Genomic DNA, 56,069 nt, shown 5'->3' with positions numbered 1-56,069 from the left:
GTTGACCTCATGCCCACGTGTTTTGGCAATCCTATCTAACCCAAGCTTGACATCGATATCAAAATAAAGGGTGAGATCAGGAACCAAGCCATCTGTCGCAAACTGGTTTAGCCAATCCACATCTGAAGGATTCAGGCCACGACCAAAGCCTTGATAGGCTACAGAGGAGTCAATAAAGCGATCCACAAGCACGATTTGACCAGACGAAAGAGCTGGCAAGACTCGCTCTTTGAGGTGTTGACGACGCGCAGCGATGTATAAGAGCAGTTCTGTCTTGTCGTCCATGTTGGTGTGTTCGGTATCTAAGATGACCTCTCGAATTTTTTCAGCAATGGGGACACCGCCTGGTTCGCGAGTCATAGTAACATCACCATAAGCACGTAGTTTGGGGAGAAGCTCCGCTACGACACTCGTTTTTCCTGCCCCTTCTGGGCCTTCTACTGAGATTAATAATCCTCTAGTCATCATATTTCCTCTTGATAATCGTCTTTTTAGTGTTAGGCTCTGTGAAAACTAAGCAGTTCCTTATCGATTTTTGATGGACTTGCTTATTCTGATCCTGATGAATCTCGGCAAGTCATTCTGGTACTTCCTCACCGCAAGTCAAGACAGGCTTTAACACACTCTTCCTTTTATTGTACCATTTCACAGGCCGTTTGACCCTAAAAAGCTGTTCTCCTATCAGGAATTAAAAACTTCGTTTGACCAGAGAAGCCCTAAGCAACATACCGCCGGTATAGAGGGCAATAAAGACAACCAATAGTTTTAAATGGTTGACATCTAACTGCGTCAAGAACATAGCGGCCGTTAGCACACCTAAAATCCCTCCGACAATAATGCCTAAAACCCCAGGCCAGTGGACCCGGTCTGATTGAATAAAGGATTTGGCCCCTGCCACCATGATCAGCGCAGCGTTTAACATCATGACGGGTAAGGCGACAGCAGGATTAATCCCCATCAATGAAAAGAAAATCAGCTCTGGCGCATAATTGCCTAACCCCATGGTCATTAAGAGTCCGACACAAAAATCAAACACCATCCCGATGATCAGCCTGATTCCTGTTAAGCCTTGGACTGATTCAGACAACCCTTCTCCAGGATTGGTGGCCATGCGGTAAATCATGATGAGGGCCGCAATAATGAGCAAGGTCCCCAAGATTTTTTGGACCCGACGGGTATCCCAAGTTCTGGTCATCCTCGCCCCGACCAAAGCACCTGAAAAGGCAGACAGGGACATGCAAATGAGGGTCGTCATGTCAACCTTCACGATGGTAATAAAGCACAGCGCCTCTACGATAACTGGGATAACATGGGCTGTGGTCAAGGTCGCTGGAATTTTACGATCATCCTCAACCAGACGAGTCGCCTTAAAGAGGGCTGTGGTGGTCGCAAAGGTACCAATTCCTAGAGTATCCAGCAAATCAGTGACATAACCGATGAAAAATCCCGTCAAAAACCGTTCCTTTAGGTTAATCTTATGGGCTACCACATGGTTTCTAATGAGTACAACTACCCATACAATCAAGCCAATCAACAGCAATTGTATACTTCTTAATATCAGATCATTTGTCATTTTATCATTGTATGTCAAATCTCTTATTTTGTAAAGGTAAAATTGAGCAGTGACAGGTCTAAAAAAGAGGATTATTCCCCTATTTTTCACCGTTAAAAAGGATAGTATTCTTTCTCTTTTCAAGCATCAAGATGTGTTATAATAACAGCAAGGAGAACTACCATGATTATTAAACCCTTTAATTTTAAGGATGAAAGTAAACCTGTCAAGGACCTCTATAGAGCTGTTGGATGGTCCACTTATTTGCAAGACCCCAGCCTCTTAGCACCAGCATTTGACCAGTCGTTACTCGTCCTAGGGGCTTTTGTTGAAGATCAGCTGGTGGGCTTTATTCGTTGTGTCGGAGACGGCCAACATATCGTTTTGATCCAAGATTTACTGGTTGACCCTGACTATCAAAAACAGGGCATTGGTCGCCAGTTGTTGCAAACCGTTTGGGAGACGTATGCCCATGTTCGCATGCTCCAGCTCAACACGGATCTCTATGATACCACGGCGAATGCTTTCTACCAATCCATCGGTATGGTTCCCATCTCAGAAGGGCAAATGATTTCCTACTATAGGAAACCAACTCCCTAACTCAATGATTACAAAGGAGTTTTTATGTCTTCATATAGCGGCTTTCATAAAAAAACACGCCAAGAACGGATCGACTTGCTGAAAGAGGGGCTTTCAGAAGAATCCTACCGTACTCTAAACCAGGACGATAATCTTCCTGAGAGCACTGCAGGTCAAATGGCTGAAAACCATGTCGGTACCTTTGCTTTACCCATGAGTGTCGTTCCCGAATTTTTTGTTAATGGGCATTACTACCATATTCCCTTGGTCACAGAGGAGCCTTCTGTCGTTGCTGCCCTCAATTACGCCAATAAACTCATTGGAAAATCAGGCGGTTTTAAGACAGAAGTGCACGAACGCCTCATGATTGGTCAAGTGGCTCTCTATGAGCTGACGGATTTAGCTGAAGCCCTCTTTCAACTCCAGCAGCACCAAAATGATATCTTGACCATTGCCAATGAAGCTCACCCCTCTATCGTTGCACGAGGCGGTGGTGCTAGGTATCTCACAACCGAAGTTAAGGGTGAATTTCTCATCGTCTATCTGCATGCAGATGTCCAAGAAGCCATGGGGGCTAATATTCTCAATACCATGCTCGAGGCCATCAAAGGTTACCTCACCGAATTAACTGGCGGACAAGCCCTCATGGCCATCCTGTCAAACTACGCAACAGATGCCCTCGTTACGGCCAGTTGCCAAGTCAATCCTGCAACTCTACCCGGTGGCATCGAGACGGCTAATCGAATCGCTCTGGCGAGCCGCCTAGCACAGATTGACCCCTATCGAGCAGCTACACACAATAAGGGTATTTTCAATGGTATTGACGCTATTGTTCTAGCGACAGGAAATGATTGGCGAGCCATTGAAGCCGGTAGTCATGCCTATGCGTGTCAAGACGGCCAATACCGAGGGCTTGCCAAGTGGGAAATGACCGACGGTTACCTGATCGGTCAACTGACGCTTCCTATGCCGATTGCCACTGTTGGTGGCTCCATAGGCCTTAATCCAAAGGTTAAGGCAGCCTTTGACCTCCTCAATCATCCAGATGCTAAAACCTTAGCTGGTCTTGTCGTTGCAACGGGCCTTTGCCAAAACTTTGCGGCTCTCAGGGCTCTTGTAACAACAGGAATCCAAGCTGGTCACATGAAACTCCAGGCCAAGTCCTTAGCCATGCTTGCTGGAGCTGAAGGAGACGAAATTGAACAGGTTGCCCAACAACTGCGTCAAAGCCAGCATACCAACCTAGCCCAAGCTAAAACCATTCTAGAAAGCCTGCGACAAGGTTAACTGAAATTATGAAAGTGTGACAGAAGTCATGATTTTGAAGAAATTGACTTCCCTTCGCTTTTTTAGTTTTTAAGTTCAGGCTGAGAACAGTTGATTAGGATGACCTCTAACGATTGCATAGCAAGGGTTTAAGGCTTCTAATCAGCAGTGACTCATTGGTGATAATGCACCTAATGACCTGTGCAGGGGTAACACTAAATCTGGCATAGCCAGTGAGTGTTACTCTCAACCACTGAGTCTTGTTTAACGGATGATAAATTATAAGAAGGCTAGGACTTCTTATACGAAAACTCCTAAAAAAGTGCAAAAAATCCTCCCTTATGATATTCTAAGAGTGAATTTTTTGATTAAGGACTGTTAGCTCGCCTCTAACAATCCTTTTTTGTTGTCTCGAGCCTGCTCATAAGTTTGATGGGTGCTTAATAAATAGTAAGTTAATTTCAGTAAATAATGGGCTATGGCAATGGTGGCCTTTTGTGGTCCTCGTCATGATTTTAACTGATTAAAACGATGTGCAATAGGAGAATCTTTCTGTCGCCTTGCCGCATAGACAGACTGGCATAAAGAGCGTTTTAAGTAAGCATTCCCGTGCCTAATGTGTGTACTGCGTTTCTTTCCTGCGCTTTCATGATTTCCAGGAAAAAGTCCAGCCCAGGATGCTAAATGTCAAGCTTTTTTTTGTTGAACATTGATTTTATACCACATTATATAGTGTAATTATTGTGTTTTTACCGAGACACATCCTATATATTGTGATATAGTATATTTAAGATAAAATATATTAAATCCAACTTTATTTACCAAATTAAGTGATTTTCTGTTTTGTTAAAATTATTAGAAAGGAGATAAAATATGAGTTTCAAAATCAAAGGCTTAGTTGACTTTCAAAAAAATCTCGATAAGTTATCCAAAAATGCCCAAGCTCTGTCTGGAGAACACGACTACAGTTTCGATGAAATCTTTTCTGATAGATTCATGTCTGAAAATACGAACTTTAAAACTATCCAAGAGTTTCTATTGTCAAGTCCTGAAAACATTTCAAACCCAGAAGACTTCAAAAATGCCGATGAAGCAATTATAGACACATTTGTTTCTCAACAAACAAAGTTCAGTACTTGGAGAGAAATGATGACCGAAGCTAGTAAAACTTTACTGACCAATCGTCTTGGTTTTTAATCCCAATTCAACTTCGTTCAGCCGTTGAACTGCCTGTTCCAGTTCCTCGGCTTTTTGTAAAACATCATTAGCTAAATCCTTGAGTTTATCTAAATTGGATAACTCGACGTTTAAGGTGAATTTGCTGTTCATAATTGCCCCTTTCTATGTGGTATAATTAAAATAAAATGATGATATTGTTGAGTTGATTGCTGAGCATTTTATACTGATGGAGACTTAACATGAGGTTAACAAATAATCCAAGATTAATTTAAGAATATAGTGAGGACGTGAAATGAAGGATAAAAATACTGCAATTGGTTGTTTCTTCGTTATAGGGGTGATATTACTATTTGTTAACCCTTTAATTGGTGGGGTTATAATAGCCATTAGCTTTATAATAGCTATGCTTTCAAATAAAGATCAAAACATCAGCTCAACGGGTGATAGCTTAGATCAACTCGATGTTGAAGTTTCCACAGAAATTAAAAGTTCTGGCGGACTGGTTTGGGACGATTATCCAGATGTTAGCAAATATCGTGTGAATCCTTCAGGCCTAAGATATGACGATACATATTTTACAGGTACTGGTTATAAACTTAGAGAACTACTGCTTTTGATATGGTGGGGAAGAACTAAAAAACCACGACAGCCTTCAAGTCAACCGCCGAGATATTTCTACTATGACTACCATCTAAATACGGAAGAAACCACTGGAAGATTTATTCGAGAGGGTTATCTAACTAGAGATGACAAAAATAGAGTGGTTTTAACTGAGCAAGGCAAGGAATTGTATTCAGAATTTGAAATACTTTGGGAACTGCACTCTTACAAAGGCTTCTTGGGGGAATTACCTAACCTAGACCAATCATTTGAAGATTGGGATTATAAAACATACAAAGCTAATAACAATTTGCTTGAAATAAGACATTTGCAGGAAATTATAAAATTTAACACAAACATGCAGAAACAATATCCTAGGGGAAGTAATGAATATAATGCTTTCCAACAGGACATTGAGAGAGACAAACGACAGATTGAGTTTTTGCTCTCAGAACATGAACAATTAATAGATAATTAAAAAGTTGCACGATTTACTTTGCTCAGTGCGAGTGTAGAGCGACTTGTAGAAAACACTGCCAAGCTGGTAAGTGTTTTTTGTACCCACTTTAACAGAGAAATGAGGTAAAATCAATTTGAATTGAAGAAACGTTTGTATCAATTTATTGTCGGAAATTTTTTCAAAACTCCTAAATAGATTTCTTAATTTATCCAATTAGGTTGCTTGTCGCTCCGTTTAGTGGGATAGTAGCTCTTAGGCTCACATGCTGGTCGTGCTACCTTCCTGCAGGAATTTTCGCATACTGCTCTTTATCTCTGGACTTAGGGTTTTAGATAGTGAGTTTTCAACCAAATACCGCTTCAATCCTGGAAAACGACTAAAGTTTTGCCCCAAAAATGCCCCAAAACACAAAAAAAGCCCATTGCACAGGCTAGAAAGCTTGATGCAATAGGCTTTTTTATGTTGAACTATTTAACTGCGTCTTTAAGAGCTTTACCAGCTTTGAATGCTGGAACTTTTGAAGCAGCGATAGTGATTTCTTTACCAGTTTGTGGGTTGCGACCTTTACGGGCAGCGCGCTCACGTACTTCAAAGTTACCAAAGCCGATCAATTGAACTTTTTCACCAGCTGCAAGGTAGTCTGATACTGAAGCAAATACTGCATCTACTGCTGCAGATGAATCTTTCTTAGTCAAACCTGTAGCTTCTGCTACTTTTGCGATCAAATCTTGTTTATTAGCCATTGTGCTAAATCCTCCAAAAATTATTGATGAGCTATCGCTCTAACAAGTACTATCATATCCTAAAATACCTATTGGGTCAAGCATTAAAAGTCTTTTCTGGCTTTTTTTGAGCTTTTTTCCGTATTTTCTTAAAAATTCTGAAAATAAGTGGATAAGGGCGATAAAAAGCCTGATCTCATTTCATTTAATCTCTCAAAAAGCTTTATTTATGAAAGATTTCAAAAATCAAATGATCATTGTACAGGTCGATGCTGCGGGCTTTAACGGCCATGTCAAAATTATTTTCCAGATTAGGGAGATCCACGGTTATCTTTCCAGTATCAGGATCAATTAAAATGGCTTTAGGTAGCTTGTAGTTCTTGCTGATGTATTTTAAAATCTCCGATTTTGGTAGAGATAAGGTGCCTGCCGAAACCTCATTTACCTCTAAAATAATCGCTCCAGAGTCGTCACGATAGGGTGAAAAATAGACGTAGAGTGGGATGCGAGCACCGAGGATTTCATAAGCCCCTTCAAAGACAACCCGCTTTTCGGTGACGTAAACATCATAGGTAAAGGTCTGCGACTGGAAGTCTTCTAAATAGGCATCTATGGCTGCATTAAGCTGGTCCCTCGTTGTTGAAAATGTCCCTACTTGAAAGTTAGTTGGAACCTCTTGTGGTGTGCGGACTGCTTCTCTAGGTGTCAGCGCTCTTAGAAAAAACACTGTCACTAAAGCCAACTGCACACCGACTAAGCCAATAAAGAGCCACTTCCAAATATTAATCCTCTTGCCAATTGTGATGCGTCTCATCTATTTTCTCCATAATTGCTGCTTGCATGATTTGATACCCTATATTATTAGGGTGAAAATGATCCCCTTCAAAAAGAGCATCGTTCACGACAACAGTTTGTCCTTGTTGATTCTCGGTGATTCCTTCTTGCCCATCGATTCCCCGATAGAAGCGATCGTTGATTGGCACGAAATAAACCCCATCAAACGTGGACAACGTCTCTTCTGTCGTTGTATTCCAATTGTCTATGACCAGCTGCATTTCCGTCACTTCCGGAAAATTGAGATAAAAAGGATTATAAATGCCTAGGACATAGATAGGTAGTGACGGATTTTCAGAGCGGGCTTGAGTGATAATCTGACTCAGGCGCTTGCTATAGGCTTGAGCGGGTTCTTCGAATGTTTCTACCGTCAGGCTATCGAGATTGTCTCGAATCACCCGCATGACATCATTTCCTCCAACTGATAGGGTCATTAAATCAGCCTTAGAAAGACTCTCTTGAAGAGCTGTGTCCTCAGCCATTCGTTTCAAAATTTGTTTGCTGGTATTGCCAGCAACACCATAATTTTCTGCCTCAACCTCACAGCCATATTGGAGGGATAAGTTACTGCTGACGAGAGGGACAAACCCACCTTGACCCGTAGAATCCCCAACCCCTTGTGTTAGAGAGTCCCCTAAGGCTACATAATAAAAGGGCTCCGTTCTTTCTTCAACTGGAGTTGATCGCAATAATAAGGGCTGGGCTTCTGGGATAACCTGTTGAAAAAAGAAGTAGGCTAGTCCAAAACTCAGCACTAGCCCAAGAAGAGCAGTCAGTACCCCTCGCTTATTCATAACGCACCAGAACTGCCCAAGCATCTTCTCCCGTATGGGTTTGGATGATAGACCCTGTCTCAAGAACTGAAATCTCCTCAGCCACTAAATGGGAGAGTTTTTCCTTCATCTCCATGGCATAATCCTTGACACCTGCATAAGAAATGCCAATTTCAGCCACTTTACGGCCACCTTTTTCAGCCTGTGCAATAAATGAGTCTAGCCATTTTGCAAACGTTTTTGTGCCTCGACCTTTTAAGATTGGCTGTAATTGGTGGTCAACCATTTCCATGACAACCTTAATGTTCAAGAGGGAGCTCATCATCCCTGAAACACGGCTAATGCGCCCACCTTTAACAAGGTTTTCCAAGGTTGAAATGCCGATAAAGAGTTGTGACTTGCTGCGCACTTCTTCAATTTTAGCCAAAATAGCATCCTTACTCGCTCCAGCCTTAGCCAGTTTAGCAGCTTCAACCACCTGGAATTTTAGGCTTTGATCGGTAAAGGTTGAGTCAACAACAGTCACCTCACGACTGGCTAACAAGCCTGCTTGACGTGCCGCTTCAACCGTACCAGACAAGGCATGAGAGGTATGAATGGAAATGATCTGATCTTCCGGATTACTGATGGTTTCATAGGTCTCCGCAAAAAGGCCAACAGGAGGCTGGCTCGTTTTAGGAAGAGCCTTGGCATTCTTCATTAACTGCAAGAATTCCCCTTCCTTTAGGGTATCGTCTGAGTAGAGCACCCCATCGACCATCACAGAGAGTGGCACAATGGTGATGCCAAGATCTGCGACTACCTCAGGTTCAATACTAATACAAGAATCTGTAACAATTTTAATCTTCGACATGTCAGCTTCTCTCCTTCTAAATAACTATTATTAGTATATCAGATTTTAGCCAAAAAGGCTGTTCTAGACAGCCGTTTTTTCGTTATGGGAAAGCTATTAGCGAAACATTCTCTTCTTTGTCTATTTCTCTGGAACCCTGCTGACAGGTACTAGCCTGAAAGGGCTTAAAACAGGACTATGACTAGGATTTAATCTTTAACAGAACAGCTAGCTTCTTGAACAAATTGTTTGACGTCATCATGCTTTCCTTCATAGAGGTCTTTGACAATTTTAGAGCCAACGATAACCCCAGAAGATACTTTGTTAAAGCGATTGACATCTGCCTGAGTTGATACGCCAAAACCGGTCAATACTGGAATGGGAGACAGTTCAGTTAAAGTTGCTAAGTGTTTGTCTAAATCTTCCCGATACTGATCTGTTTTTCCAGTCACCCCATTGATGGCAACAGCGTAGACAAATCCTTCTGCCGATGCGACTAAAGTCTTTTGACGCTCAAGCCCTGTTGTCAAACTGACCAGTGGGATTACAGCAAGGTCTGTCCCCTCTAAAAGTGGTTTTAGCAAATCTGTATGTTCATGCGGTAAATCTGGGATAATCAGACCTTTAACAGATGTTTCTTTCAAATCTGTCACAACCCTTTCTAAACCATACTGATAGAGCGGGTTCAAATAGGTCATCATCACAAGAGGTACTGGGCTGTCTATCGTTTTCAAGGTCTTGATAATGTCAGCTAAGGTAACCCCCTTAGCCAAACTTCTTAAACCTGCCGCCTCAATCACAGGACCGTCAGCAACAGGATCCGAAAAAGGAATACCAATCTCAATTGCTGCTGCACCAGCCTCACTTAAAAGGGTGATCGTGTCTAGCAGACCGTCTAGCCCATTCTCATGATCCCCAGCCATAATATAGGGCACAATGATGCGATGGCCATTTGCTAGGCGGTTTTCTAAGATTGTTGTTAAACTTTTGCTCATGCCTCATTCTCCTTTTGCTGATCTAGTATCGCTTTGACTTGAACGACATCCTTGTCTCCCCGCCCTGATAGGCAGATCAACAGGCTTTTCTCTTTACCTAACTCTGGTGCTACTTTAAGGGCATGGGCAATAGCGTGACTAGACTCAAGGGCAGGGATAATACCCTCTAGTCTGGACAAGGTTTGGAAACCTTCAAGGGCTTCTTGGTCTGTGACACTGACATAGCTGGCTCTTTCAATCTCGTTAAAATAGCAATGTTCAGGCCCAATTCCTGGATAATCAAGGCCTGCTGAGATCGAGAAAGCCTCCATAATCTGTCCAGCTTCATCCTGTAAGACCGTCATCAATGCCCCATGGAGAACACCTGGTCGTCCCTTGGCAAACGTCGCAGCATGCTCTTCTGTATCAAGCCCTTTACCAGCTGCTTCAACACCAATCATCTGGACACTTTCGTCTTCTACAAAGGGATGGAAAAGTCCGATGGCATTTGAACCACCCCCAACACAAGCCATGATAACATCTGGCAGGTCTTGACCAGTCTGTTGGGCAAACTGAGCTTTGGCTTCTCGCCCAATCACACTTTGGAAATCTCTAACAATTTCAGGGAAGGGAGCTGGTCCAAGGGCTGACCCCATCACATAATGGGTGTCCTCGATTTGCGCGACCCAGGCTCTGAGTGCTGCATTGACCGCATCTTTCAAGACGCGCGAACCATCTGTAACCGCCTCAACTTTTGCGCCCAACAATTCCATCCGAAAGACGTTAAGTGCTTGACGCTTGATGTCTTCTTCTCCCATGTAGATGATGCAGTCCATGTTAAAGAGTGCGGCTGCAGTTGCTGTTGCCACACCGTGCTGACCGGCACCAGTTTCGGCAATGATTCTTTTTTTGCCCATCCGCTTAGCCAAGAGTACTTGTCCTAGCGCATTGTTAATTTTGTGGGCACCAGTGTGATTGAGATCCTCCCGCTTAAGGTATATTTTAGCGCCACCGAGATGGTCTGTTAAATTCTTAGCAAAATAAAGTGGCGTTGCACGCCCTACATAATGGTTGAGCAATTGGTCTAACTCATTTTGAAAGCTTGGGTCTGCTTTAGCTTCTTCATAAGCAGTCTCTAACTCCAAGACGGCTGTCATGAGTGTTTCTGGGACAAAACGCCCACCATATTGGCCAAAGAAACCTTTCTGATCTGGTTGATTATAAGTCATATTTCACCTTTTCTGTAAATTGTTTGATTTTTTGAATATCCTTAACCCCATTAGTCTCAACGCCACTAGAGACGTCTACGGCAAAGGGCTTAAAACGCTGGATCGCTTCCTTGACATTATCAATGGTCAGCCCACCTGCCATAAAGAAAGGACTTTCTAAGTTAACGTTGTCAAGCTTACTCCAGTCAAACGTTTGCCCTGATCCGGCTACCGGAGCATCCAAAAGGACATACTCTAAGCCAGTCTCTATCTCACAGGTATCCTCCGTCATCTGCACCGCTCTTATAACAGGGACAGGAAGCTCTGTTCCTAAATGGTTGTCAAAATCCCCATGAATCTGGACCATATCTAAGGGTACTGTCTTAATCGCCTCTTGTAACTCCTCTAAACTAGGTGAAACGAAGACACCGACCTTGCGGACATAAGCAGGAACCCAGTGGGCTAGTCGATGGGCTTCCATTAAAGATATTTGGCGCTTCCTTTTAGCAAATACAAACCCAACAAAATCAGCTCCGGATTGTACCGCTGCTTTGACAGCTTCCGGGGTTTTAACCCCGCATATTTTAACCTTTGTCAATGCGCAACTCCTTTAATCGTTGAGCCGGAGAATCTGCCTGCATCAGTGCTGTCCCCACTAAAATACCATTGAAATCAGGAGCAACTTGACGCGCCTCTTTCTCAGATAAGATGGCTGATTCTGAAATATAGACAGGACCCTCAATAAAGTAGTCTGCTAAAGCTAGACTTGTATTTATATCTGTCTCAAATGTGGTTAAATTCCGGTTATTGATTCCGATAATTTGAGCACCAATACGATGAGCAATTTGAAGCTCTTCCAAATCATGAGTTTCAACCAGCACTTCCAATCCTAACTCAGTAGCATACTGGTATAGATGGCGCAGCCGTTCCTCAGGAAGGGCCGCCACAATGAGCAGAATAACGGTTGCTCCTGCATTAAGACTACGAATGATTTGTTTTTCATCGATGATAAAGTCTTTGGCTAAGGTCGGAATGCTAACCTGTTCTGAAACAGCTCTTAAATCAGCTATATCTCCTTTAAAGAAGACTCTATCTGTCAAAACGGATATCATGGCAGCACCAGCTGATTCGTAAGCGCGTGCCTGAGCCAAAATATCAACCCCCAAATGAATGTCTCCCAGACTAGGGCTAGCTTTTTTGATTTCAGCAATGACCTGTAAGGTATCAGGATGAGTTTTAAGATAATCATAAAACCGATAGGTTTCTCGAAGTTTGACAATCTGCTCCTCAGGTAATTGGGCAACCTCCTCAGTTTTTGCTGCAAGGATATTTGGAAGAAATTGTTTACTCATCGTTGCACCTCCTGTAGCTCCTGAAGTTTTTGGTAAGCAGACCTATCAGCCAATAGAGTTCTAGCAAGGGCAATACCAGCTTGAATACTGTCTACACGGCCATTCGCATAGAAACCTAGACCGGCATTTAAAACAGTGGTTTCAAGATAGGGGCTGGCTTCATTTTTCAAAACACTGACTAATATCTCAGCGTTCTCCTTAGCATCACCACCTTTAATGTCAGACAAGGTGACTTTTTCCATCCCAAGCTCCGCATAGCTAAAGCTATCTTGACTAATTTGCCCATCGGCCAAAAGGGTATAAGTGTTGGTCCCGTATAAGGCTGCTTCATCCATATGATCTGGTCCAGTGATGATCAGGGCCCGTTTTCGACCTAAATCCTGCATGACTTTAGCAACCGCCAAATGGAGGTCTTCCCGATAAATCCCCATCAGTTGGCTTTCCAAGTTTAAGGGATTAGCAAGAGGGCCAACCAGATTCATGATAGTAGGAAGGCCTAAAGCCTTACGTGCTGGGCCGATAAAACGCATGGCTGGGTGCATGGACTGGGCAAAGATAAAGGCCATTCCAACCTCATTAAGAGCTTTAGCGAGGACTTCAGGTTCTGCCGCAACGTTTACCCCAAGGGCCTCTAGGACGTCTGCTGAGCCTGATCTCGAGGAAATCGAGCGATTACCAGCCTTAGCGACACGGATACCCCCTGCAGCAAGAATAAAGGAAGCTGTCGTTGAAATGTTAAAACTGTAAGACTGATCGCCACCTGTGCCACAATTACACATGGCATCAGAGAAGGTCTCAGGGAGTTGTACAGCATGACTTTTAAGCGCCTTGACAACACCGGTTATTTCTTCTGGTGTTTCTCCTTTTGCTTTTAAGCCAAAAAGTAGGGCTGCAATCTGGCTTTCCGACACCTGACCATCTAAAATATCCCTAAAAATCCCTTCGACTTCACTTGTCTTCAAATCCGTTCCAGACGCTAATTTTTCAAAGATTTCTTTCATAGTCCTTAACCACCTTTACAAAATTGTGAATCATTGTTAAGCCATTGTCTGTACCAATACTTTCCGGATGGTACTGCAGGCCATATATCGGCAACCTGTGATGCTGAATGGCCATAATTTCCTGGTCATCACTAGTTTTTGCGACCACGTCAAAGCTCTCAGGCAATGTTTCGATGACGATGGAATGGTAGCGCATGATAGCACTTTTTCGAGGTAAACCATCAAATAATGGGGAGTCTATCAATTGTTCCATCTGACTTTGCTTGCCATGCATGGTTTGCTTGGCAAGACCTAGACGACCCCCAAACACTTCTGCGATGGCTTGATGGCCAAGGCAAATCCCTAAGATTGGCTTTTTCCCAGCAAAATCCTTGATCATCTGCTCCATCAAACCAGCGTCAGCTGGCCAGCCTGGTCCAGGTGAAAAGACCAATCCATTTGCCTCTTCTGCTAAGCTGTAGAGGTCTTTGTCATCGTTACGACGCACCGTGACCTGTTCGTATTCGCCTAGGTATTGCACCAAATTGTAGGTAAAGGAATCATAATTATCAATAACTAATATCATGGCTGTCTCCAATCTTCATCATGCTCTTGGCCTTGTTTAAGGTCTCGTGGTACTCATTGGTTGGTACGCTATCGTTCACGATGCCAGCACCAGCCTGAACATAGGCTTTGCCATTTTTCAAAACCATGGTCCGGATGGCAATGGCAAAATCCATCTCACCATCTGCTGAAAGGTAGCCAATTGCACCTGCATAGACGCCACGCTTTTCCTTTTCCAGCTCATAAATCCGTTGCATGGCCCTGATCTTTGGAGCTCCAGAGACGGTTCCAGCTGGCAAGGTTGATTTGAGGGCGTCAAGAGCCGTTAAGTCGGGACGTAACTCTCCCTTGACAAGGCTGGTCAAGTGCATCACATAGCGGAAGTATTCAACCTCCATGTATTTGCTGACCTCAACCGTTCCAATTTTAGCGATTTTTCCAATGTCGTTGCGCCCTAGATCAACCAGCATACGGTGTTCTGCTATTTCCTTTTCATCAGCTAAAAGGTCCGCTGCCAAACGACGATCTTCGTCTTCATCAATCCCTCTTGGTCTAGTGCCAGCGATGGGATTGGTCACCACGACACCTTTTTTAACCGAAACCAGGCTCTCTGGGCTGGCCCCAATCACTTGGTAATCCCCGAAATCATAGAAATAAAGATAGGGTGACGGGTTTGACACACGCAGATTGCGATAGTAGGCAAAGGGTTCTCCTGCTATATCTGCCGAGAAACGTTGGCTCAAGACACATTGGAACATGTCGCCTTGTCTGATCAAATCCTTGGCTTTAATAACCATGTTTTCAAATTCATCTTGGTCGATATGGTTTGTAAAGGCCAGCTTGTCCATCACCTTAGGGGCAAATTCCTTTGGACTCGCTTGCTTTAATTGGTTGATAATAGCCTCTAGAGCCTCTGCCAAGTCTTCCTGACTACGCTCGGTGTAGAGAGCATCTTCAACAAGGTGAATCACTTCCTTTTTATGGTCAAATATCATATAAGACTCATAGAGAAAGAAATGCATGTCCGGTGTCCCAATAGTATCCTCAGGAATAGTGCCAATCGCTTCATAAAAACCAATCATGTCGTAACCGACAAATCCAAGGGCCCCACCATTGAAAGGCAGGTCTGTCTTTTCAGGTTTAGCCAAGGTTAGTTGATTCAGCACGACCAAGGGATCCCCGTCAACAGCCTCACCATTGACCGTCAACACCCCGTCCTGAAAGCGAACGTCATAGACAGGATTATAGGCCAAGATAGAGTAGCGAGCTGTTTCCTTCTCACGAGGAATACTTTCAAGGATGACCTTATGCTCTCCTTTAATCCGCATATAGGCTAAAATCGGACTCAAAACATCTGCTGGTAATGTGCGCTTCATACTTTTCTCCTTGTTTCATTGGGTAATAGAGTTAATATTTATCAGACTCTTCGAGTCAGTGTAAACCTCTCTAAATGTTGCTTCGCAAGCGTTAAGAGGGAGTAAACATAGGCTTTCTTGCGGAAAGCTATATCCGTTGCTCTAAGCACTTGTCTTTTTTTAAAAGCCCAGTTGCTAAGTCATATCGGTTTACAGTTCTCGCAGGCTTCGAAGGCATTCACACCATTGACGAACGTCACGCAAGCCCTTATATAGGCTTGCTAATGGGCTGACTAGCTCCTTTTCCAAGGCATTATCGGCCTTGGAAATCGCGTCTCCTATTCTCTAAACTCTGCTTCGCAAGCGTTAAGAGGGAGTAAACATAGGCTTTCTTGCGGAAAGCTATATCCATTGCTCTAAGCACTTGTCTTTTTTTAAAAGCCCAGTTGCTAAGAGCAACAGAAAACCCTCGCATACTTAGTGTATGCGAGGGCGTTATGGCTAGATAACACGGTACCACCTCGGTTGATGGGCTCAATTGGATAGTCCTATCCCATCATCTCAATCTCCTCCAACAAGGAGCTGCACGGTAAGGGGTGCCCACCGGATTCACATGTGTTAGAACCCATAATTGACAATCAGCCCAATTTCACCACGACCTGCTACTTGTTCACAATACCCACAAGCTCCCTGAAAACAAATCCTTGATTACTTTTCTGATTTGAATTTAATTATACACGTTTTTAAATAGCTGTCAATAGCTTTTTTCAAAAAATGTAAGCGTTTCTCAAAAAACCGAACGTTCTTGAGTCACAAAAATACCCTTTTCCCTCCACACTCTCTCCTCCCATGTTATAATAAAGGTATGACTTTAACCATTAAACAAAACATTCCTCTTAAAATCAAGCGTCTCGGCATTAATGGCGAGGGCATTGGTTTTTATAAGAAAACTCTAGTCTTTGTCGATGGAGCTCTCAAAGGTGAGGAGGTGTTCTGCCAAATCACTGAGGTCAAGCGTAATTATGCGCAGGCCAGATTGCTTAAAATTAACAAGCCGTCTAAATTCCGAGTGGAGCCAGCTTGTCCGGTCTATCAGGCTTGTGGGGGCTGTCAAATTATGCACCTGCGTTACGATAAGCAACTGGATTTCAAAACGGACTTGCTCAGTCAAGCTCTAAAAAAATTCCAACCCCAAGGCTATGAAGACTTTGAAATCCGTCCCACAATTGGAATGGCTGATCCGACCCATTACCGGGCAAAACTCCAATTCCAAGTCAGAAAGTTCAAAGGCAAGGTCGTCGCTGGCCTCTACCAGCAAAACTCTCACCGCCTGATCGAACTGAGAGACTGCTTGGTGCAGGACGAGACAACCCAAGCTATCATCAACCAGATTAGCCTCCTGTTGACCCGCTACGATGTACCAATTTACGATGAGCGTAAGATTGCCGGAGTCCGCACAGTCATGATCCGAAAGGCTGATGCGACTGACCAAGTTCAGATTATCTTCATCGCTTCAAAACCGGTCAACCTTGACTTTGTTATCCGTGACCTGACCACGGCTTTTCCTCAGATAGAGACCATTGCCTTTAACCTGAACAAATCCAAAACCAGCGAGATCTACGGGGACTATACCAAGATTCTCTGGGGTAAGGATAGCATCGAAGAAGGGGTTTTGGATTACCGCTTCTCCCTGTCCCCACGCGCTTTTTACCAACTGAATCCCAAGCAAACCCAAATCCTTTACGGCGAAGCCGTCAAGGCCTTAGACGTAAACCCTGACGATCACCTCATTGACGCCTACTGCGGGGTTGGGACCATCGGCCTCGCCTTTGCTGGCAAAGTGGCCTCGATCAGAGGGATGGATATTATTCCTGAAGCGATTGAGGATGCGAAGGCAAATGCTGCGCGCTTAGGTGTTACGGACAGTCATTACGAAGCTGGTCTTGCGGAAGTCATCATTCCGAAGTGGTACCAGGAAGGCTATCGCGCCACTTCTCTTATCGTGGACCCACCACGAACAGGAATCGATGACAAGTTGCTGGAGACCCTTCTGACGTTTAAACCGGAGAAGATGGTCTACGTCTCTTGTAACGTCTCGACCCTTGCTAGGGACCTCGCCCAGTTGGTCAAGGCCTATGAGGTCAAGTATATCCAATCGGTTGACATGTTCCCACACACCGCAAGGACTGAGGCGGTTGTTAAGTTGGTGCGGCGATAGTAGCCAATCAATTAGTTTAATCACAAAAAAAACAGACACTCTTTCTCCATCAATAGAGCAGGTGTCTGTTTTTTTACCTTAAATGATTGATAAAGTTTACTAGCAAAAGAATATTTATGTCTCCATACTTCATATTCTCCGTAACTAACTAAATCGTTTCCCTGCAACTCTACCCTTTCTCCTTCAAAAGCGCGATATACTTGTCTCCCCAGACCTCAATTTGCTCTAAAACCGTGTGAAATTCCTGGCCGATCTCTGTCAGACTGTATTCCACACGAGGAGGGACTTCTGGATAGACTTTACGAATCACCAGGCCCTCTTCTTCTAAATAGCGTAATTGCTTGGTCAAGGTTGCTTGCGTGATGTCTCCAAGATCTCTCTGAAGCTGGCCAAATCGCTTGGTTTGACCATCCAATTGGTGCAAAATCAAAATCGCCCATTTGCCACTGATTAATTTTTGTGTCGTCACAAAGGGACACTGTCCAAATAATTCCATCTTTTTTACACCGTCCTTATCCATTTCTATCTTAAAAGATACTATATATCCCAAAAATACCTACTTGTTTTTTTATCGTAAGCTGTTAAACTAAGTGTATAAATGATTATAACACATTTCTATCGAAAAGGAAGGTAATAATATGAAAATTGCTATTATTGGTGCCAATGGCCAATCTGGAAAACTCATTCTTGCAGAAGCCCTCAAGCGTGGTCACGAGGTCACGGCTATTGTTCGTAGGGCGGATAGTACTAGCCACACTCCTGTACTTGTCAAGGATGTCTTTGAACTCACTGCAGAGGACCTTTCTGCTTTTGATGTTGTCGTCTCGGCAATTGGGTTTTGGACAGAGGAGACATTTCCACTCTTTGATAAGGTTTTTCGTCATGTCTCCCAGCTTCTAGCTGGAACAGAAACGCGCTTTATCGTCGTCGGTGGCGCTGGTAGCCTCTTTGTTGACCCGGCTCACACTACTCAGCTCTTAGAGACGCCTGACTTCCCAGCAGCCTTTTATCCTCTTGCTAAAGCGATGACTGACGCTTTGGTGACCTTGCGAACCTTCTCAGCGACAGCTTGGACCTTCTTCAGCCCAGCAGCAGACTTTGATGCAGAAGGCAAGGCCAGTGGCAACTACCAATTAGGTGGTGAAGAACTAATCCTTAATGCAGCTGGCGAAAGCTATATCAGCTACGCTGACTACGCACTTGCTCTTGTCGATGAGATCGAAAACGGCAACTTTATCCGTCAACGCTTCACTGCAGTAGCAGAAAAATAATCCTCTAAACCTAGTCCATCTCTATTGGGCTAGGTTTTTCTACCTTTAACTGCTGAAGAACTGAGTTGATTCTTGGGTCCCCTAGTTCAGTTTTAGCTAGAATTTCCATATATGTTTATGTTATAATAGGACCTATATTTTAGACACGGAGGACGATTATGGCCACGATACTCATAGCAGAAGATGATCAAAGCATCCAACTCTTGCTCAAAGATAGTCTGGAAGAATCGTACAGCATATTAACCGCTGATGACGGACTCACAGCCCTTACTATCATTGAAAACGGTCAGGCAGACCTCCTCATTACGGATATCATGATGCCCAAGATGGATGGTCAAGAACTAGTAAAAGAAATCCGTGCTCAGGGAAATACCATTCCCATCCTAATGCTGACAGCCAAGCAAGCCTTGACCGACAAGAAAGAAGGCTTCTTAAACGGGGCAGACGACTACCTGACCAAGCCGGTTAACATCGAGGAGCTATCCTTACGCTTAGTGGCACTTTTACGGCGAGCCAATATTTCTGCTAAGCATCAGATCAAGGTAGGTGAAACGGTTTTAGATGAAACCACCTATACCATTACCAGTCCCAATCAAACCCTGGAACTGCCTAAAAAAGAATTCCAACTTCTCTTTAAACTCCTGTCTTACCCAAATCACATTTTCACGCAAACGCAACTCCTCGATGACATTTGGGGCCTAGATTCATACAGTAGTGAAGATACCGTAAAAACACATGTCAGTCGTATCCGTAAATCCTGTCAAGAGTTTTCAGACTTTAGTATCAAAACAGTCCGAGGTTTAGGTTACAAAGGAGAGCTCCATGAAAAGATTTCTAAATGATCATCCTTTCTTGGTCTGGCAAGTTAAGCGGTACTTTGCAATTGTTGCCATAACGCAACTCACTATTGGGTTAATATTTTGGGGGTTCAGTCAAATTGGTTACCTCGGGTGGAATGTCTTTCTTAATATTATTGGTGTCAGCACACCTTTTTTGGCTATTATTTTTATCGTCATCACCTACTCAACCTATAAGACTGAAAGACATATCAAATCTCTGACAGATGCTATATCTGAGGTTGCTAATGGTGACTTTTCCCAAAAAATTCCGCTTGAAAAAAAGAGCCCCTTTAATAAGGTTTATTTGGACTTTAATAAAATGACCCAGGATTTATCGCACGTACAGAGTCTTCGAGATGATTTTATCAATGAATTTTCCCATGAATTTAAGACACCAATCACTTCTATCCAAGGATTTGCTAAACTCCTTAAAAAAGAAGATATTAGCCCTGAGAAAAAAGACCAATACCTCTCAGTCATTGAAAAAGAAGCTAGTCGCTTAGCCACCCTGTCAACGAATATCATGATTCTCACTGCTTTAGAGGGCCAAGAAATCCTCACCAATAAGCTTGTCTTTGATCTCAGCGAATCGATTCGTCAGGCCGCTATTTTAGCCCTCCCCGCAATTGAAGAAAAAGGAATCACCCTTGACATCGATTTGCCAGAATTGGTTTATAAAGGGGATGCGACCCTCCTATCTCATGTCTGGAACAACCTTTTGTCAAACGCCATTAAATTTGTCGAGCCTGGTGGGCATATTTGGATAGATGGCTACCAAGATGGGCAAGAAATCATTGTTTCATTCACCAATGATGGTCCTTTCATTCCAAAGGAAAAACAAGCCTATCTCTATGATAAGTTTTACCAAGAAGAAACTCCTCAAAAACAAGACGGTCTCGGTTTAGGCCTTGCCATTACCAAAAAAGTCTTATCCTTGACCAATGGTTCCATCAGTCTTGTCAGCGACCCAGAACACCTGACGCGCTTTACGGTGACCTTGTAAGGTTTCCCTTGACAACAGGGATAGGACAGCATCTCTCAAAAGCCACGCAATACTCAAAAACAGGGATTTCCCCAGATTTTCTACAAAATAGCAAAAAAGAAGCTGGGCAATGCTCAGCTTCTTTTAGGTTAACGTTTTTTCTGATTAGGCTTGGTAACGAAATTGACGTAGCCAGTCATTGAGTAGTAACAAGGCAATACATCCTATTAGTACGCCGATAAGGTTAAAGACTAACATCTGACCCATAACACCTAGTAACTCTAAGAATATAGTACCACACAAGAGAATCCAGTAAAACAAGACAGTCGTTTCATTCTTAGTTTCTCGATAAGACTGGGCATAGGCATCTAATAATTTCAACAAGCAGATATTAGCCAGAACAATGATAACTCCCTTACTTGGGTTAGCGTGTAATGCAATCGACGTCACGCTATAACCAAACCCAAGAATAGAAATGGCTACTGTCCCAAAACCAACCAATCGGTCCATGACTCTTGGAGAGCGTCGCTTAGACAGAAATTCCTTAACGCCATATAAAGCACTCATTGAAGCTGAAATCAGTGATACAAAAGAAAGGCTCCATTCTGGATAGGTAAAATAGTAATAAGCTAAAACTCCTAGAATAAGGCCTGAAATTAGTTGGATGTTTCGTTTCATAATAACCACCTTTATTTTTTCTTTTTTATACTATACCTCCCAAAAGTAAACTTTCGGTAAAGTTTTTCTCTAACTCGTCAAAATGGAACACACCCCTTCGGATAAAACCTCTTTTTTCGGTTGAAATAATTTTTAAAAAATAGTCAAAAGTTTACTTTGATGTTACTTTTATGAGCTATACTAAACCCATCAAAACGAAAAGAGGTCCTAGATATGACAAGAAAAACATTTTCTAAAATCACTTTATTGCTGATCATCCTTACCGGAGGCGTCTACTTATTTAAGCAAAGGAGAGAATGACAATGCGAGTTAAACATTTGTTGATTAGTTTAGCACTACTGATTTCTGGTATTATGTTCTTTATTTACCCCATTGCCAATATTAACATTTTATCCTTAATTTGTTTGGTTGTAGCAGTGGGCAATACCATACGAAATGGCTATCTCTGGTATCAAAAGAAAGAAAGCTTTAAGACAATCAGTTTAAGCTTAGGAATGAGTTTGATTTTCAGCGTTTGGCTTCTCCTCAATTGGATTTCCAATACAGATTATGCCTCCTTATTACCAGGCATGATTGGTATCTGGTTAATTGTTCAGAGTTTCAGACGTTTCCAAAAAGCAAAAGAAAATAATCTTCGTCAAATCGATATATTAGAATGTTTGACAGGTATTTTCTTTGCTAGCTTTTTCCTTCTCTTTCCTTCCATTGCAGCTTTAAACCTTGCTGTTATGGTTGGCATCGTGCTAATAGCTGCTGGGGCCATTAGCTTTTCAAGAGCCCTACATTCCTAATACAAGATGAAAGGAGTATCCCATGTCACATTTTGATTTAGTTGCTATTCATAAGTTCAATGAAGAATTGCACAAGACCGAGTATCTATTAGCTAGTTATCAGATGGCAAAATCTTTTCCTGCGCTATTAAAAAATAAACATCATACTCTCTTGTCTCTCGTACTGGAGCAGCTTCAAAAACTGCGCACTATGTCTACCTATTTAAGGAACTATCAACAGTTTTTCACTTCGATTCCTACTGAAAACTTCTTCTATCGCTATTTCGATCGCATGATTGATCTTCTAAAACAACAGGAACTGAAAGTGGTTGAATACCAACTCAGAGATTTTGACGATCAATTATCTCACCTCTTACCGATAATCGAAACCGAAGCGATTGCTTAATGGAAAGCTTGATGAATTTTGGAAAACAATTTAGCTCTCCTCAACTGTTTTACTCAAAACATCAAGCCTTCCCTTATCATTCCTACCGGCTAACACCTCAAAAGCCTCCCTCTGCTACCTTAACGGTGCGAGAAGGAGGCTTTTTCTGATGCCTTTCGTTAACGTCTCTATTTTAATTTGTCTTTATCATAGGTGTGTACCAATTCTAGACCAGCAAAATTCTGCTGACGGAGGGCTTCGTAAACAATCATACAGACCGTATTGGACACATTGAGGCTACGAACATGTTCATCATTCATGGGAATCCGAAGGGTCTCCTCAGGATGAGCTCTCATAAACTCTTCTGGTAAGCCAGTATCCTCGCGACCAAAGATAAAGTAATGGTCCTGATTATCCGCATAGGACTCTTCAGAATAAATCTTAGTCGCAAACTTAGAAATCAAGTGCAACTGTCCTTGGCACTGTTCCAAAAAGTCTTCTAGTGAATCGTAGTAAGAGACCTCTAACTTATCCCAATAATCAAGGCCGGCCCTCTTCATCTTACGATCATCAATGGGAAATCCCATAGGATGAATAATATGGAGGGGACTATTGGTCGCTGCACACGTGCGAGCAATATTGCCTGTATTCTGAGGGATTTGAGGCTGAAAAAGTACGATATGGTTCCGTGTCATAAGAAATGTTCCTTCTTGGGTGATAGGCAGAAGAAAGAGATGACATTAAAAGTTCTCTCCAGCAATAATCGCCTAAAAATAAACGACGCCAGTCGGAGTCATGCTCAGCAACTGGCGTAGTCAGCTATTGGTTAACTTAAATCACAACAGGTTTGATGTAAGCCAATCAATTTCACTTTTTAGTATATCACTCTGAACGCTGGTGTCAAGCGATTTGTTCCTATTTTTAGAAAAATTTCTGAAAATCTTGGGTTTTTGTGACCATAGTTACAATTAGAACAAGTCAACTCATAGTTCTGTCCATATTTAAATAAAGGAATCCGCAAAGAGAGGAAATCGTCTCACGATTTTCATGAACGACATGTACCCCTTTGATACAATGAGAATAAATTGTTCCCACCCGTGTTGGTCGATTTTTCTGATAGCCTTTACTATTCAAAGAATGAGCCCCAGAGCTTACTTTCTAGACGCTACATTTCGTCTCAAGCTGAAATAATCCGGTACCGGATCGTCTCCGACAGAACTTAGAGGATGGCATCTAAAAATACGGGCAATCCCCATTAATACCCCTTTTAGACCATGCTTTTCAATGGCTTCTATCATGTAATTTGAACAGGTCGGCTGAAAGCGACAAGATGGTGGGCTAAGAGGTGAAATGCGTTTTTGGTACCAACGGACCAAAGAGATGAGTGCTTTTTTCATGATTATTTTTGACGAACAGCTAATTCGTGAAGTTTGGAAATGTCTTTCTTATTGAGACGTCGTGCTTCTCCTGGACGAAGACCTGTCAAGTCAAGATTGCCAAAACGTGTCCGTGACAATTTATCCACTGGGAGTCCAACAGCTTCAAACATCTTCTTCACCTGATGGTTACGGCCCTCATGGATGGTCAATTGAACCACTGAACGACCTTTCACTGGATCCACTTTCAAAATTTCATAAACTGCAGGTTTGGTTTTTTTACCATCCACCACAACCCCACGGGTCAATGGGCGAAGGTTTTCCTTATTAGCCACCCCCTTAACACGCGCTACATAGACCTTATCAATCTCATTACGCGGATGAATCATTTCATCCGTAAAGTCTCCGTCATTGGTCAGGATTAAAACCCCCGACGTATCCCAGTCAAGACGACCGACAGGATAGATGCGTTCTTTTACCTGCGGTAATAGGTCAATAACAGTCTGACGGCCCTTCTCATCTGACACCGACGAAATCACCCCACGTGGTTTATTGAGCAAATAGTAAACCTTCTCTTCATTGTAAATTGGTGTGCCTTCAACTTCGACACGATCTCCAGACTTAATGGTTGTAGCTAAATCAGTGATGACCTGACCATTAACCGTTACAAGTCCCTGTTTAATCAGCTCTTCTGCCTTTCGACGACTCGCTACACCCGCATGGGCAATAAATTTATTGATACGCATTTATCTTTCTCTTTTTCTTTTTGGCAATAGCAGAGCTAGGTCATGACCTACTCTTGCTCAGCAATAAAATCAGCTGACTCTGTTTCTCTAAGCCCTTCTGCCTCTGGCAGATCCTTTTCCGACAAGGTAGACTCGCTCAGTTCTGGGCTATCTTCTAACTCATCCAAATCCTCGTCAGGAAGATCAGCTCGTTCCTCGAAAAGCTGGCTCTCTTCTGCTTCAAGGTCTAGCTCGCTCACCTCTGGTAACTCTTCCAAGCTATTAATGCCTAAAAAATCTAGAAAATGTTCCGTCGTTGCATAAAGTCTTGGACGTCCAATAACGTCTTTAGTGCCGATTGACGCAATCAGTTCAAAAGTGACCAATTTTGACAGAGCTGCACTTGAGTTAACGCCCCGTATATCATCAATTTCAACCCGCGTAATCGGTTGCTTATAGGCAACTATTGATAAGGTCTCAAGCAAGGCCCTAGACATAGATTGGTTAATTGGAGTTCTCGAAAAACGTCGCAAAAGATCCGCATGTTCTTCCTTAGTGACTAAACGGTATTTGCCAGATGATTGAATAAGGGCTAGGCAAGACTCTTCATCGTCTTGATATTTTTGAGACAGTTTCTCTAAGGATTGGCTGAGCCCCGTTGGGGGTATTTCTAAGACTTCTGCCATCTGGCGTAAACTCAATCCCTCTTCCCCTGCAATAAACAGCAAGGCTTCAATTTCAGCTAGTCGGCTCATGGGTTACCTTTCTCAAATACACTGGCCCAAAAGGTTCTTCTTGGGTTGCTGTAATCATTTGGGTCTTCATTAATTCCAAGGTTGCTAAAAACATGGTAATCAACTCACTCATGGATTGGCTAGCTCGGAAAACGTCTTCCAAACGCAGTTCTCGTTGCTCTTCAAATCGAGACTCGATATAGGCCATCATGTCCTCAATTTTGAAGTCATCAGCTGCAATCGTCGTGTGACTCCGTTTAAACTCAGCCTGTTTTGCAGTCATAACCTGAGAAAAGGCCAAAAAGATATCAACACTCGTCTTATCACGCTTGAGGGTGACATCTTCATAGACTAAATCCTGTTTTGGTTTAGAGAAATATTGGGCTCGCCAATCATGCTGGTTGGACAACTTCTGACTCAGCACCTTAAACTTCCGATACTCCTCGATTTGATTGATCAAATCGAGTTCAGGATCTTCTTCCTCAGGTGTTTCAGCGACAACCTTGGGTAACAGTTTTCGGCTTTTAATCAACATGAGCTGACTTGCCATCAGCATATAATCACCAGCCACCTCTAACCGCATCGCTTGAAGAGTTGCAATATAGGCTAAATACTGCTCTATAACTTCAGTGATTGGCACATCGTAAATGTCCATCTGATATTTAGAGACCAAGTGAAGCAAGAGGTCCAGTGGTCCCTCAAAATCTTTTAATTTTATATCCATTCTTATTACCAAACGTCACCGCTTTGTTGCACCTTTTACTGTAGTTATCGTCTAAAGTCTAAAACCGATTAATATACCTTTAACAACTATGAGGACAAGAGTGTTTCCTCAGCTGGCTTATGGATTACTTCCAATATTTTTCCAGCGTGACAGTTGATTTTAATCCTAAGGCTTTAGCGACTTGTTCAAGACTTAACCCTCGCTCTAATTGTTCTAAAATGTATTGTTCTCGTAATTTTTGCGCAGTCAGCTCAGTTAAACCAAGTGTTTTTAAATAGTGGTTCAACTGATTAGAAAACCATTGCCTCGAGTAAGGGCGCTCGTTCTTTGCAAACAGTAAACCTTCTTTAGGGAGATTCTCCAGATAGGGGAGAAGCTGGTTAGGTAGCTTCAAGACACGCTTAACAGACCCGCGGCTAACCGTTATAACCTTAAAGTCCAACTCCAAGTCACTGGCCTTGAGTTGAAGAATTTCACTAGGCAGTAGACCCAGCTGCCATATCAACAGTGCAAAGAGTTGTCCAGTAGCGTAGGCTGTTTCTTGCCATAAGATGGACAAATCCATCAGTTTTGCCTTCGGTTTGTGAATGACTTGATCCATTCGCGTTGTAACGGATAAACTCAATTTATGGTACTGTTTTAACTGTCCGGTCTCATAGAGGAAATACAGGAATTGATTGACTGCCGATAATTTCCGTTTTTGAGCTGTTGATTTCAAACCTCCCAAAAACTGCTGGTAATGCCTTAAGGTTCCAGCTTCAATATTTCCCTCAACGACTTGTCTGAACTGCTCCAAATCATAGCGATAAGCCGTTTCTGAATTGTGAGATAAGTCCTTTTGATTCAAAAAATCGTCAATGGCGGTCATGCTTTTCCTCGATATCATAGCTATCAGAAAACTCATGCAACATACTGTTGATAGCTTTTAAAATAGCTTTTCGCGTGATAATCCCTTTGAAAAAACCATCCTTATCAACCACCGGGAGAAAGGATTGATCAATCAAATCATGCATGACCTGAGTCAGACTATAAAAGTCACTAACAAAAAGAACGTCTGTCTTAACAATTGATCCGATATCTTGGTTGAGGTCTTCATCAGACAATTCATTTTCTAACTGATAGCGAATAATCTCTGTCAAGCCAATTGTCCCCACAAATTTACCTTCTTTCGTCACAACAGGGACGCGAGAATAAGCCATATGGGTTAAGACCAGCTTAGCATGATCCATGTTATGGGTATCAATAAGGACGGCTAGATTTTCCGCTGGGGTTAAAAAAGTTTCTTCTTGTGACCGTAAAAATTCTTTAAAATGTGCATTTATCATCGTTTCAAATCCCTTGTTAAAGCTGGGTAGGTTTGGTGATTGCGATCCAAAAATTCAATGTGGTAATGATCTGGGTAAATATCCAGTTGAGCATACAATCTTTCTTGAATCATTCCTCTGGGTTGGCTGATTGAGCCAGGATTAATAAAGAGAACCCCTTCGCGCATGTCAGCTGCCGGTACATGAAGGTGCCCATAGAGGCAAATATCTGCTCCTACTTCTTCTGCCAAATAATCCAGTCTGGTCCACCCATAGTTTATACCATAGAGATGGCCATGCGTCTGAGCAATTCGTAGCCCAGCAATATCAAGGGTGGTCCTTTCTGGGAAGGCTGCCCAATCACAATTGCCTTTGACCACATAAATGCCATTCCAAAGGTCATCATTAGCTTCTAGTTCAGAGTCCCCATTGTGAAAGATAGCATCCACTTGGCCCTGATAGCGCTTTTTGATTTCTTCTACGATAGTACGGTCACCGTGAGAATCACTCATAATGATCAATCGTGTTACCATGTTGGAAAGACCTCCATGAGTTTTTTCAGTGCTAGGGCACGGTGAGACTGTGTGTTTTTCTCTTCAGTGGTCAATTCTGCCGCCCGCTTTCCAGAACTTTCCACGATAAAGAGGGGGTCATAACCAAAGCCATACTCTCCGTGACTGTCAAAGGCAATAAAACCTGGCCAGTCAGCTTCGACCACTAAACTCTCCTTACCTGGTTTAGCCAGAACGAGTGTACAGTGGAACTGAGCACTGCGATCCTTTTGATCAAAGACGACCGACAGTTCATGCAATAACTTCTGATTGTTCTTCTCATCCGTCGCATCTGGTCCTGAAAAACGAGCAGACCAAACACCTGGCAGACCACCGAGCACGTCAACCTTTAAGCCCGAATCGTCCGCAAGAACAATCTTTCCTGTTAATTGAGCTATTGTCTCTGCCTTTAAGCGAGCATTTTCTTCAAAAGTTGTTCCTGTTTCTTCAACCTCAGGTAAATCTGGAAAGTCATTCAAGTTTTGGACACCGTAGCCTAATTTGGCAAAAAAATCACGGAATTCATTGGTCTTGCCTTCGTTACGGGTCGCAATGAGAATAGTGTCTCCCAAGTCCTCTCCCCCTCCTGTCAAGGCTGACAGCGGAATGCCTTCTTTGGGAAGATGAACGGATTTAATGACATCATTTTCCAGGACTAAAACAGCCCCCTGATGTTTCTTGACAGTCAAGTCTTTTTGAAAAATCTGGTTAATCATATCCACCACAAAGGACATGAGTTTTAAAATGGAACTATAGGAAATCACATGAATTTGAAGGCCTTTTTCTTCACCCAGTTTCCCATCATTTTCAAAGCCACCCAAAATCTGATACAACTGATGTTGGATTTGACTGAACACTTCATCATCTTCAAAGCTTGAAATATAGGTATAGTCCGTTAGTTTGCCGACATACCAGTCTTTATCGTCCTTATATTCAAAAATATCTTGACTCATAAGGTCACACGCTCCACTTCTATCCTTTGACCAAGCCAGCTTTCTGCGATGCCTTGAAAGGCTTCTGGACTGGCAGTTGTGTAAAATTCATGGTTACTCCTGATCGCCTCACGCGCTGCGTTGATTTCAAAATAATTGAGCAATACCGAGATGTCACGCGCAGTTTCAGCGCCACTATCAATCAATTTGACTCCTGGGCCCATGGCATTCTGGATAATTGGCCGCAATAATGGATAGTGCGTACAGCCCAAAACCAAGGTATCCACCTTACCTTTGAGAGGTTTTAAGGTCTCATAAACCACTTTTTTAGCTAGGCTCGAATGCATTTCATTAGATTCGACTAATGGCACAAATCTAGGACAAACAAGACTCGTCACCTCAGTTTCTGGCGACAGTGCCTGAATTTTTTTTCGGTAGATATCCGAAGTGATGGTCATCTGAGTTCCTAGAACGCCAACTTTACCAGATTTTGTTGATTTGATAGCTGCTGAAGCACCAGGAAGAATCACACCAAGGACAGGAATGTCTAGTTTAGCTTTAATGTCTTCCCAAACAACAGAGGTTGCTGTGTTACAAGCTAAGACTATCATCTTCACATCCTTAGTTAACAGAAATTGAACCATTTCCCAAGTATAAGCTCGGATTTGCTCAGCAGGTCTTGGTCCGTATGGAGCCCTTGCTTGGTCTCCTACAAAAATGACCCGTTCATGAGGTAACTGGCGCATGAATTCGCGAACGACGGTCAGACCTCCAACCCCCGAATCTAAAAAACCAATCGGTCTATTGTCCATGCTTAATCTCCAAAAGGGACTGGGCAAAACCCAGTCCCTTCTCATATCCTTATTTTTTCTTGATAGCGTCTTTTTGAGCCGCCTTGATTTGACGGTAAACTTGTTGCACCTTGGCTTCATTAGGCTTTTGGCCCATAGAAGACATCATAGCCCGTACTGCATCTACAGTGAGACGAGGATTTTCAGCAAAGTCTTTTTCAACCTGCTTACGAACCAAAAAGGCTCCTAAAAATGTACCGCCTGCCAAAGCAAGGACAATCAATAAAATCGCTAAACCAGTATTCATCTAAAATCACTCCTAAGTTTTAATCCTTTTCATTATACCAAAAAGAGGCAAATTAAGAAAGTCCTAGAAGCTGTTTCCTTAAATTTTCACAGGCAGTTTAAGGCTAGCGAACCTGACCTCTCACGTAAGAGTGATTATAAGGCTGATAATCTTTATCATGAAGGATTTCAGCAGCATCTGCCAACCAATTGACATTGCGAATCAGAGCCCGTCCCTGCATAATGAGGTCCGCCTGGCCGGTCTGCAAAATATGCTCACAAAGGCCTGGGTTGTCAAGCAACCCAACCGCAGCAACCGCAGCATCACTTACAGCTTGTTTGATGTCAGTCGCAAAAGGTACCTGATACCCTTGGTAGACTGGTATGTCAGGGCTTGCATTAATAACGCCTCCCGTCGAAACATCGATACAGGCAACACCTAACTCTTCTAACCATCTGGCAACTTCTTGCCACTCTTCTATTGTTGTCTCTCCAGGAGCATAATCCTTAATTGATAGTCTAACCCAAATAGGACCCGTAAAGACCGTTTTAACCCCTTCTAGGATTTCTTTGAGCAGGCGAAAACGGTTCTCCAAGTTACCCCCATATTGATCAGTTCTCTGATTCGTTAGCGGGGATAAAAACTGGTTAATCAGGTAACCATGCGCACCGTGAAGCTCGATCATATCATAACCTGCCTCTTGGGCTCTAGCAGCTGCTGCCACAAAGGCCTCCTTTATTTCACTGATACCTGCTAGCGACAGGGCTTCTGGTTGCCCATAATCCTGGTTAAACGCCAGAGCTGACGGCGCCAAAGGAGTCTCAACATCCTTAGCCTTTCTCCCAGCGTGCACGAGTTGAATGCCGACTTTACTTCCTAGAAAATGAAGCTGAGCAACCAAATCCGTCAAGCGTTCTAACTGCTGGTCATTCCAAATCCCCAAATCCTGATTAGACAAACGCCCTTCTGGGCTAACTGCTGTTGCCTCTTGAATGATTAAGGCTACATTGGCAATGGCTCTAGCTCCGTAATGGGCAAAATGAAAAGGGGTAGCAACACCATCTTCCTCATGGACCTCATACATGCACATCGGTGCCATCACCACACGATTTTTCAAATCTAATCCTGCGACAGTTGCAGGAGATAAAAGCATACTCATCTCATAACCCTCCTCAAGCTTTTTTCCCATTGTAGACCTTTTACCATTAAATTTCAAATCTCCGACACATTTTTGAACTTAGAAAAAGAACCCCAGCCTTGGCTGAAATCCTTTATGCTATAATCATTTACAGGTCAAAATCAAATCCAACCACAGTTGACAGATAATCCTCAGGAGTTTCCGCACGGCGGATCAAACGAGGAGTGCCATCTTCTTGCAGCAGGATTTCTGCAGAGCGAAGCTTGGCATTGTACTGATAACCCATCGAGAACCCATGCGCACCCGTATCATGAATCACCAAAAGGTCTCCAATCTCCGTCTCTGGCAATTCCCGATTAACGGCAAACTTGTCATTGTTCTCACAAAGTGACCCGACCACATCAACAACCTCTGTCTGGGAGGACTTGCTAGATAGATTGGTCAAGTGGTGATAGGCCCCGTAAAAAGCCGGACGCATGAGATTCACAGCTGATGCGTCGACCCCAATATAGGTGCGGTAAGTCTCCTTGCGGTGCAAGACCTTGGTCAAAATCAGGCCATGTGGTGCCGTCATAAAGCGTCCCAACTCTGTGTAAAGCTTGACCTCTCCAAGACCTGCAGGCGTCAAGACCTCCTCATAGACACGTCGAACACCCTCACCAATGGCTAGAATGTCATTTGCTGTTTGTTCCGGACGGTAATCCACCCCGACACCACCTGAGAGGTTGATAAATTCCAAATGGACACCCGTTTCTGCCACTACCTCAACCGCTAACTCAAACAATTGCTTAGCTAAGGTAGGGTAATAATCATTGGTTACTGTGTTAGAGGCAAGGAAAGAATGAATCCCAAAGTGTTTCACCCCTTCAGTCTTCATTTCCTTGAAGGCTTGAATCAGTTGGTCCTTGGTCATGCCAAATTTAGACTCTTCAGGGTGGTCCATAATGTCTGTCCCCATAGCAAAGACACCACCAGGATTAAAACGACAGGACATGGTTTCAGGAAGTTTACCGCCAAGACTTCCCTTGACAAAAGCCAAATCTTCATAGGCATCTAGATTAATAATGCCGCCAAGCTCTGACGCAAACTGGTATTCAGAAGCTGGGGTGTTATTAGACGAAAACATAATGTCTTCACCTGTAAATCCCATTTTTTGGCTCATCAAGAGTTCCACATAGCTAGAACAATCCACCCCACAACCTTCTTCTTGAAAGATTTTTAAAATGGCTGGTGTTGGCGTCGCCTTGACTGCAAAATATTCTTTAAAGCCCTTGTTCCATGAAAAAGCTTTGTTAAGGGCACGCGCTTTCTCTCGTATCCCTTTTTCATCATAAAGATGAAAAGGTGTCGGAAATTGGTTAGCTAGCTGCTCAGCTTGCTCTAGGGTAATAAATGGGCTTTTTGTCATTAGACTCTCCTTTTTAGCAAACTCCTTGGATTAAGGTAAAATCTAGAAATTTGCTGTAGTCATTTTATTTTACCAAAATTTTCAATCAATTAAAACCCTGACGATCATCAAAAAAACAGCCCAACGGCTGTTCAGACCGAAGACAAACTTCATTTTGGGGTTTGTCTTTTCTTGCGTTTTGAACAAAACGTGTGTACGAGTTGAAAAGATCTGACTGATCTCCCTATTTTTGGCAAAATAAAAAGACCTTCCCGCCAGTCGTTTCACCAATTTCTTGATATTTAGGCATGCCAAAGTCAGCCCAACCTTGTCTTCCATTTTGGACTTGCCTCTCTCTCGTGTGTATCTGAGATTGTGGTATTCTTTAGCTGTCCCAAAAAGCCTCTCAATCGTCTCTTTACGTTTCTGATAAAGCTCCTTCATTCCGCTTTGATGCCGGATGTCTTCGCAAATCTCCAAATAATCCTTCCAGATATGTCGTGTTACGGTTTTCTGATAGTCTTTATTTTGGCTACAGAGGCTTAGTAAGGGACAGGTCTGACAGTGCTTAGGATCACTCTTATATTCACGATAGCCTTCTCGATTAGTTGTGCGATACGGTAAAACCTGATTCTCTGGACAAAGATAACAATCATAGTAAGCATCATAAACAAAGGCGTTCGGTCGCAACATCCCTTTCTTTCCTCTGGGTCTCGTATAAGGAAACAAGGGGGTAATAGCCTTATCCAATAAAAACTTGGCAATACTTGGATTCTTGTAACCAGAGTCAGCGATAATGACCTGAGGGTTGAACGGTTCAATCTTGGAAAAGAGGGCTGGAAAAGCCTGGCTATCATGGATATTACCCGCTTCAACCGTATAAGCTAGAGCCCAGCCATGTTGGTCACAAGCCACTTGAGTCGCGTAAGCGAACACCTGCTTATGGTCCCCCTTATGAAACCAACCACTCTCTGGGTCCGTCGTTGAGACTTTCTTAGGGTCAGGTTTACTTTCTTTGGCGGGCTTTAAGGGCTTTTTTGCGTGTTTCTTCCGATCTTGCTCGATTTCAACCGCTAGTTGTTCACTCATGAAGGCTACCTGATGAGCGACGACTTGGTTCTGGTATTTTCGGTTATTGGCCGCTGCTTTGATATGAGTGCCATCCACGAAAATCTCAGAAGGGTCAACCAAACCAGCGGTTATGGCTTGATTTAGGACATGACTAAAGATATGTTCAATGACTGCCTTTTCTTTGAATCGTCTCGTATAGTTCTTTCCATAAGTTGTAAAATGAGGTACCCGATCATCTAAAGATAGCCCCAAGAACCAGCGATAAGCGACGTTAACTTGAATGTCTTTTATGGTCTGACGCATGGAATGAATCCCATAGAAACATTGTAGGAGAGGGATTTTAACCAACAAGACAGGGTCTAAACTAGGGCGACCATTATCCAAGCAGTAGCTATCTTCGACTAAGTCATAGATAAAGGAGAAGTCGATGACGGCATCTACTTGGCGTAGGAAATGATCCTCAGGAACCAGTTCTTCGAGGGCATAAAAACCAACTTGACGACGATTATAGTCAGGATTTTCCTTATGAAACATCACGCTTCCTCGCAAAGCCTTTTCTTTTAGTATACTCCTATTTCAACTAAAAAGCCCTTAGAAACCAAATTCTAAGGACTTTGTCTTCAATCTGAGCCACCAGCTTAGCTGGTGGTTTTCTTGTTTTTCTCTACGAAAAAAACTGGCTTGAAGCCATAATAAAAACAACCTTTCTAAACATTCATTTAAGAAAGGTTGTCTACATCTGTATTTAGAAAATTATCAATGTGTAATCATACCACCATCACAGACAAGCTCAGCACCAGTCATGTAGGCATTTTCAGGAGAAGCAACGAAATATACCAAATGAGCGATATCTTCTACTTTTCCTAAATGTGGAGGAAGAGGGTTAATCGTTTTTAAGTAATCTTCTGCATTTGGAACATTCTTCAGAGATTCATCTACCATTGGAGTACGAATACCACCTGGCAAAATTGCATTGACACGAATCCCATCCGGAGCATAGGTATAAGCAGCATGTTTCGTTAATAAATTAACGGCTGCTTTAGAGGCACTGTATCCAGCGTCATTGCCACAGTTTGGACCAGAGCGTTTTGAAGAAACGGATGAAATATTGATAACACTAGCATCTCCATGTTTTACCAGTACTTCATAGGCATATTTGCTTCCCAAAAATACACCGTCTACATTGCACGACTGCATCAGTTTAAACTCTTCAAAGGACATGGCATGAATATCTTTTCCCATTTCAATGCCTGCATTATTCACTAACACATCTAAATGGCCATAGTTTTCCTTTACAAATCCGATTAATTTTTTCCAATCTTCTTCAAAACCGACATTCATTGGATATGGTATAACATTAAACTCACTTAATTCATTTGCTACCCGTTCTAGCTTACTGGCTGTCCGTCCAGTAATAATGACAGTAGCACCATCTTCTGCAAAAATTTTAGCAATTCCTTCACCAATTCCTTGTCCACCACCAGTGACAATCACAATTTTATCTTTAAAAATACTCATCTTATTCAACTTCAAATCCCTTTGCTAATTCTAATACAATTTCTTCACAACTGTCGATTGACTTAATTAAAGAGGCAACATTAGACACCGTATTAATCCCAGCATCTAAATTTCCCTTTAACATCCCCTCATAGAAGCTACCAATATCGGCATTTAAGTTTCCTTGTTGGTTTTGTTCCTGACCAGTTTTTGCTACCTTATGAGGTGTTGAACGCCACTGCATTCCTCCACCAGCTTGAGTCACGACGATATAGTCATCTGGATGAGTATGTAAAATATCTTCTTTAGTAGCAGCACTCGCACGACATTCTTTAGATAAGATAAAGCGTGTTCCTACAAATAACCCATCTGCCCCAACAGCCTTCGCAGCTTTCGCCAATGGTTGATTCACCACTCCTCCAGCAACTAACACTGGGATTGTAACAGCCTCTTTCATCAGTGCTGTTAATGCAAAGGCACTCACTGCATGACTAGACATCCCACCACCTTCATCACTACCAGTAGCTACTAAGATATCTGCTCCAGCATCTTGGGCCAGCACTGCCCCTCTTATCGTAGGGAACATGTCCCTAAAGATAACGGTAAATCCATCCTCTTTCCAACTTTTAATTTGCTCTGGTACAACTGGCCCTGCAGCTACTAAGATTGTCACGTTTTCTTCTTTTAACATTTCAATTGTTGCTTTTGAGAATCCACCTGCATCAAATGGTTCTGTAAAAACATTGACACCGAACGGTTTATCCGTTAACGTTTTCAACTGACGAATTTGTTTGCGCATTTCCTCAGTTGTATCTTCTACACTGACTTTCTGCTCTTCAAATCCTGCGCTAATCCCCATTACACCTAAACCGCCAGCATTTGAAACAGCTGCCACCATCTCTGGAGACGTAATCCAAGTCATAGGTGCTTGGATGACTGGATATGTGATTCCTAGAATATCTACCACTTGATTCATCATGAATCCTCCATTTGTTTAATTGTTACCTTCATTATGATATATTTTTCACAAGCCGTATATAGACAAAGATCATTTTCTGTATTAAAATTAGACAGAAAGCGCTTTTTGGTGTAATATAGCCTTAATAAGGGAGGGATTTTATGAAGCAACTAACGAAACTAGCTTTATCTCAAGCTATTCGAGATTTAATGGATCACTACTCGCTGTCAGAAATTCGGGTGACTGAAATTTGTGAAAAGGCTGGAGTTGACCGCCATACCTTCTACTACCACTTTAAAGATAAGTATGATTTGGTTGCTTGGATTTATTCCTATAGCCAACAATTGGCTACCCAGCAAACAAACGGTTTTATGGGGCTTGAAGAATCCATTCTTGCATTAAGTGATTTAAAAAACTATCGCCAATTTTATAAAAAAGCATTTGAGGATGTTTCCGTCAATGCCTTAAGTCACTACATCGTTTCTTACAATGTAACCTTGTATGCTCAAATGATCAAACAAACCCTCCAAGTGGATGAGCTAGATGAAATCCTGCTCCAACAACTGCGCTACCATTGCTACGGTTGCCTAGGCTTATCACAAGACTGGATTCAAAACAATTGTGAAATGGACTGTCGAGAATTAGCCTTACAAATGACCGAATTTATGCCACCAATACTAAAAGATGTCGTAATGAAAACCAAGCCTTAATACAGGTCTACTGAAGATCCATCTACTAAAATTTGCGCAAATAAAAGCCTTGATGTCAAGGCTTTCAGACCGAAGACAAACTTCATTTTGGTGTTTGTCTTTTCTTTCGTTTTGAACAAAACGTGTGTACGAGTTGAAAAGATCTGACCGATACCCCTATTTTCGGCAAAATAAAAAGACCTTCCCGCCAGTCGTTTCACCAATTTCTTGATATTTAGGCATGCCAAAGTCAGCCCAACCTTGTCTTCCATTTTGGACTTGCCTCTCTCTCGTGTGTATCTGAGGTTGTGATATTCTTTAGCTGTCCCAAAGAGCCTCTCAATTGTCTCTTTGCGTTTCTGATACACCTCCCTCATCCCATCTTGATGACGGATGTCCTCGCAAGTTTCGAGATAATCTTTCCAGATATGTCGTGTTACGGTTTTCTGATGGTCTTTATTTTGGGTGCAGAGGCTTAATAAGGGACAGGTCTGACAGTGCTTAGGATCACTCTTGTATTCACGATAACCCTCTCGATTAGTTGTGCGATACGGTAAAATCTGATTCTCTGGGCAAAGATAACAATCATAGTAAGCATCATAAACAAAGGCGTTCGGTCGCAACATCCCTTTCTTTCCTCTTGGTCTCGTATAAGGAAACAAGGGGGGAATAGCCTTATCTAATAAAAACTTGGCGATGCTTGGATTCTTGTAACCAGAGTCAGCGATAATGACTTGGGGCTTGAAGGGTTCAATCTTGGCAAAAAGAGCTGAAAAAGCCTGGCTATCATGGATATTCCCCGCTTCAACGGTATAAGCCAGAGCCCAGCCATGTTGGTCACAAGCCACTTGAGTCGCGTAAGCGAACACCTGCTTATGGTCACCCTTATGAAACCAACCACTCTCTGGGTCCGTCGTTGAGACTTTCTTAGGGTCAGGTTTACTTTCTTTGGCGGGCTTTAAGGGCTTTTTTGCGTGTTTCTTCCGATCCTGCTCGATTTCAACCGCTAGTTGTTCACTCATGAAGGCTGCCTGATGAGCCACGACTTGGTGCTGGTATTTGCGATTATTGGCCGCTGCTTTGATATGAGTGCCGTCCACGAAAATCTCAGAAGGGTCAACCAAACCAGCGGTTATGGCTTGATTTAGGAGATGACTAAAGATATGTTCAATGACTGCCTTTTCTTTTAGTATACTCCAAGTTCAACTAAAAAGCCCTTAGAAACTGTAATCTAAGGACTTTGTCTTCAATCATGACCACCCGTCTAACGGGTGGTTTGAACAGGGGCTATAAGCCCACATCACCAGCCAGCGCCTAAAGACGCTGGCTTTCACTTTGTTCAAGCCTAACTGCTTTTGACTCGTCACTTGCCTCTTAAAGAGGCATTGGTATTACTTGCCATCATCCCTAAAGGGATCTTCGTACTCTTTTACGCTCAATTTATCTAGGGCGATGTCATGTTTTTCTTGTTCTTGGATATATTTTTTGATAGTGGCTTCGTTCAGTCCAACTGTGCTCACATAATAGCCCTCTGCCCAAAAATGGCGATTCCCAAACTTGTATTTGAGATTGGCGTGTTTGTCAAACATCATCAGGGCACTCTTACCTTTTAAGTAGCCCATGAAACTTGAAACGCTGATTCTTGGGGGAATACTAACTAGCATATGAACATGATCTGGCATTAAATGTCCTTCTATTATTTCGCCTAGACTCCTTCAATATTGATTATAGATTACTTTTCGTCTATACTTAGGGGTAAACACAATGTGGTATTTACACACCCACTTTGTGTGAGATAAACTATGTGCCTTTTGTGCCATATTTTGCTCCTTTCGCTTTACATTAGGCTTGAACACCTTTATTGTATCGCGTTTGGAGTTTTTTGGTATAACCAGCGATGCGCACCCGCATAGCGGGTGGTTTATTTGTTTCGCACCTGCGGAGCGAAACGGACTTAAAGTCACATAATCTGAAACAGCCTAACGGCTGTTTTAGGGTTCCTTACTCAATCATTCCGAGACAGAATGTTTAAGAGATGGATAAAAAGGTTGATAAAATCCAGATAAAGGTTTAGGGCTAATGAAACTGCCCAACCAGTTGGTACTTGACCATCTAGCTCGAAATAAACCTGTTTGATTCTTTGGTTATCCCAGGCAATAAGCCCCGCAAAAATAAGGACCGTCACAATGGAAATCACATATGACATGGCGCCACTTCCGATAAACACATTGACAACAGAGGCAATGATAATACCGATTAAAGCACCCATCAAGGCCTTACCGATCCCTGATAAATCTTTCTTAACGGTCACACCGATAATCGCCATAACAGCAAACATAACAGTCGCACTCAAAAGCGCCTGAAAAACTGTCGTCTGAGTATAACGGGCAATAATGAAGCTGAGCGTGTAGCCATTGACCAAAGAATAAATCAAAAACAAGGGCAGAGCCATCGGGGTGTTTTTGATCGCTGCTCTAGAGGCAAAAAGTACTAAGCCTAACTCAGCGAAGATAATCAAGTACAAACGCCAAGGAGAACCCGTAATCATGTTAACAAGATGGTTTTGGAAAACCGTTAACATCAAACCACTGACAAAGGTTGATAAACCGATGCCCATGGCAACAAATCCATAGATTTTGGCATAAAAACTGGATAAGCCAGTCTGTGTCTGAATAGCAGTATTGTTCATTCTAGCATCCTTTTTCCTTAACGTTTTAAAATGCGACGGTGGAACAGATGGGGGCGACGATGTTTAAAAGCCTCTGTATAGGGCGTTATCGCTTCTCGGACAGCCCAATATTTGTCCACTGTGGTCACGATATATGACTCTTTATAGCGGGGTGGCGCAATCGTTGCTCCCCACATATGTTTCAAAATGATATCTTCTTCTAACTTGTTAACCGTTGTAATTTTTCGAGCATTCCGCAAGGCAATTCGCGGATGAATCCAAGCATGACCTTTATTAAACTTAGTTGTCCGCCAATCATAATAAAACATGTCATGCATCACGCCACCACGAGCTGTGGATTTAGCGTCCCATCCAAATTTTTTAGCAATCTTATAACTGGTATAGGCGACATTGATCGAGTGTTTTAAGCGTGTTGAATGGTGATGATGAACAATCTGATCCATTCTCTTCATTCTGGGATTTTCAATCAACTGCCCAATGTATTCCATAAATTCTTTGTCTTGTGTATAGTGCATAGGCAAAACCTCACTTACAGATTCTTTCCTTTGGTCGCTCAACGATTGCGCTAACTCCCCGAAAAGAATCTCTATCATTATTATACCATTTTTAAGCCTAGATTTCTAATCGTGCGGTTCAGGACTAACCTGATATAAACGAGTAAATACCAGCTTAAACGATATGAAATAAGAGGATACCAGTAGCAACAGCCACATTGAGACTCTCCGCCCTTCCAGGCATTGTGATATGGGCCAATATATCAGCCTCCTGAGCCACTAGGTCACTGATACCTTGGCCTTCATTCCCCATAATAAGAGCAACATTAGCTGTCTTAGGCACCTCACGGTAATCAATGGAATGCTCAGAAAGTGTCGTCGCCACAAGTGGGATCTGGCAAGCTTTTAGTCTTGAAAGTGCCTCTGCAGTGTCTACTTGATAAATAGGTAGGTGAAAATGGCTACCCTGCATTGATCTCAGCGTTTTGAGATTGTAGATATCAGCAGTCTTTTCAGAAACGATGACTCCATCAAAGCCTGCTGCATCCGCTGTTCGAATCATAGTCCCAACATTCCCAGGATCCTGAACATCTTCAAGAACTAAGAAGCGACCTGTTAACACCTCTGGCATCTGCTGATTTGGAAGAGCAATAACCGCAACAACACCTTGAGGCGAAGGGCTCTCTGCAAGATCTTTCAACAGCTCAGCTGTTACCTGAACCGCTTGAGGATAATCCCTTACTTTGTCAGCTTGCTCCGGAATGACAAAGATTTTTTCAATATTAGCATTAGCGGCGACAGCTTCTTCAAAAAGGTGCCAACCTTCAATAAGATAGCTGGTTTTCCGGTATTTCTTTTGCTGTAATTTTTTGGCGTTTTTGATTGCATTATTAGCCCTAGATGTTATAATTTCCATAAGGATATTATATCATAAAGGAGGATGAACCTATGAAAAAAGTAAAAATGACCGCATCTGGCCGCGTTCAAGGTGTTGGTTTTCGTTGGGGTGTCTTGTCTCTAGCTCTTGAAATTGGAAATATCAACGGCCGAGTTTGGAACAACGAGGATGGTACGGTGACCATTTTAGCTCAATCTGATTATCCTGAAAAAATCAGCCAATTCATCCATGATATTCGTAAAGGACCAACTCCCTTTTCAAATGTTTCATACCTTGATGTGACCATGGCTAACTTTGAAGATTATAAAGATTTTAAAGTCAAACAATAAGTGGTTAAGACTTGTCTAACAGCTCTAAAAAAGGTAGAATAGAATAATATTATCTTAAAAAGGAAATTTTATTTGTGAAAAAGAAACAACTTCTACGTCTATTAGGCTTAGGCCTATTGGCTATGGTCTTTCTAGCGGGCTGTGTCCAAAATGAGAATGGTGTGCCGACAGGAGAAGGTTGGGTCTACAACCTTCTTGTAGCTCCTATGGGCCAATTGATTACTTACTTTGCTAAGGATCAAGGGTTTGGTTATGGGATTGGGATTATCTTGACAACCTTGATTGTTCGGGCGATTATCTTTCCTCTAGGGCTTTATCAGGCATGGAAAGCCAGCTCTCAAGCAGTGCGTCGCGAACACCTAAAACCCATTCTAGATCCTATTCAAGAACGCTTAAAAAATGCTAAAGACCAGCAAGAACAGCTTTTAATCCAGCAAGAAATGATGGCTGTTCAAAAAGAAAATGGTCTTTCCATGCTTGGTGGTATGGGGTGCTTACCTCTTCTTATCCAGATGCCTTTCTTTACAGCCATCTTCTACGCTGCCCGTTATACACCAGGTGTTTCTGAAGCGACCTTCCTAGGCATGGATCTTGGTAGTCCTTCTATTGTTTTAACTGTAATTGTAGGTCTGCTATACTTCCTTCAGTCTTACCTCTCCATGCTGGCAGTGGATCCAGACCAACGGGCACAGATGAAATCCATGATGTACATGAGCCCTCTCATGATTGTTTTCTTCTCCTTCACCTCTCCTGCAGGTGTAACCCTCTATTGGCTAGTTGGTGGTATTATTCAAATCGTCCAACAGTTGATTGTCAATTACATCGTACGACCATATCATAAGCGAAAAATTGCTGAGGAGTTTGAAAAGAATCCTCCTAAGGCGCGTCCTTCAACTGCTTCTAGTTACAAGAAGGATGTCACTCCAGCATCCAATAATCAAGCTGTTTTGCCTAATAAACCTAAAAACACTCAAAAACGCAATGCTGGTAAGCAACGCTCAAGATAACCATTATCCCTTTGGTATTTTTCCAAAGGGATTTTTGCTACTTCTGTTCTAAATAAGCGATAAGATCTGTCTCGTCTGCCCGCCAGTTGTTGTGATAGACCGACACTTGTTGACGGTTTTCAAAGTGGGATAAATAAGCTGTAGAACGGATAGCATACTTTTTAGAAAAAGCGCGATAAGACTTAGTAGAGATGCCTTTGGTATCTAAATGGTAGATTGTTTTATCAACCCTGTCCTTTACCTTTAATAGCTGTTCCTTAGCCAGTTGTGCATCGACATGATCCATTCGCCCCACGAAAAGATAGAAGGATCTTTTTGGCGAATGTTTAGTTTGACCTCATCCAAGCTCAATTACCTGAATGCCCTGTCCTCCGAAAAAGGGAAAGCAAAATCTTCTGCATGAATGCCTTTTAGAGACATAAAGCCGATTAAGACTGTAAGAATGATAATAAGTTTTTTCATCACAACTCCTTTCCCTTATCTATTCGTAAAAATCCAAAAAGAATGAGGACGAACAAGTATCCATCAGATAATGTTCGTCCCCACTCTTTTTAGAGGTATAAAGATCTTTTTAATACGGTAAAGGCTAGCGAAACTGCCTTAAGCCACTGCGTGTCGATTTTGTTCAATCCATTCGCGACGGTTGGAAATACTACCTAGCTTTTAAGCCTAATTTGCTTTTTCAACTTTGACGATTTTAACATCATAGCTTCCTGCTGGCGTTGGAATTGTGACGGTATCACCGACCTTGTTTCCAATTAAGGCATGCCCCATAGGGCTTTCATTTGAAATTTTACCTGCAAACACATCCGCAGATGCCGCACCAACAATGGTGTAAACTTCAGTTTCTTTTTCACCGACTTCTTGGATGGTAACCGATTTACCGATAGCAACCTCATCTGCAGCTACCGAGTCGCTATCGACAATTTCGGCGTTGCGAATTTGGTGTTCAATCGTTGAAATTTGACCTTCAACAAAGGCTTGCTCATCCTTAGCCGCTTCGTATTCACTGTTTTCTGAAAGATCGCCGTACGAGCGTGCTACCTTGATGCGTTCAACGATTTCAGGGCGACGTACCAATTTTAATTCTTCAAGTTCTTTTTCCAATTGCTCTTTCTCAGCAAGTGTCATAGGAAATGTTTTATCAGCCATTTTAATATGTTCTCTTTTCTTTGTTATGGTAACAAAACAAAACAATGTGACCGAGCACATCATTTTGTTTCTCTTTTTTATTCAGTTGTAGAAGATTGAATCTGTTCATTGACGTATGTCTGAACATTCACATTATGTTCTTCAATTGTATTGGCAAAGTAAACCTTACCGGTAGTCACATCCGCTACAAAGTAGAAGTAATCTGTCGTACTTGGTTCAATGGTCGCTTTGATGGCCGATAAGCTTGGGCTTACGACTGGGCCAGGCATGTAACCAAGATTAGTGTAGACGTTATAAGGTGATTCAATCTGAGTGTTGATCGTCGCATCTTCGACTAGGGAAATTTTCTCACCTAGCTTACCTTCTGCATATAAAATTGCAATATTTGATTGCAGAGGCATTCCCCATTGCATACGGTTATAAAAGACACTAGCAATATTCTTACGATCTTCATCAGAAGACCCTTCTTTTTCCACCAAGGATGCCAAGGTTAAAATTTGGTTAACGGTTTGTCCTTGACTCTGAATCGTTTCATAGTAAGTTCTTAGATTTGCATCCATAGCTGCCAACATTTGATCAACAATCTCACGAAGAGTTGTCTCATCTTGGTACTCATAGGTTGCAGGGAAGAGATAGCCTTCCAAACGATAAATCACACCCGAGTCAGCAGTCGGTAAACCTCCTAAGAGGTCTGGGTATTTCTCCTGCATTTCACTAATGAATGCCTCATCCGTTACAAGTTCCATAAACTCTTCTGAGGTATAAGGTGAAGCAGAACGATTAGATGATGCTGCATTCACTGAAATCGCTTCTGCAATTTGTTTTAAGGTGTAACCTTCAGGGATCGTGACTTTTCCTAAAGATGGTACCACTTCTTCAGCTGTCCCTTCTTGTTGAAGGGTTGCAATGATGTCATCTACAGTCATGCTCTTTTGCAATTGATGATAGCCACTTTGGAAGCCAGACTGGTTTTTGAACTTGGTATATAAATCAAAGACAGTAGCATTCTTAATCAGGCCATTTTTTTCAAGGGTCTGAGAGATATCCTTAACAGAAGAACCTTCTGGTATTTGGACTTGAACAAATTCAGTCGCATTTGCATCTACTGGAGCTAAACTATCTTTAACAAAGAAGTATCCGGCAACCCCAGTTGCTATTAGGACTAACAACAAGGTCGTGAAAATACCCACAACAAGCTTCTTAGCCTTAGATTTTTTCTTAACCTTTTTAGGTTTCTTAGGAGTTCTTTCAGGATTAGAAGAACGACTCAGTCTTGTCGGTTCAGCAACACCTGACGAAGCTTCTGGCTTTTCAGTAGCATATGAACGTTCCGATGAGACTGGTGGCTCTATTTTTTCCGTTTCCATAAACTCTTCTGTCGGATCAACCTCTGGTTTGAACGTCAAATCCACTTTGTGAGGGATTGCTTCTGGTTCAGCTTTAACAACTGGAACGCCGTGGTCAATTCCATCTGCTCCTTCGGATAAACGTCGTGCTTGTTCTGCTACGAAATCAGGGACTTCATTAGCTGGTCTAGCAGATGTTTCAGCCTTGGAAGAGGTCATCTTGGCAGCTAGTTCGGCCTTGAGGCGCTCAATATCCTCACTCACTACCTGAGTGGTATCTGTAGGTTGTGATTCCGTCGATAAGGGGTTGTTTTCAAAGACAGTTTCATCTGTCTCTTCAACCTGAGTTTTAAGAAGTTCTAAATCTCTTAGGATTTTCTCTTTAAAAGTTAACTCTTGGTCATTTGGATTTAATTTATCAGACAACGGCTAACTCCTTTCACACAATTACTAGTCATTATATCTTAAAAGCACTATAAAAGCAAGCCTTTTCACCTCTAAGGCTTGTTTTAACAGGTTTTTAAGGGCATCTCCAGGACATATTATACCAAGTACCTCCCCCGTGTGTAGAGGTCGACAAACCATTATCCTTGAACCCGTTCATTTCGTAATAAGGAATCAAATAGTCATGGCAGGTCAGGGTAATCCCTTGGCGTTCTTGAGCAACTGCAACATCCTTTAAGGCAGCAATCAACGCCGTCCCTACTCCTTGACCTTGATACTCCTTGGCAATAGCTAGAGAGGTTACCGCAATGGTACCGCCTTTCTTGGGATTGGGCAGAGAGCCTTGAAAAAGGTCATCTGTCAAAAAGTTTCCCTCAATCACAGGTCCTTCAATAAAGCCAGCTATTTCACCAGCAATCTCAGCAACCAAGAATGTGTCGCTATTGAGTCGAATATGAGAATGAAACGCTTCGACCGTTGACGCTTCTTCTGCTGAAAAATTCTGAAACTCGATGGCTATGACACGCTCGGTATCCGTCATTGTTACATGTCTAATGGTTATCATATGTTATTGAACATTCTGGGTTAGTCGAGAGAGGAGTTGCTCAAATGAATACTCATAGGATTGAATATCCCCTGCTCCCATAAAGACATAAACAGCATTGTCATGGTCTAGCAATGGAGACACATTTTCAACGGTCACAACAGAACCAGGTTTATGAATCTTAGCAGCCAAGTCTTCGACTTTTACATCACCATTATCTACTTCTCGTGCAGAACCATAAATTTGAGCAAGATAAACAACATCGGCCAAATCAAGAGCCGTGGCAAAGTCATCTAATAGGGCAATCGTGCGCGTAAAGGTATGCGGTTGAAAAATAGCTACTATTTCTTTTGTTGGATACTTCTGTCGAGCAGCATCGATCGTTGCCATTATCTCTGTCGGATGATGAGCAAAGTCATCAATAATCACCGTATCATTAACTTTCTTTTCCGTAAAACGTCGTTTAACACCTGCAAAGGAAATCAGATGCTCACGTACCAGGTTCAAGTCAAAGCCAGCTTGGTGAAGCGTTGCTATAACAGCTGTAGCATTCATGACATTGTGCTTTCCAAAGGTCGGAATCGCAAATTCACCCAACTCTTCCTGCTCAAATCGTACTTTAAAGCGAGATCCTGAGGTTGAACGTTCCATATCATAAGCCACATAGTGGTTCTCCTCTGAAAACCCATAATAATAAATAGGAGCGCTCGCTGTAATCTGACGCAGATGTTCATCTTCACCGTACACAAAGAGTCCTTTAGTGATTTGCTTGGCGTAATCATCAAAAGCATTACAAACATCTTCAAGACTGGTGAAATAGTCAGGGTGGTCAAAATCAATATTGGTGATAATAGAGTATTCAGGGTGATAAGGCATAAAATGACGCTCATACTCATCGGACTCAAAGACAAAATATTTGGCACTCTCAGAGCCACGACCTGTCCCATCACCAATAAGAAAACTTGTGTCAGTGATATGGCGAAGCACATGGGCAAGCAAACCAGTTGTCGACGTTTTTCCGTGAGCACCGGCAACTCCAAAACTCGTAAAATCAGTCATGAATGCGCCAAGAAATTCATGGTAACGGCGGTAGGGAATCCCGTGCTTTTCAGCATAGGCCACTTCAACATTATTAGCTGCCTTAAAGGCATTTCCAGCAATTACCTCAACATCATCTGTCAGATTTGCTTCTGAAAAGGGCAAAATGGTGATTCCTGCTTGTTCAAGCCCCCGTTGAGTAAAGTAGTACTTCTCCTCATCAGACCCTTGAACCTTGTGTCCCATTTGATGAAGCATTAAGGCTAGGGCCGACATTCCTGAGCCTTTAATTCCGATAAAATGATAGGTTTTTGTCATAGTTGTTTTCATTATTCAAAACGCGTCAAGTCCAGTTCTTGAGCGACTTTCTTCTTTTTCTTTTGCGTGTTTCCTTGGTAATTATAAACTTGACTGGTTTTTAGGAAATCATAAGTGTTCTTTTGAACTTTTGGTGTCTCTTCTACGATCTCTTCTGGCACATCTGGTTTTAGTTCCGCTAGAATATAGCTATCTTGCCTTAAGCGGTTGGCAGATCTTGTGAGATCAAACATTTGCTCTTTGTCCAAATCCCTTTGTGTTGGCTTGGGTTGAGGTAACTCCTTACTCTTAAAGCCGGGCTTATCAAAATTGAGGTAAGGGGCTGAACGTTTGCGTTTCAAATCCTCACGCGCTTGTGCCCGAGCCACTTGAGTGTATGAAAAGGCACTCTCTCTTTGTTTTTGACTAGGCTTCGGGTGAGAAGTTCTCATGCTTCTAGGAGCGCCTTCAGACGAGCCCCTTGCTCTTTCATAACCAGGCCTTGAATGGTCTTTAGATGTCAGGATAGATTCCCGATAAGAAAATGAATTCTCCTGATCAGTGCTAAACGATGGCTCATCATAAGGACCCTTAATATTTGAAATCAAATCCTTATCATCATAAAGGTTCATGACAGGTTGCTCACGCACCATTAATTCATCATCACCAATTAGAGGAAATTGTTCTCGCATATAAAGTCCTTTCTGAAGAAATAAAGTTAGAGTAACCCTTGTATCAATCGTTTTTCATTCTCGCTCCCTATTATATCGTATTTTAATAGGCTATGCAAAATCTACCGTATAGGAAGGCTGAGGATTTCACGGATATCTTCCGCACTGAGGCTCCCCCTAGTATCTTGACCGTCTAGAACTGTTGTAATCAGTTGACGCTTATTGTCTTGGAGGGCTTGTATTTTCTCTTCGATGGTACCTCTTGTTATTAAGCGATAAAATTCAACATTTTTCTGTTGTCCCATTCGATACGCCCGGGCAACAGCCTGATCTTCAACGGCAGGATTCCACCAAAGATCGACAAGGATAACTGTATCGGCTCCTGTGAGGTTAATCCCAACACCGCCTGCTTTCAAAGAGATTAGGACAGCATCGCGACTACCTGCATTAAAAGCTCGCGTAATATCCTGACGCTCATCTGATTTGGTTGATCCCGTAATAGTATAACTGGTCATGTTTAGGTTATCCAGCTCCTCTTGGATCAATTCCAACATCCCACGAAATTGTGAAAAGATCAGAACGCGATGATTTCCCTCTTGGATTTGGAGCAAGAGTTGACGCAGACTTTCTAACTTACCGCTATCCCCCTGATAATCAGGCATAAAGAGTTTTGGGGTATTGCAAATTTGACGCAAACGGGTAATAGCAGAAAGAATTTCAATTTTCTTACTATTGATTTCACTGTCACTTGCATCGCTTAAACTGTCACGAAGCTGTTGAATTTGAGCTAAATAAATAGCTTTTTGATCATCGGTTAATTCATTGATTTGATTGATTTCTTGAAGATCTGGAAGTTCTGTGAGCACCTCTTCTTTACGACGTCTAAGGACAAACGGTTGAATCATTCTAGCAACTTCCTTAGCGGTCAATTTGTTAAAGGCGCGCTTTGCTGGCAAAAGATCTGGCATGACAATCTGGAATATAGACCAGATTTCTGTCAGATGGTTTTCAATAGGTGTTCCAGATAGAGCAAAGCAGGATTTAGCTTCAAACTGACGTAAATGGTGTGCAATCTTAGTCTGATCATTTTTCATCACCTGAGCTTCATCTAAAATCAGGACGTCAAATTGCTTCTCTTGAAAAGCTTCAAAATCCTGGCGGAAGGAAGCATAGGAAGTCACAGTGATTTGATGGTCACCGGTCAGCAACTCCATTCGTTGAGCTTTTGAGCCATACGAAACCACCACATCAATATGCGGAGCAAACTTTTGAAACTCATCCTGCCAATTGTAGATTAAACTGGATGGCGCTAAAATCAAGGCCTTTTGCTCTGCTTTTAAACTATGAGATAAAAAGGCAATAGTCTGTAAGGTTTTTCCAAGCCCCATGTCATCTGCTAATATCCCACCTAATCCATAATGGGCGAGCATAGACAACCATTTAACCCCTAAAAGCTGATAATCCCGAAGGGTAGCATTAAGCTTAAATGGCTGCAACTCAAACCGTTCTGGAAATCTCAAATGGTCCATCAAACCTTGGAAAGCCCCTGAAAGATGAATGGAGTCCTCGCCTTCAAATTGTTGCGCCAATTGAAGGGCTGATAAGGTTGTCATTTTAAGAGCACCATTTGGCAATAGCTGGGCACGGAGATCCTGCAAGGTCTGATTAACCCTATTTGTCTCTTCGTCAAAAATGATCATCTTACCGGATTCAGTCACATAAAAGGATTGTTCAGACTGGAGAGCCTCATAAGCTGCCGAAATCTCTTCTTTCTTGACATCTTGAAAATCAAAGGCCACATCTAAGAAATCTCCTGTCAAGTCAAGATGAAGCCTTGCTTGAGAAGGACTAAATGTTTCTGTCACCGTTTCAGAAAGGACGACTTCTCCAAATTCTTCAAATGCTGGCAGCGTCCTTGTGTAAAAATCATAAAAATCTTGACTAAGAACTAATGGTTTCTCGCTGGTGAATCCTGGTTGAAAGCCATGAGATTGCATCAAATCATGAATGGCTGCTAAGTGCTGATAGTGAACTGTAAACGGCAAACTCTCTAGCATGGCTTGATCAGGAACCCAAATCTTATCAAAATCCAAAGCCATTTCTAAACGGATGGTGTCATTAGCCAAACGTGTAAATTCAAAATAAGCTCTGAAATCATGAATTTTAAAGTTTTTAGGAGCTTTTACAGTCCCCATCTTGTCTAAATCCAGCAAGAGCAAGGCCAACCGATCCTTGTCTTCGATGTCGACTTGTAGAACTCGCTGCCCTTCAGGGCTTAAAGGAATCTTTCTTAAAGCCTTTAACAGGGATTTCTGACGGCTGGTCAGACGGTAAAAGACTCCCTCTTTAAATAAGTAATGCTCCTGAAAAAAAGCCTGGTAGGAACACTCATGCATGGTTAAATCGATTAAGGTTTGCTCGACGACCACCTGAAAAGAAAAGAGAGGAGCTTCTCCAGTTAAAGCAGTGACTGTTACTTGTCGGTAGGTCTGCTCATCCAAAATCAACTGAAAATCAGACAGACCTTGGAGAAGTTTGAGACCTTCTTCAAAAAATCCTTCTGATAGTCGCAAATGACGACCAAAATTGGGTAGGTAAAAACTCGTGTCAAAATCAACAGCCTCAGGCAACAAACGGTTTAAAAACAGAAGAAGATCTTGGCTGGCCTGATCAAACTGTTCCAAATGGATTGGTTCGAAATAATTCTTGCCAATCTGGTAATCTTTGCCATCATTAAGGGTCTTTAAAAATGCCTTAATATCGCGAATGATATAAGACCTTGTATCTGGCATCCGTAAGATTTTCAATGTCCAAACCAACTGACGATCCAAAAGGCTATACTGGCCTTCTGCTTCGAGACGATAAAGCGTCTGATTGGTCTCCCCACCAAGTGGTAAACTATCCAAAAAATCACTGCCAACAGATTTCTGACGAGCTTCTTCTTGCAACTGTTCGCTACTTGATTGAACCTTCTCAGTTAGTTCTTGACCCGTTTCGTCATTTTTCAAATAGTATTCCATAGCGGCCAAGTGTTCACAGAACCCTTTTTTTCCAAAAAGTTCACAGTCACATTGAATTAAGCTATCTTCAAAACTAAAAATCAGGTGATGACCATCGATATCAGCAACAATGGTCTCGTCCTGGATTGTCATGTCGTTTAAGACTTGCGCCTCATAAAGAGCAATCCCTTGATTGCGGACATAACCAGGCATTAATCTACTCATAAAGTCTCCTTAAAGGTATCTCCTTATTATACCACAGTCCCAAAGCACAGGCTAGCAGAAACCATAGAAAAAAGCGCAAGACGCGCTTTTGAGTATCCTAAGTAATGGCAATATCCGGAATCCAGCTAGGTCAGCGAGGAGCTTTTGCATAAAGCAGCCAACTACAGACTATCGGGATCAAATTCAAGACAACAAAGAAGAGATACTGCCAGTAACCATTAGTGAAGGCAAAGAAGAGCCACCAGGCATTGGACAAGACAAATATCATCACAGCCAGTAACCAAATAGAGCGATTCTGACTCTTGTGCGCAAAATAAACCGCTAAAACACCCAGTAAAAAGACGAAAAGGTGGGGCACCATGATTACCAAATAAGCAAAAAGAAGCCAACCACGTTCAAAAGCCAATAAGAGAACAGCCGCCAGCACATTTAGAAGCAGGTAAAAGACCAGGTAGTTATTCAAGTATTTGAAATAGGGATTATCATAGCTCATCATATTGTTCACCTTTTCTAAAAAATAAGATTGGAAGCCTTTCCAATCTTATTTTACCATAAATTTTAATTTATTTCCGTTTGCGGGCAATCAGATGAATCGGTGTTCCTTCAAAGACAAAGGCCTTGCGGATTTGGTTTTCAAGGAAACGCAGGTAAGAGAAATGCATGAGCTCTTCTTCGTTAACAAAGACGACAAAGGTCGGTGGCTTGGTCGCCACTTGCGTCGCATAAAAAATCTTAAGGCGTTTGCCCTTGTCAGTCGGTGTTGGGTTAATGGCAATCGCATCCATGATCACATCGTTAAGAACAGCAGATGGAATCCGAGTGTTCTGGCTTTGGCTGATGCCTTTGATCATCTCTGGCAACTTATGCAGACGTTGTTTAGTCAAAGCAGAGACAAAGATGATTGGCGCATAAGCCAAATACTGGAAGTTATCCCGAATGTCATCTTCCCAAGCCTTCATGGTGTGGTTATCTTTTTCGATGGTATCCCATTTATTAACCACGATGATCATGCCTTTACCAGCTTCATGGGCAAAACCAGCGATACGCTTGTCGTATTCGCGGATACCCTCTTCAGCATTGATGACCATCAAGACCACATCAGACCGGTCAATCGCACGCATGGCACGCATGACAGAATATTTCTCAGTGTTTTCATAGACCTTACCGGATTTGCGCATCCCAGCCGTATCAATCATGGTAAACTCTTGGCCATCACTGTCTGTAAAATTGGTATCAATGGCGTCCCTGGTTGTTCCAGCAACTGGCGAGGCAATCACCCGGTCTTCTCCCAAGATGGCGTTAATCAGGCTCGATTTCCCAACATTGGGACGACCGATCAAGCTAAACTTGATGATATCTGGGTTTTCAGGCTCGATTTCCTGCGGAAGATTTTCCACAATGGCGTCCAAAACATCCCCTGTACCAATCCCGTGCACAGACGAAACCGGATAAGGATCGCCCAAACCAAGGGCATAGAAGTCATAAATGTCGTTACGCATCTCAGGGTTATCGACCTTGTTGACCACTAAAAGCACAGGCTTATTGGTCTTATAGAGGATACGCGACACGTACTCATCAGCATCGGTTAACCCTTCCTTACCTGACACCACAAAGACGATAACATCAGCCTCTGACATCGCAATATCAGCCTGATGCTTGATCTGCGTCATGAAAGGCGCATCCACATCGTCGATCCCACCAGTGTCGATAATCGAGAATTTTCGATTGAGCCACTCAGCCGTCGCATAGATACGGTCACGGGTCACACCCTCCACATCCTCGACAATCGAAATCCGCTCACCCGCGATTCGGTTAAATAAGGTAGACTTCCCAACATTGGGACGTCCGACAATTGCAATTGTTGGTAAAGCCATGAGGCCTCCCTTTCTAATTTGAAGCTTCCCCTAACACTAGGGGCTTTTGACAAATAGCAGAGCTGGGACCTTGCTCACCTCTGCGCTTTAAAGTAATTTCTGTTGTTTAAGATGCTCAGCCGTCACAGGACTCTCAGGTGCCCCAAACTGCTGGGCAATCCGTTCTGACCAAAGCTCCGTCTGACGAGCGCCGGCATACTCCGTCTGAACGGCGTCAAAATCATGGATAACTTGGGCATCCTGCTCTTGGTAACGCTCCTCAAAGACCACCGCTTCTAGCGGTAACCGTGGTTTCGCTGGGTTATGACGCTTGGGTACCCCTAAAGCAATCCCAAAGATGGGATAGGTATAATCTGGCAAATGCAACAGCTCAGATAGCTCTTTAGACGATTGACGGACCAGACCGATCATGACTCCACCGTAGCCCATGCTCTCTGCCGCTAAGAGGATGTTTTGCCCCACAAGAGCGGTATCAACCGAACTGATCAGCAGGTTCTCTGCACCATCTGCATGAAATTGCTCCGCATGGAGCTTGGTCGCTAACTCTGCTCGCTTAAGATCGCCGACCATCAACAAAAAGGTATCGCAAGACAAAATCCATGGTTGTTGCTGCAAATCGTAGATGGCCTGCTTGGTTTCTTGAGACCGAACCTTGATAATACTATACGATTGGAAATTTTTCCAGCTTGACGCCGCTTGGCCAGCTTTTAAAATCTCCGTCATATCCTCTTCAGGAATCACTTCCCCAGTAAAAGACCTCACTGAGACGTGCTTTTTCATAAGTTCTGTTAATTCTGTCATCGGCGATTAGCTCCTTTCAAATGCAAGGGTTTGGCTAAAAACTTGATCCTTTCCATCAACCGTTTGGCCTGCCAAGTCTCATCTCCAGAGCGACCATTGGCGAAATGACGCTCTAAATCCTCAAAACTAAAGTTTGAAGTAAAGAAGGTTGGCAACTCTTCCTGCATCCGGTGTTGCAAAATAACTTGAAGAACATCATCACGCAACCAGGCACTGAACTGCTCTGCACCAATATCATCCAAAACGAGGACAGGAGCCGATTTGATTTCATCAATCATGCCCTTGACATTATTACTACTGATAGCATTTTTAACATCAACAGCGAAACTTGGAAAGTGCAGTAAGGTTGTTGCTACCTGACATTTCTCAGATAGTTCTCGAGCCAAATAAGCCATGATAAAGGTTTTTCCTACCCCGAATGACCCATAAAGGTAAAGCCCAGGCTGGTAGCGTTCTTTAAAATGTTCCACAAAATCAGCCAAGTAAGCATAGGTCTGCATCCGATTAGGGTCGCTAAAGTCCATATCCTTAGCTGAAATTTGACGTAAACCCTTAGGTAAATTCACCAGTTTAATCCGCTGATTGATTGACTTTTGCGCCACAGCATCCAAGAGTTCCCGGGTTTCCTGATAGCTAACATCCGCATAGCCCTTGTTTTTAATGAGGACGGGACGATACCCTTTCATAATATAGCTCTCAGAGCCAGAGAGAAAGTTATCCCTTTCCTTGATGTACTCAAAAAACTTCGAGACGGAGCGGGTGATTTCTTCCGCAGACAACTCCTGCTGTGAAATAAAGGCTTTCACATCTGGGTCAGCCAAGGTTTCAGCCTTCAAGTCTTCATAGGATTTTTGTGCCTTGTTGGGTCTCGCACCCACTTGTTTGGCAATATCTAACATGGTTTAGGCCTCCTTGTCTCCAAGCATTCTGCGACGGAGTGCTTCCAGTTCTTCTAACTCTTCTTCGGTCGCCTCTGTCCGATAACTTTCCATACTCCACTCAGGGACATTGGATTTTGTTGACTTAGCATACGTCGATTGTTTTTTGTGTTCCTGAATTCTAGGCTCTTTCAAAAATGAAATCGCACCTTCAGCACTATTGATTTTATGATAGGACAACTCATTTCCAATTTTTAGAGCGTATTTCTCATTTAAATTTGCGCTATCAATCTTGTTAAAAGTAAACAAGACCAAAACATTGATAACAGGATCTAACAATCCGAGTTGCGCTATTTCTTTTAGAACAAGGCGTTCTGAACTGGTTATACTAGCTTGACGCGATTGCTTAATATCTGATAAAAATTCTAAAGAAGTCCGAGATTTTGCCCATTTAATGAGAGACTGCTCAGCCTCTGAAGTACTAACTGTTGTCTCAATCTCTTGATGAAGGGTATTTAACAACCTTTTAGTTGAAATAACAGAATTAATAGCCGTTTCCTTAGCCATTTGATAGGTCTCAAACCATGATTTTTTGGCTTTTTCAGCATACTGAAATAAAACCAAAACATCGTCTTTTTCATTAGCAAATCGAAGTGAATCTCTGGCCATCATCTGCTTAAAATGAATCAAGTCAAAATCATCTTCAGAAATAGAAACCAGCTTTTCTTCTATATCAGAAACAACTTGAAAAACATCGGTCGCCTTTTTGTTTAAAGACTGATAATCATCCTTTTGGGTTATTTTCAAACGATTATAGGCCACTTCACCAATCTTTTTCTCAAGTAAATGCGAAAAAATATGATGATTAAGGAAGGACTCATTAGTTAATGCTGGCTTTAAAACAATAGTATAGATATGATCCTGAGCCAAAGACAAACTCACTAATTTCATAGCAGTTAACTTATCTAGGGTCGCCTCTAAACGATCTATCCCCACGTTTAAATGATTTAGAATATCACTAAGTAGATGCTCCTGAGTCCCATAATCATAAAAAGAGATTAAATAAGTATAAAGGGCTAGACCCTCTGAACCAATTAGCGGCAAGTAACACTGTCCTAAACTAACCCCATCAAGATGAACGAAATTTTGTTTTACAAACCTAAAGGTATCAATTGGTTTCATTCGTTAGCCTTGTTTTCACTTTCTTTATTACCATAAATGACTTCTTTTAATAATGTTTCTAATTCAGCAACATCCTTAAAACTTCTATATACACTAGCGAACCTCACATAGGTAATCTCATCCAAATTGACAAGCTCATCCATAACAAGGCTACCAATGATATCACTTGAAACTTCACCATCATGCTGGCTCCTAAGTTTTTGTTCTATTCGATTAACAATCTCGTCAATTTCAGTGCTTGACACCGGCCTTTTCTGAGCCGACCGAATAATACCATTAAAAATCTTATCACGGGAAAACTGCTCTCGATTGCCATCTTTTTTTACAACAACAAGAGTTTTTTCTTCTACCCGCTCATAAGTTGTAAACCTATAACGACATTCTTCACATTCACGTCTTCTCCGAATCGTATTACCATCTTCAGCCTGTCGACTATCAATAACACTAGACTTAATACCGCTACATTTAGGACAACGCATTGCTTTCCCTCCCTTTACTAATATCTCCTTATTCTACCACAAAATTAAAAAGAAAAAAAGCAAGTCGAAGACTCACCACTCTACAAAATAAAAAAATCGGGAAGACAGGATTCGAACCTGCGACCCCTTGGTCCCAAACCAAGTACTCTACCAAGCTGAGCTACTTCCCGATACATAAAACTCTCG

General features: G+C 42.4%; 60 protein-coding genes, 1 tRNA gene and 4 pseudogenes (1 of these 65 running past the window's edge). 13 read left to right on the top strand and 52 right to left on the bottom strand.

The window, feature by feature from the left end:
• A protein-coding gene (gene tmk / locus J2S23_RS04145; RefSeq protein WP_307121492.1) for a dTMP kinase crosses the window boundary here: on the bottom strand, positions 1-465 show its 5' portion. Its footprint begins 174 nt before the window's first position; 465 of the gene's 639 nt are visible here — the first part of the coding sequence; the start codon lies at positions 463-465; the stop codon falls past the left edge of the window.
• Between the two features lie 223 nt (positions 466-688).
• The gene (locus tag J2S23_RS04140) at positions 689-1,573 is read right to left on the bottom strand and encodes a sulfite exporter TauE/SafE family protein (protein WP_307121491.1); all 885 of its coding nucleotides are present in this window, start codon (positions 1,571-1,573) and stop codon (positions 689-691) included.
• A gap of 162 nt (positions 1,574-1,735) precedes the next feature.
• Between J2S23_RS04140 and J2S23_RS04135 the strand changes: the two genes are divergently transcribed.
• Together J2S23_RS04135 and J2S23_RS04130 are read left to right on the top strand one after the other, a co-directional pair.
• Positions 1,736-2,152, top strand: coding sequence for a GNAT family N-acetyltransferase (locus J2S23_RS04135; protein ID WP_307121490.1), 417 nt, complete (start codon positions 1,736-1,738; stop codon positions 2,150-2,152).
• 24 nt (positions 2,153-2,176) lie between these two features.
• Complete coding sequence (locus J2S23_RS04130; RefSeq protein WP_307121489.1) at positions 2,177-3,418, top strand: hydroxymethylglutaryl-CoA reductase, degradative; 1,242 nt, start codon at positions 2,177-2,179, stop codon at positions 3,416-3,418.
• A 357-nt stretch (positions 3,419-3,775) separates the two neighbouring features.
• On the opposite strand, the pseudogene J2S23_RS04125 reads toward J2S23_RS04130, so the two are convergent.
• Positions 3,776-4,084 (bottom strand): annotated as a pseudogene (locus J2S23_RS04125) (transposase); the annotation flags it as partial.
• A 186-nt stretch (positions 4,085-4,270) separates the two neighbouring features.
• Here J2S23_RS04125 and J2S23_RS04120 point away from each other — a divergent pair.
• Positions 4,271-4,594 (top strand): hypothetical protein, encoded by a 324-nt coding sequence (locus tag J2S23_RS04120; RefSeq protein WP_307121488.1) that lies wholly within the window; start codon positions 4,271-4,273, stop codon positions 4,592-4,594.
• On the opposite strand, the gene J2S23_RS04115 is transcribed toward J2S23_RS04120, so the two are convergent.
• Positions 4,568-4,726, bottom strand: coding sequence for a hypothetical protein (locus J2S23_RS04115; RefSeq protein WP_307121487.1), 159 nt, complete (start codon positions 4,724-4,726; stop codon positions 4,568-4,570). The genes J2S23_RS04120 and J2S23_RS04115 overlap by 27 nt on opposite strands.
• A gap of 142 nt (positions 4,727-4,868) precedes the next feature.
• Between J2S23_RS04115 and J2S23_RS04110 the strand changes: the two genes are divergently transcribed.
• Positions 4,869-5,654 (top strand): hypothetical protein, encoded by a 786-nt coding sequence (locus J2S23_RS04110; RefSeq protein ID WP_307121486.1) that lies wholly within the window; start codon positions 4,869-4,871, stop codon positions 5,652-5,654.
• A gap of 449 nt (positions 5,655-6,103) precedes the next feature.
• Here J2S23_RS04110 and hbs read toward each other — a convergent pair whose 3' ends face one another.
• The 11 genes from hbs to trpE form a co-directional block, all read right to left on the bottom strand.
• Positions 6,104-6,379, bottom strand: a complete 276-nt coding sequence (gene hbs, locus J2S23_RS04105) for a non-specific DNA-binding protein Hbs (RefSeq protein ID WP_307121485.1) — start codon at positions 6,377-6,379, stop codon at positions 6,104-6,106.
• 202 nt (positions 6,380-6,581) lie between these two features.
• Positions 6,582-7,172 (bottom strand): YpmS family protein, encoded by a 591-nt coding sequence (locus tag J2S23_RS04100; RefSeq protein WP_307121484.1) that lies wholly within the window; start codon positions 7,170-7,172, stop codon positions 6,582-6,584.
• Positions 7,141-7,986, bottom strand: a complete 846-nt coding sequence (locus J2S23_RS04095) for an SGNH/GDSL hydrolase family protein (protein WP_307121552.1) — start codon at positions 7,984-7,986, stop codon at positions 7,141-7,143. The genes J2S23_RS04100 and J2S23_RS04095 overlap by 32 nt, the downstream gene beginning before the upstream one ends.
• The gene (locus J2S23_RS04090) at positions 7,979-8,818 is read right to left on the bottom strand and encodes a DegV family protein (protein WP_307121483.1); all 840 of its coding nucleotides are present in this window, start codon (positions 8,816-8,818) and stop codon (positions 7,979-7,981) included. The genes J2S23_RS04095 and J2S23_RS04090 overlap by 8 nt, the downstream gene beginning before the upstream one ends.
• A gap of 188 nt (positions 8,819-9,006) precedes the next feature.
• Positions 9,007-9,792: a tryptophan synthase subunit alpha gene (gene trpA / locus J2S23_RS04085; protein WP_307121482.1), complete on the bottom strand. Its 786-nt coding sequence runs from the start codon at positions 9,790-9,792 to the stop codon at positions 9,007-9,009.
• A complete protein-coding gene (trpB, locus tag J2S23_RS04080; protein WP_307121481.1) occupies positions 9,789-11,000 on the bottom strand; it encodes a tryptophan synthase subunit beta in 1,212 nt (403 codons plus the stop codon). Before trpB ends, trpA begins: the two co-directional genes overlap by 4 nt.
• Positions 10,990-11,577, bottom strand: a complete 588-nt coding sequence (locus tag J2S23_RS04075) for a phosphoribosylanthranilate isomerase (RefSeq protein ID WP_307121480.1) — start codon at positions 11,575-11,577, stop codon at positions 10,990-10,992. Before J2S23_RS04075 ends, trpB begins: the two co-directional genes overlap by 11 nt.
• Positions 11,564-12,331, bottom strand: coding sequence for an indole-3-glycerol phosphate synthase TrpC (gene trpC / locus J2S23_RS04070; protein WP_307121479.1), 768 nt, complete (start codon positions 12,329-12,331; stop codon positions 11,564-11,566). Before trpC ends, J2S23_RS04075 begins: the two co-directional genes overlap by 14 nt.
• Positions 12,328-13,332, bottom strand: a complete 1,005-nt coding sequence (trpD, locus tag J2S23_RS04065; protein WP_307121478.1) for an anthranilate phosphoribosyltransferase — start codon at positions 13,330-13,332, stop codon at positions 12,328-12,330. The genes trpC and trpD overlap by 4 nt, the downstream gene beginning before the upstream one ends.
• Positions 13,316-13,897, bottom strand: coding sequence for an aminodeoxychorismate/anthranilate synthase component II (locus J2S23_RS04060; protein ID WP_307121477.1), 582 nt, complete (start codon positions 13,895-13,897; stop codon positions 13,316-13,318). Before J2S23_RS04060 ends, trpD begins: the two co-directional genes overlap by 17 nt.
• A complete protein-coding gene (gene trpE, locus J2S23_RS04055; protein WP_307121476.1) occupies positions 13,881-15,251 on the bottom strand; it encodes an anthranilate synthase component I in 1,371 nt (456 codons plus the stop codon). The genes J2S23_RS04060 and trpE overlap by 17 nt, the downstream gene beginning before the upstream one ends.
• Positions 15,252-16,095: 844 nt before the next feature.
• Here trpE and rlmD point away from each other — a divergent pair.
• Positions 16,096-17,448 (top strand): 23S rRNA (uracil(1939)-C(5))-methyltransferase RlmD, encoded by a 1,353-nt coding sequence (gene rlmD / locus J2S23_RS04050; RefSeq protein WP_307121475.1) that lies wholly within the window; start codon positions 16,096-16,098, stop codon positions 17,446-17,448.
• Positions 17,449-17,617: 169 nt separating this feature from the next.
• Here the strand turns inward: rlmD and J2S23_RS04045 are convergent, their stop codons facing one another.
• Positions 17,618-17,944 (bottom strand): winged helix-turn-helix transcriptional regulator, encoded by a 327-nt coding sequence (locus J2S23_RS04045; protein ID WP_307121474.1) that lies wholly within the window; start codon positions 17,942-17,944, stop codon positions 17,618-17,620.
• A 142-nt stretch (positions 17,945-18,086) separates the two neighbouring features.
• Between J2S23_RS04045 and J2S23_RS04040 the strand changes: the two genes are divergently transcribed.
• The 3 genes from J2S23_RS04040 to J2S23_RS04030 all read left to right on the top strand — a co-directional run bounded on the left by J2S23_RS04040 (position 18,087) and on the right by J2S23_RS04030 (position 20,561).
• Positions 18,087-18,719 (top strand): NAD(P)-dependent oxidoreductase, encoded by a 633-nt coding sequence (locus tag J2S23_RS04040; protein WP_307121473.1) that lies wholly within the window; start codon positions 18,087-18,089, stop codon positions 18,717-18,719.
• A 158-nt stretch (positions 18,720-18,877) separates the two neighbouring features.
• Positions 18,878-19,561, top strand: a complete 684-nt coding sequence (locus tag J2S23_RS04035) for a response regulator transcription factor (RefSeq protein ID WP_307121472.1) — start codon at positions 18,878-18,880, stop codon at positions 19,559-19,561.
• Positions 19,542-20,561 carry a HAMP domain-containing sensor histidine kinase gene (locus J2S23_RS04030; protein WP_307121471.1) on the top strand — a complete coding sequence of 340 codons (1,020 nt, stop codon included), beginning with the start codon at positions 19,542-19,544 and terminating at the stop codon, positions 20,559-20,561. Before J2S23_RS04035 ends, J2S23_RS04030 begins: the two co-directional genes overlap by 20 nt.
• A 144-nt stretch (positions 20,562-20,705) precedes the next feature.
• Here the strand turns inward: J2S23_RS04030 and J2S23_RS04025 are convergent, their stop codons facing one another.
• Positions 20,706-21,218 carry a hypothetical protein gene (locus tag J2S23_RS04025; RefSeq protein WP_307121470.1) on the bottom strand — a complete coding sequence of 171 codons (513 nt, stop codon included), beginning with the start codon at positions 21,216-21,218 and terminating at the stop codon, positions 20,706-20,708.
• Between the two features lie 302 nt (positions 21,219-21,520).
• On the opposite strand from J2S23_RS04025, the gene J2S23_RS04020 reads away from it, so the two are divergent.
• Both J2S23_RS04020 and J2S23_RS04015 read left to right on the top strand, forming a co-directional pair.
• The gene (locus tag J2S23_RS04020; RefSeq protein WP_307121469.1) at positions 21,521-22,009 is read left to right on the top strand and encodes a hypothetical protein; all 489 of its coding nucleotides are present in this window, start codon (positions 21,521-21,523) and stop codon (positions 22,007-22,009) included.
• Positions 22,010-22,031: 22 nt separating this feature from the next.
• Positions 22,032-22,394: a hypothetical protein gene (locus J2S23_RS04015; protein WP_307121468.1), complete on the top strand. Its 363-nt coding sequence runs from the start codon at positions 22,032-22,034 to the stop codon at positions 22,392-22,394.
• Between the two features lie 167 nt (positions 22,395-22,561).
• Here J2S23_RS04015 and J2S23_RS04010 read toward each other — a convergent pair whose 3' ends face one another.
• The 16 genes and pseudogenes from J2S23_RS04010 to J2S23_RS03935 all read right to left on the bottom strand — a co-directional run bounded on the left by J2S23_RS04010 (position 22,562) and on the right by J2S23_RS03935 (position 35,868).
• A complete protein-coding gene (locus J2S23_RS04010) occupies positions 22,562-23,068 on the bottom strand; it encodes a tRNA (cytidine(34)-2'-O)-methyltransferase (protein ID WP_307121467.1) in 507 nt (168 codons plus the stop codon).
• A 456-nt stretch (positions 23,069-23,524) separates the two neighbouring features.
• A complete protein-coding gene (yidD, locus tag J2S23_RS04005) occupies positions 23,525-23,770 on the bottom strand; it encodes a membrane protein insertion efficiency factor YidD (RefSeq protein WP_307121466.1) in 246 nt (81 codons plus the stop codon).
• A gap of 2 nt (positions 23,771-23,772) precedes the next feature.
• Complete coding sequence (locus J2S23_RS04000; RefSeq protein ID WP_307121465.1) at positions 23,773-24,495, bottom strand: pseudouridine synthase; 723 nt, start codon at positions 24,493-24,495, stop codon at positions 23,773-23,775.
• Positions 24,496-24,662: 167 nt separating this feature from the next.
• A pseudogene (gene scpB / locus J2S23_RS03995) lies at positions 24,663-25,229 on the bottom strand (SMC-Scp complex subunit ScpB); the annotation flags it as partial.
• Positions 25,213-25,932 (bottom strand): segregation/condensation protein A, encoded by a 720-nt coding sequence (locus tag J2S23_RS03990; RefSeq protein WP_307121464.1) that lies wholly within the window; start codon positions 25,930-25,932, stop codon positions 25,213-25,215. The pseudogene scpB and the gene J2S23_RS03990, both read right to left, overlap by 17 nt.
• A gap of 124 nt (positions 25,933-26,056) precedes the next feature.
• The gene (gene xerD / locus J2S23_RS03985) at positions 26,057-26,800 is read right to left on the bottom strand and encodes a site-specific tyrosine recombinase XerD (protein WP_307121463.1); all 744 of its coding nucleotides are present in this window, start codon (positions 26,798-26,800) and stop codon (positions 26,057-26,059) included.
• Positions 26,787-27,257: a cyclic-di-AMP-binding protein CbpB gene (gene cbpB / locus J2S23_RS03980; RefSeq protein WP_307121462.1), complete on the bottom strand. Its 471-nt coding sequence runs from the start codon at positions 27,255-27,257 to the stop codon at positions 26,787-26,789. Before cbpB ends, xerD begins: the two co-directional genes overlap by 14 nt.
• A complete protein-coding gene (locus J2S23_RS03975; RefSeq protein ID WP_307121461.1) occupies positions 27,254-27,769 on the bottom strand; it encodes a metallophosphoesterase in 516 nt (171 codons plus the stop codon). The genes cbpB and J2S23_RS03975 overlap by 4 nt, the downstream gene beginning before the upstream one ends.
• Complete coding sequence (locus J2S23_RS03970) at positions 27,763-28,740, bottom strand: nucleoside-triphosphate diphosphatase (protein ID WP_307121460.1); 978 nt, start codon at positions 28,738-28,740, stop codon at positions 27,763-27,765. The genes J2S23_RS03975 and J2S23_RS03970 overlap by 7 nt, the downstream gene beginning before the upstream one ends.
• The gene (gene racE, locus J2S23_RS03965) at positions 28,737-29,531 is read right to left on the bottom strand and encodes a glutamate racemase (RefSeq protein ID WP_307121459.1); all 795 of its coding nucleotides are present in this window, start codon (positions 29,529-29,531) and stop codon (positions 28,737-28,739) included. Before racE ends, J2S23_RS03970 begins: the two co-directional genes overlap by 4 nt.
• A 49-nt stretch (positions 29,532-29,580) precedes the next feature.
• Positions 29,581-29,817, bottom strand: a complete 237-nt coding sequence (locus J2S23_RS03960) for a YneF family protein (RefSeq protein ID WP_307121458.1) — start codon at positions 29,815-29,817, stop codon at positions 29,581-29,583.
• 103 nt (positions 29,818-29,920) lie between these two features.
• A complete protein-coding gene (locus J2S23_RS03955) occupies positions 29,921-30,955 on the bottom strand; it encodes an oxidoreductase (RefSeq protein ID WP_307121457.1) in 1,035 nt (344 codons plus the stop codon).
• A 127-nt stretch (positions 30,956-31,082) separates the two neighbouring features.
• Positions 31,083-32,342: a diaminopimelate decarboxylase gene (locus J2S23_RS03950; RefSeq protein ID WP_307121456.1), complete on the bottom strand. Its 1,260-nt coding sequence runs from the start codon at positions 32,340-32,342 to the stop codon at positions 31,083-31,085.
• An 81-nt stretch (positions 32,343-32,423) separates the two neighbouring features.
• Positions 32,424-33,926 carry an IS1182 family transposase gene (locus J2S23_RS03945; protein ID WP_370868690.1) on the bottom strand — a complete coding sequence of 501 codons (1,503 nt, stop codon included), beginning with the start codon at positions 33,924-33,926 and terminating at the stop codon, positions 32,424-32,426.
• A gap of 222 nt (positions 33,927-34,148) precedes the next feature.
• Entirely contained in the window at positions 34,149-34,910 is a 762-nt protein-coding gene (locus J2S23_RS03940; RefSeq protein ID WP_307121455.1) for an SDR family NAD(P)-dependent oxidoreductase, read from the bottom strand.
• A 1-nt stretch (position 34,911) separates the two neighbouring features.
• Complete coding sequence (locus J2S23_RS03935) at positions 34,912-35,868, bottom strand: NAD(P)H-dependent flavin oxidoreductase (RefSeq protein WP_307121454.1); 957 nt, start codon at positions 35,866-35,868, stop codon at positions 34,912-34,914.
• A gap of 140 nt (positions 35,869-36,008) precedes the next feature.
• On the opposite strand from J2S23_RS03935, the gene J2S23_RS03930 reads away from it, so the two are divergent.
• Positions 36,009-36,557: a TetR/AcrR family transcriptional regulator C-terminal domain-containing protein gene (locus tag J2S23_RS03930; protein WP_307121453.1), complete on the top strand. Its 549-nt coding sequence runs from the start codon at positions 36,009-36,011 to the stop codon at positions 36,555-36,557.
• Here the strand turns inward: J2S23_RS03930 and J2S23_RS03925 are convergent.
• From J2S23_RS03925 to J2S23_RS03905, 5 genes and pseudogenes are all read right to left on the bottom strand, one after another.
• A pseudogene (locus J2S23_RS03925) lies at positions 36,554-37,711 on the bottom strand (IS1182 family transposase); the annotation flags it as partial. The gene J2S23_RS03930 and the pseudogene J2S23_RS03925 sit on opposite strands and share 4 nt — an antisense overlap.
• A 216-nt stretch (positions 37,712-37,927) precedes the next feature.
• A pseudogene (tnpA, locus tag J2S23_RS03920) lies at positions 37,928-38,356 on the bottom strand (IS200/IS605 family transposase).
• 185 nt (positions 38,357-38,541) lie between these two features.
• Entirely contained in the window at positions 38,542-39,225 is a 684-nt protein-coding gene (locus tag J2S23_RS03915; RefSeq protein WP_307121452.1) for a Bax inhibitor-1/YccA family protein, read from the bottom strand.
• A 17-nt stretch (positions 39,226-39,242) separates the two neighbouring features.
• The gene (locus J2S23_RS03910) at positions 39,243-39,740 is read right to left on the bottom strand and encodes an HD domain-containing protein (protein ID WP_307121451.1); all 498 of its coding nucleotides are present in this window, start codon (positions 39,738-39,740) and stop codon (positions 39,243-39,245) included.
• 154 nt (positions 39,741-39,894) lie between these two features.
• Positions 39,895-40,635, bottom strand: a complete 741-nt coding sequence (locus J2S23_RS03905) for a TrmH family RNA methyltransferase (RefSeq protein ID WP_307121450.1) — start codon at positions 40,633-40,635, stop codon at positions 39,895-39,897.
• Positions 40,636-40,667: 32 nt separating this feature from the next.
• On the opposite strand from J2S23_RS03905, the gene J2S23_RS03900 reads away from it, so the two are divergent.
• Both J2S23_RS03900 and yidC read left to right on the top strand, forming a co-directional pair.
• Complete coding sequence (locus tag J2S23_RS03900) at positions 40,668-40,946, top strand: acylphosphatase (protein ID WP_307121449.1); 279 nt, start codon at positions 40,668-40,670, stop codon at positions 40,944-40,946.
• Between the two features lie 122 nt (positions 40,947-41,068).
• Positions 41,069-41,953 (top strand): membrane protein insertase YidC, encoded by an 885-nt coding sequence (yidC, locus tag J2S23_RS03895; protein ID WP_307121551.1) that lies wholly within the window; start codon positions 41,069-41,071, stop codon positions 41,951-41,953.
• Between the two features lie 37 nt (positions 41,954-41,990).
• Here the strand turns inward: yidC and J2S23_RS03890 are convergent, their stop codons facing one another.
• The 14 genes from J2S23_RS03890 to J2S23_RS03825 form a co-directional block, all read right to left on the bottom strand.
• Positions 41,991-42,239 (bottom strand): hypothetical protein, encoded by a 249-nt coding sequence (locus tag J2S23_RS03890; RefSeq protein WP_307121448.1) that lies wholly within the window; start codon positions 42,237-42,239, stop codon positions 41,991-41,993.
• A 383-nt stretch (positions 42,240-42,622) separates the two neighbouring features.
• A complete protein-coding gene (greA, locus tag J2S23_RS03885) occupies positions 42,623-43,105 on the bottom strand; it encodes a transcription elongation factor GreA (RefSeq protein WP_307121447.1) in 483 nt (160 codons plus the stop codon).
• A 77-nt stretch (positions 43,106-43,182) separates the two neighbouring features.
• Positions 43,183-44,877 carry an endolytic transglycosylase MltG gene (mltG, locus tag J2S23_RS03880; RefSeq protein ID WP_307121446.1) on the bottom strand — a complete coding sequence of 565 codons (1,695 nt, stop codon included), beginning with the start codon at positions 44,875-44,877 and terminating at the stop codon, positions 43,183-43,185.
• 94 nt (positions 44,878-44,971) lie between these two features.
• Complete coding sequence (locus J2S23_RS03875) at positions 44,972-45,457, bottom strand: GNAT family N-acetyltransferase (RefSeq protein WP_307121550.1); 486 nt, start codon at positions 45,455-45,457, stop codon at positions 44,972-44,974.
• A 6-nt stretch (positions 45,458-45,463) separates the two neighbouring features.
• Complete coding sequence (gene murC / locus J2S23_RS03870) at positions 45,464-46,795, bottom strand: UDP-N-acetylmuramate--L-alanine ligase (RefSeq protein WP_307121445.1); 1,332 nt, start codon at positions 46,793-46,795, stop codon at positions 45,464-45,466.
• A gap of 11 nt (positions 46,796-46,806) precedes the next feature.
• A complete protein-coding gene (gene zapJ / locus J2S23_RS03865; RefSeq protein WP_307121444.1) occupies positions 46,807-47,466 on the bottom strand; it encodes a divisome accessory protein ZapJ in 660 nt (219 codons plus the stop codon).
• A gap of 101 nt (positions 47,467-47,567) precedes the next feature.
• A complete protein-coding gene (locus J2S23_RS03860; protein ID WP_307121443.1) occupies positions 47,568-50,669 on the bottom strand; it encodes a pilus expression-regulating Snf2 family helicase in 3,102 nt (1,033 codons plus the stop codon).
• 130 nt (positions 50,670-50,799) lie between these two features.
• Complete coding sequence (locus J2S23_RS03855; protein WP_307121442.1) at positions 50,800-51,165, bottom strand: hypothetical protein; 366 nt, start codon at positions 51,163-51,165, stop codon at positions 50,800-50,802.
• Positions 51,166-51,232: 67 nt separating this feature from the next.
• Positions 51,233-52,543, bottom strand: a complete 1,311-nt coding sequence (der, locus tag J2S23_RS03850; protein WP_307121441.1) for a ribosome biogenesis GTPase Der — start codon at positions 52,541-52,543, stop codon at positions 51,233-51,235.
• A gap of 87 nt (positions 52,544-52,630) precedes the next feature.
• Complete coding sequence (locus tag J2S23_RS03845; protein WP_307121440.1) at positions 52,631-53,344, bottom strand: nitroreductase family protein; 714 nt, start codon at positions 53,342-53,344, stop codon at positions 52,631-52,633.
• Positions 53,341-54,243 (bottom strand): primosomal protein DnaI, encoded by a 903-nt coding sequence (dnaI, locus tag J2S23_RS03840; protein ID WP_307121439.1) that lies wholly within the window; start codon positions 54,241-54,243, stop codon positions 53,341-53,343. The genes J2S23_RS03845 and dnaI overlap by 4 nt, the downstream gene beginning before the upstream one ends.
• 3 nt (positions 54,244-54,246) lie before the next feature.
• Positions 54,247-55,404: a replication initiation and membrane attachment family protein gene (locus J2S23_RS03835; protein ID WP_307121438.1), complete on the bottom strand. Its 1,158-nt coding sequence runs from the start codon at positions 55,402-55,404 to the stop codon at positions 54,247-54,249.
• Positions 55,401-55,883: a transcriptional regulator NrdR gene (nrdR, locus tag J2S23_RS03830; protein ID WP_307121437.1), complete on the bottom strand. Its 483-nt coding sequence runs from the start codon at positions 55,881-55,883 to the stop codon at positions 55,401-55,403. The genes J2S23_RS03835 and nrdR overlap by 4 nt, the downstream gene beginning before the upstream one ends.
• Positions 55,884-55,979: 96 nt before the next feature.
• Positions 55,980-56,053, bottom strand: a tRNA-Pro gene (locus tag J2S23_RS03825).
• Positions 56,054-56,069: the final 16 nt, after the last annotated feature.

The sequence above is a fragment of the Streptococcus moroccensis genome (assembly GCF_030812835.1).
GTDB classification, from domain to species: domain Bacteria; phylum Bacillota; class Bacilli; order Lactobacillales; family Streptococcaceae; genus Streptococcus; species Streptococcus moroccensis.
This window is presented reverse-complemented; position numbering and strand designations above follow the sequence as displayed.

Coding starts and splice junctions, on each gene's coding strand:
- J2S23_RS04025 (WP_307121470.1), bottom strand. CDS start 21,218: ATGAAACGAAACATCCAACTAATTTCAGGCCTTATTCTAGGAGTTTTA.
- trpD (WP_307121478.1), bottom strand. CDS start 13,332: ATGAAAGAAATCTTTGAAAAATTAGCGTCTGGAACGGATTTGAAGACA.
- J2S23_RS03955 (WP_307121457.1), bottom strand. CDS start 30,955: ATGAGTATGCTTTTATCTCCTGCAACTGTCGCAGGATTAGATTTGAAA.
- rlmD (WP_307121475.1), top strand. CDS start 16,096: ATGACTTTAACCATTAAACAAAACATTCCTCTTAAAATCAAGCGTCTC.
- J2S23_RS04130 (WP_307121489.1), top strand. CDS start 2,177: ATGTCTTCATATAGCGGCTTTCATAAAAAAACACGCCAAGAACGGATC.
- J2S23_RS04000 (WP_307121465.1), bottom strand. CDS start 24,495: ATGCGTATCAATAAATTTATTGCCCATGCGGGTGTAGCGAGTCGTCGA.
- trpB (WP_307121481.1), bottom strand. CDS start 11,000: ATGACTTATAATCAACCAGATCAGAAAGGTTTCTTTGGCCAATATGGT.
- J2S23_RS04100 (WP_307121484.1), bottom strand. CDS start 7,172: ATGAGACGCATCACAATTGGCAAGAGGATTAATATTTGGAAGTGGCTC.
- J2S23_RS04030 (WP_307121471.1), top strand. CDS start 19,542: ATGAAAAGATTTCTAAATGATCATCCTTTCTTGGTCTGGCAAGTTAAG.
- hbs (WP_307121485.1), bottom strand. CDS start 6,379: ATGGCTAATAAACAAGATTTGATCGCAAAAGTAGCAGAAGCTACAGGT.
- cbpB (WP_307121462.1), bottom strand. CDS start 27,257: ATGATAAATGCACATTTTAAAGAATTTTTACGGTCACAAGAAGAAACT.
- racE (WP_307121459.1), bottom strand. CDS start 29,531: ATGGACAATAGACCGATTGGTTTTTTAGATTCGGGGGTTGGAGGTCTG.
- J2S23_RS03855 (WP_307121442.1), bottom strand. CDS start 51,165: ATGATGAGCTATGATAATCCCTATTTCAAATACTTGAATAACTACCTG.
- trpC (WP_307121479.1), bottom strand. CDS start 12,331: ATGAGTAAACAATTTCTTCCAAATATCCTTGCAGCAAAAACTGAGGAG.
- xerD (WP_307121463.1), bottom strand. CDS start 26,800: ATGACCGCCATTGACGATTTTTTGAATCAAAAGGACTTATCTCACAAT.
- J2S23_RS04020 (WP_307121469.1), top strand. CDS start 21,521: ATGCGAGTTAAACATTTGTTGATTAGTTTAGCACTACTGATTTCTGGT.
- J2S23_RS04035 (WP_307121472.1), top strand. CDS start 18,878: ATGGCCACGATACTCATAGCAGAAGATGATCAAAGCATCCAACTCTTG.
- J2S23_RS04110 (WP_307121486.1), top strand. CDS start 4,869: ATGAAGGATAAAAATACTGCAATTGGTTGTTTCTTCGTTATAGGGGTG.
- J2S23_RS03930 (WP_307121453.1), top strand. CDS start 36,009: ATGAAGCAACTAACGAAACTAGCTTTATCTCAAGCTATTCGAGATTTA.
- J2S23_RS04045 (WP_307121474.1), bottom strand. CDS start 17,944: ATGGAATTATTTGGACAGTGTCCCTTTGTGACGACACAAAAATTAATC.
- yidC (WP_307121551.1), top strand. CDS start 41,069: ATGGTCTTTCTAGCGGGCTGTGTCCAAAATGAGAATGGTGTGCCGACA.
- J2S23_RS04010 (WP_307121467.1), bottom strand. CDS start 23,068: ATGACACGGAACCATATCGTACTTTTTCAGCCTCAAATCCCTCAGAAT.
- greA (WP_307121447.1), bottom strand. CDS start 43,105: ATGGCTGATAAAACATTTCCTATGACACTTGCTGAGAAAGAGCAATTG.
- J2S23_RS03935 (WP_307121454.1), bottom strand. CDS start 35,868: ATGATGAATCAAGTGGTAGATATTCTAGGAATCACATATCCAGTCATC.
- murC (WP_307121445.1), bottom strand. CDS start 46,795: ATGACAAAAACCTATCATTTTATCGGAATTAAAGGCTCAGGAATGTCG.
- yidD (WP_307121466.1), bottom strand. CDS start 23,770: ATGAAAAAAGCACTCATCTCTTTGGTCCGTTGGTACCAAAAACGCATT.
- J2S23_RS03910 (WP_307121451.1), bottom strand. CDS start 39,740: ATGCACTATACACAAGACAAAGAATTTATGGAATACATTGGGCAGTTG.
- J2S23_RS04115 (WP_307121487.1), bottom strand. CDS start 4,726: ATGAACAGCAAATTCACCTTAAACGTCGAGTTATCCAATTTAGATAAA.
- J2S23_RS04060 (WP_307121477.1), bottom strand. CDS start 13,897: ATGATATTAGTTATTGATAATTATGATTCCTTTACCTACAATTTGGTG.
- dnaI (WP_307121439.1), bottom strand. CDS start 54,243: ATGTTAGATATTGCCAAACAAGTGGGTGCGAGACCCAACAAGGCACAA.
- der (WP_307121441.1), bottom strand. CDS start 52,543: ATGGCTTTACCAACAATTGCAATTGTCGGACGTCCCAATGTTGGGAAG.
- J2S23_RS03890 (WP_307121448.1), bottom strand. CDS start 42,239: ATGGATCATGTCGATGCACAACTGGCTAAGGAACAGCTATTAAAGGTA.
- J2S23_RS03860 (WP_307121443.1), bottom strand. CDS start 50,669: ATGAGTAGATTAATGCCTGGTTATGTCCGCAATCAAGGGATTGCTCTT.
- J2S23_RS03845 (WP_307121440.1), bottom strand. CDS start 53,344: ATGACAGAATTAACAGAACTTATGAAAAAGCACGTCTCAGTGAGGTCT.
- J2S23_RS04095 (WP_307121552.1), bottom strand. CDS start 7,986: ATGAATAAGCGAGGGGTACTGACTGCTCTTCTTGGGCTAGTGCTGAGT.
- J2S23_RS03905 (WP_307121450.1), bottom strand. CDS start 40,635: ATGGAAATTATAACATCTAGGGCTAATAATGCAATCAAAAACGCCAAA.
- nrdR (WP_307121437.1), bottom strand. CDS start 55,883: ATGCGTTGTCCTAAATGTAGCGGTATTAAGTCTAGTGTTATTGATAGT.
- J2S23_RS04135 (WP_307121490.1), top strand. CDS start 1,736: ATGATTATTAAACCCTTTAATTTTAAGGATGAAAGTAAACCTGTCAAG.
- J2S23_RS03945 (WP_370868690.1), bottom strand. CDS start 33,926: ATGTTTCATAAGGAAAATCCTGACTATAATCGTCGTCAAGTTGGTTTT.
- J2S23_RS03940 (WP_307121455.1), bottom strand. CDS start 34,910: ATGAGTATTTTTAAAGATAAAATTGTGATTGTCACTGGTGGTGGACAA.
- J2S23_RS03970 (WP_307121460.1), bottom strand. CDS start 28,740: ATGAGTCAAGATATTTTTGAATATAAGGACGATAAAGACTGGTATGTC.
- J2S23_RS03990 (WP_307121464.1), bottom strand. CDS start 25,932: ATGGATATAAAATTAAAAGATTTTGAGGGACCACTGGACCTCTTGCTT.
- J2S23_RS03960 (WP_307121458.1), bottom strand. CDS start 29,817: ATGAATACTGGTTTAGCGATTTTATTGATTGTCCTTGCTTTGGCAGGC.
- J2S23_RS03950 (WP_307121456.1), bottom strand. CDS start 32,342: ATGACAAAAAGCCCATTTATTACCCTAGAGCAAGCTGAGCAGCTAGCT.
- J2S23_RS04090 (WP_307121483.1), bottom strand. CDS start 8,818: ATGTCGAAGATTAAAATTGTTACAGATTCTTGTATTAGTATTGAACCT.
- J2S23_RS04140 (WP_307121491.1), bottom strand. CDS start 1,573: ATGACAAATGATCTGATATTAAGAAGTATACAATTGCTGTTGATTGGC.
- J2S23_RS03975 (WP_307121461.1), bottom strand. CDS start 27,769: ATGGTAACACGATTGATCATTATGAGTGATTCTCACGGTGACCGTACT.
- J2S23_RS04120 (WP_307121488.1), top strand. CDS start 4,271: ATGAGTTTCAAAATCAAAGGCTTAGTTGACTTTCAAAAAAATCTCGAT.
- J2S23_RS04015 (WP_307121468.1), top strand. CDS start 22,032: ATGTCACATTTTGATTTAGTTGCTATTCATAAGTTCAATGAAGAATTG.
- zapJ (WP_307121444.1), bottom strand. CDS start 47,466: ATGCGAGAACAATTTCCTCTAATTGGTGATGATGAATTAATGGTGCGT.
- J2S23_RS03835 (WP_307121438.1), bottom strand. CDS start 55,404: ATGAAACCAATTGATACCTTTAGGTTTGTAAAACAAAATTTCGTTCAT.
- J2S23_RS04040 (WP_307121473.1), top strand. CDS start 18,087: ATGAAAATTGCTATTATTGGTGCCAATGGCCAATCTGGAAAACTCATT.
- J2S23_RS03900 (WP_307121449.1), top strand. CDS start 40,668: ATGAAAAAAGTAAAAATGACCGCATCTGGCCGCGTTCAAGGTGTTGGT.
- J2S23_RS03915 (WP_307121452.1), bottom strand. CDS start 39,225: ATGAACAATACTGCTATTCAGACACAGACTGGCTTATCCAGTTTTTAT.
- trpE (WP_307121476.1), bottom strand. CDS start 15,251: ATGAAGCGCACATTACCAGCAGATGTTTTGAGTCCGATTTTAGCCTAT.
- trpA (WP_307121482.1), bottom strand. CDS start 9,792: ATGAGCAAAAGTTTAACAACAATCTTAGAAAACCGCCTAGCAAATGGC.